This is a genomic window from Wenyingzhuangia sp. 2_MG-2023 (genome assembly GCF_030548295.1).
GTDB lineage: Bacteria > Bacteroidota > Bacteroidia > Flavobacteriales > Flavobacteriaceae > Wenyingzhuangia.
Genome location: NZ_JAUOSB010000009.1, coordinates 57255 through 114925, shown reverse-complemented (window position 1 = coordinate 114925; position 57671 = coordinate 57255). Strand labels below are relative to the sequence as shown.

At 32.3% G+C, this 57671-nt stretch carries 56 protein-coding genes (2 of these 56 cut by a window edge); 34 read left to right on the top strand and 22 right to left on the bottom strand.

Features of this window, described 5'->3' with window-relative positions; translation table 11 throughout:
* The 4 genes from rpsD to carA all read left to right on the top strand — a co-directional run.
* On the top strand, window positions 1-131 hold the final stretch of the coding sequence (gene rpsD / locus Q4548_RS11260) for a 30S ribosomal protein S4 (RefSeq protein ID WP_303455025.1). It extends 475 nt beyond the left edge of the window; the window shows 131 of its 606 coding nt (coding positions 476-606); the start codon falls outside the window, past its left edge; its stop codon occupies window positions 129-131.
* A gap of 21 nt (window positions 132-152) precedes the next feature.
* Window positions 153-1145 carry a DNA-directed RNA polymerase subunit alpha gene (locus Q4548_RS11255; RefSeq protein ID WP_303455022.1) on the top strand — a complete coding sequence of 331 codons (993 nt, stop codon included), beginning with the start codon at window positions 153-155 and terminating at the stop codon, window positions 1143-1145.
* A 63-nt stretch (window positions 1146-1208) separates the two neighbouring features.
* Window positions 1209-1679, top strand: coding sequence for a 50S ribosomal protein L17 (gene rplQ, locus Q4548_RS11250; RefSeq protein WP_303455020.1), 471 nt, complete (start codon window positions 1209-1211; stop codon window positions 1677-1679).
* A gap of 144 nt (window positions 1680-1823) precedes the next feature.
* Window positions 1824-2924 carry a glutamine-hydrolyzing carbamoyl-phosphate synthase small subunit gene (gene carA, locus Q4548_RS11245; protein ID WP_303455017.1) on the top strand — a complete coding sequence of 367 codons (1101 nt, stop codon included), beginning with the start codon at window positions 1824-1826 and terminating at the stop codon, window positions 2922-2924.
* A gap of 58 nt (window positions 2925-2982) precedes the next feature.
* Here the strand turns inward: carA and Q4548_RS11240 are convergent, their stop codons facing one another.
* The 12 genes from Q4548_RS11240 to Q4548_RS11185 form a co-directional block, all read right to left on the bottom strand.
* Entirely contained in the window at window positions 2983-3540 is a 558-nt protein-coding gene (locus Q4548_RS11240) for an acyl-CoA thioesterase (RefSeq protein ID WP_303455015.1), read from the bottom strand.
* Window positions 3541-3608: 68 nt separating this feature from the next.
* Complete coding sequence (locus Q4548_RS11235) at window positions 3609-4706, bottom strand: glycosyltransferase family 4 protein (protein ID WP_303455012.1); 1098 nt, start codon at window positions 4704-4706, stop codon at window positions 3609-3611.
* Window positions 4707-4708: 2 nt separating this feature from the next.
* Entirely contained in the window at window positions 4709-5491 is a 783-nt protein-coding gene (gene mazG / locus Q4548_RS11230) for a nucleoside triphosphate pyrophosphohydrolase (protein WP_303455010.1), read from the bottom strand.
* A gap of 79 nt (window positions 5492-5570) precedes the next feature.
* On the bottom strand, window positions 5571-6005 hold the full coding sequence (locus tag Q4548_RS11225; RefSeq protein ID WP_303455008.1) for a DUF5606 domain-containing protein: 435 nt from the start codon (window positions 6003-6005) through the stop codon (window positions 5571-5573).
* A gap of 17 nt (window positions 6006-6022) precedes the next feature.
* The gene (gene def / locus Q4548_RS11220; protein WP_303455006.1) at window positions 6023-6610 is read right to left on the bottom strand and encodes a peptide deformylase; all 588 of its coding nucleotides are present in this window, start codon (window positions 6608-6610) and stop codon (window positions 6023-6025) included.
* Window positions 6611-6698: 88 nt separating this feature from the next.
* On the bottom strand, window positions 6699-7715 hold the full coding sequence (gene rfbB / locus Q4548_RS11215) for a dTDP-glucose 4,6-dehydratase (RefSeq protein ID WP_303455003.1): 1017 nt from the start codon (window positions 7713-7715) through the stop codon (window positions 6699-6701).
* Between the two features lie 119 nt (window positions 7716-7834).
* Entirely contained in the window at window positions 7835-8692 is an 858-nt protein-coding gene (rfbD, locus tag Q4548_RS11210) for a dTDP-4-dehydrorhamnose reductase (protein WP_303455001.1), read from the bottom strand.
* Complete coding sequence (gene rfbC / locus Q4548_RS11205; protein ID WP_303454998.1) at window positions 8685-9257, bottom strand: dTDP-4-dehydrorhamnose 3,5-epimerase; 573 nt, start codon at window positions 9255-9257, stop codon at window positions 8685-8687. The genes rfbD and rfbC overlap by 8 nt, the downstream gene beginning before the upstream one ends.
* A complete protein-coding gene (gene rfbA / locus Q4548_RS11200) occupies window positions 9258-10133 on the bottom strand; it encodes a glucose-1-phosphate thymidylyltransferase RfbA (protein WP_303454996.1) in 876 nt (291 codons plus the stop codon). It lies immediately after the preceding gene.
* Window positions 10130-11194: a hypothetical protein gene (locus Q4548_RS11195; RefSeq protein WP_303454994.1), complete on the bottom strand. Its 1065-nt coding sequence runs from the start codon at window positions 11192-11194 to the stop codon at window positions 10130-10132. The genes rfbA and Q4548_RS11195 overlap by 4 nt, the downstream gene beginning before the upstream one ends.
* A gap of 22 nt (window positions 11195-11216) precedes the next feature.
* Window positions 11217-11624, bottom strand: coding sequence for a Holliday junction resolvase RuvX (ruvX, locus tag Q4548_RS11190; RefSeq protein ID WP_303454992.1), 408 nt, complete (start codon window positions 11622-11624; stop codon window positions 11217-11219).
* Between the two features lie 10 nt (window positions 11625-11634).
* Complete coding sequence (locus tag Q4548_RS11185) at window positions 11635-12588, bottom strand: glycosyltransferase family 4 protein (protein ID WP_303454990.1); 954 nt, start codon at window positions 12586-12588, stop codon at window positions 11635-11637.
* Window positions 12589-12828: 240 nt separating this feature from the next.
* Here Q4548_RS11185 and Q4548_RS11180 point away from each other — a divergent pair, with 240 nt between their 5' ends.
* From Q4548_RS11180 to Q4548_RS11170, 3 genes are all read left to right on the top strand, one after another.
* Window positions 12829-13938, top strand: a complete 1110-nt coding sequence (locus Q4548_RS11180) for a glycosyltransferase family 1 protein (protein ID WP_303454987.1) — start codon at window positions 12829-12831, stop codon at window positions 13936-13938.
* A gap of 2 nt (window positions 13939-13940) precedes the next feature.
* Window positions 13941-15017, top strand: coding sequence for a glycosyltransferase family 4 protein (locus Q4548_RS11175; RefSeq protein ID WP_303454984.1), 1077 nt, complete (start codon window positions 13941-13943; stop codon window positions 15015-15017).
* Window positions 15018-15198: 181 nt separating this feature from the next.
* Window positions 15199-16296, top strand: coding sequence for a glycosyltransferase family 1 protein (locus Q4548_RS11170; protein WP_303454981.1), 1098 nt, complete (start codon window positions 15199-15201; stop codon window positions 16294-16296).
* 85 nt (window positions 16297-16381) lie between these two features.
* Here the strand turns inward: Q4548_RS11170 and Q4548_RS11165 are convergent, their stop codons facing one another.
* Together Q4548_RS11165 and Q4548_RS11160 are read right to left on the bottom strand one after the other, a co-directional pair.
* Complete coding sequence (locus Q4548_RS11165) at window positions 16382-17503, bottom strand: glycosyltransferase (RefSeq protein WP_303454978.1); 1122 nt, start codon at window positions 17501-17503, stop codon at window positions 16382-16384.
* A gap of 155 nt (window positions 17504-17658) precedes the next feature.
* On the bottom strand, window positions 17659-18852 hold the full coding sequence (locus tag Q4548_RS11160; RefSeq protein WP_303454976.1) for a hypothetical protein: 1194 nt from the start codon (window positions 18850-18852) through the stop codon (window positions 17659-17661).
* Between the two features lie 167 nt (window positions 18853-19019).
* On the opposite strand from Q4548_RS11160, the gene Q4548_RS11155 reads away from it, so the two are divergent.
* The 15 genes from Q4548_RS11155 (at window position 19020) to Q4548_RS11085 (ending at window position 39852) form a co-directional block, all read left to right on the top strand.
* Window positions 19020-20867 (top strand): ABC transporter ATP-binding protein, encoded by a 1848-nt coding sequence (locus tag Q4548_RS11155; protein ID WP_303454974.1) that lies wholly within the window; start codon window positions 19020-19022, stop codon window positions 20865-20867.
* Window positions 20868-20891: 24 nt separating this feature from the next.
* On the top strand, window positions 20892-21425 hold the full coding sequence (locus Q4548_RS11150) for an L-threonylcarbamoyladenylate synthase (RefSeq protein WP_303454971.1): 534 nt from the start codon (window positions 20892-20894) through the stop codon (window positions 21423-21425).
* The gene (locus tag Q4548_RS11145; protein WP_303454968.1) at window positions 21425-22852 is read left to right on the top strand and encodes a CCA tRNA nucleotidyltransferase; all 1428 of its coding nucleotides are present in this window, start codon (window positions 21425-21427) and stop codon (window positions 22850-22852) included. Before Q4548_RS11150 ends, Q4548_RS11145 begins: the two co-directional genes overlap by 1 nt.
* Window positions 22853-23134: 282 nt before the next feature.
* The gene (locus Q4548_RS11140; protein WP_303454965.1) at window positions 23135-25417 is read left to right on the top strand and encodes a chondroitinase-B domain-containing protein; all 2283 of its coding nucleotides are present in this window, start codon (window positions 23135-23137) and stop codon (window positions 25415-25417) included.
* A gap of 26 nt (window positions 25418-25443) precedes the next feature.
* On the top strand, window positions 25444-27690 hold the full coding sequence (locus Q4548_RS11135; RefSeq protein WP_303454962.1) for a heparinase II/III family protein: 2247 nt from the start codon (window positions 25444-25446) through the stop codon (window positions 27688-27690).
* Window positions 27691-27701: 11 nt separating this feature from the next.
* On the top strand, window positions 27702-28052 hold the full coding sequence (locus Q4548_RS11130) for a cupin domain-containing protein (protein WP_303454960.1): 351 nt from the start codon (window positions 27702-27704) through the stop codon (window positions 28050-28052).
* Window positions 28053-28650: 598 nt separating this feature from the next.
* Window positions 28651-31821 (top strand): TonB-dependent receptor, encoded by a 3171-nt coding sequence (locus tag Q4548_RS11125; RefSeq protein WP_303454958.1) that lies wholly within the window; start codon window positions 28651-28653, stop codon window positions 31819-31821.
* A gap of 22 nt (window positions 31822-31843) precedes the next feature.
* Window positions 31844-33277 carry a RagB/SusD family nutrient uptake outer membrane protein gene (locus Q4548_RS11120; RefSeq protein WP_303454956.1) on the top strand — a complete coding sequence of 478 codons (1434 nt, stop codon included), beginning with the start codon at window positions 31844-31846 and terminating at the stop codon, window positions 33275-33277.
* 31 nt (window positions 33278-33308) lie between these two features.
* Window positions 33309-34163 carry a PKD domain-containing protein gene (locus Q4548_RS11115; protein ID WP_303454954.1) on the top strand — a complete coding sequence of 285 codons (855 nt, stop codon included), beginning with the start codon at window positions 33309-33311 and terminating at the stop codon, window positions 34161-34163.
* A gap of 22 nt (window positions 34164-34185) precedes the next feature.
* Window positions 34186-35106, top strand: a complete 921-nt coding sequence (locus Q4548_RS11110) for a polysaccharide lyase family 7 protein (RefSeq protein WP_303454952.1) — start codon at window positions 34186-34188, stop codon at window positions 35104-35106.
* A 16-nt stretch (window positions 35107-35122) separates the two neighbouring features.
* Window positions 35123-36022, top strand: a complete 900-nt coding sequence (locus Q4548_RS11105; protein ID WP_303454949.1) for a polysaccharide lyase family 7 protein — start codon at window positions 35123-35125, stop codon at window positions 36020-36022.
* 79 nt (window positions 36023-36101) lie between these two features.
* Window positions 36102-36800: a FadR/GntR family transcriptional regulator gene (locus Q4548_RS11100; RefSeq protein WP_303454945.1), complete on the top strand. Its 699-nt coding sequence runs from the start codon at window positions 36102-36104 to the stop codon at window positions 36798-36800.
* Between the two features lie 226 nt (window positions 36801-37026).
* On the top strand, window positions 37027-38301 hold the full coding sequence (locus Q4548_RS11095) for an MFS transporter (protein ID WP_303454942.1): 1275 nt from the start codon (window positions 37027-37029) through the stop codon (window positions 38299-38301).
* A 22-nt stretch (window positions 38302-38323) separates the two neighbouring features.
* Window positions 38324-39085 (top strand): SDR family NAD(P)-dependent oxidoreductase, encoded by a 762-nt coding sequence (locus tag Q4548_RS11090; RefSeq protein ID WP_303454940.1) that lies wholly within the window; start codon window positions 38324-38326, stop codon window positions 39083-39085.
* Between the two features lie 14 nt (window positions 39086-39099).
* The gene (locus tag Q4548_RS11085; protein ID WP_303454938.1) at window positions 39100-39852 is read left to right on the top strand and encodes an SDR family NAD(P)-dependent oxidoreductase; all 753 of its coding nucleotides are present in this window, start codon (window positions 39100-39102) and stop codon (window positions 39850-39852) included.
* Window positions 39853-39950: 98 nt separating this feature from the next.
* Here Q4548_RS11085 and fbp read toward each other — a convergent pair whose 3' ends face one another.
* Window positions 39951-40958, bottom strand: a complete 1008-nt coding sequence (fbp, locus tag Q4548_RS11080; protein WP_303454935.1) for a class 1 fructose-bisphosphatase — start codon at window positions 40956-40958, stop codon at window positions 39951-39953.
* A 150-nt stretch (window positions 40959-41108) separates the two neighbouring features.
* Window positions 41109-42218 (bottom strand): M42 family metallopeptidase, encoded by a 1110-nt coding sequence (locus Q4548_RS11075; RefSeq protein WP_303454933.1) that lies wholly within the window; start codon window positions 42216-42218, stop codon window positions 41109-41111.
* A 102-nt stretch (window positions 42219-42320) separates the two neighbouring features.
* Between Q4548_RS11075 and Q4548_RS11070 the strand changes: the two genes are divergently transcribed.
* The 3 genes from Q4548_RS11070 (at window position 42321) to Q4548_RS11060 (ending at window position 44363) form a co-directional block, all read left to right on the top strand.
* Window positions 42321-43007: a DUF4294 domain-containing protein gene (locus Q4548_RS11070; RefSeq protein ID WP_303454930.1), complete on the top strand. Its 687-nt coding sequence runs from the start codon at window positions 42321-42323 to the stop codon at window positions 43005-43007.
* A gap of 72 nt (window positions 43008-43079) precedes the next feature.
* Window positions 43080-43460: an START-like domain-containing protein gene (locus Q4548_RS11065; RefSeq protein WP_408068635.1), complete on the top strand. Its 381-nt coding sequence runs from the start codon at window positions 43080-43082 to the stop codon at window positions 43458-43460.
* Between the two features lie 84 nt (window positions 43461-43544).
* Window positions 43545-44363: an aminotransferase class IV gene (locus Q4548_RS11060; RefSeq protein ID WP_303454928.1), complete on the top strand. Its 819-nt coding sequence runs from the start codon at window positions 43545-43547 to the stop codon at window positions 44361-44363.
* On the opposite strand, the gene Q4548_RS11055 is transcribed toward Q4548_RS11060, so the two are convergent.
* From Q4548_RS11055 to Q4548_RS11035, 5 genes are all read right to left on the bottom strand, one after another.
* Window positions 44350-44907 carry a YqgE/AlgH family protein gene (locus Q4548_RS11055; protein ID WP_303454925.1) on the bottom strand — a complete coding sequence of 186 codons (558 nt, stop codon included), beginning with the start codon at window positions 44905-44907 and terminating at the stop codon, window positions 44350-44352. The genes Q4548_RS11060 and Q4548_RS11055 overlap by 14 nt on opposite strands.
* Before the next feature lie 96 nt (window positions 44908-45003).
* Window positions 45004-45279, bottom strand: coding sequence for an HU family DNA-binding protein (locus tag Q4548_RS11050; RefSeq protein ID WP_303454922.1), 276 nt, complete (start codon window positions 45277-45279; stop codon window positions 45004-45006).
* A 164-nt stretch (window positions 45280-45443) separates the two neighbouring features.
* On the bottom strand, window positions 45444-46388 hold the full coding sequence (gene fmt, locus Q4548_RS11045; RefSeq protein ID WP_303454919.1) for a methionyl-tRNA formyltransferase: 945 nt from the start codon (window positions 46386-46388) through the stop codon (window positions 45444-45446).
* On the bottom strand, window positions 46381-48285 hold the full coding sequence (locus tag Q4548_RS11040) for an ATP-dependent DNA helicase RecQ (protein ID WP_303454917.1): 1905 nt from the start codon (window positions 48283-48285) through the stop codon (window positions 46381-46383). Before Q4548_RS11040 ends, fmt begins: the two co-directional genes overlap by 8 nt.
* Complete coding sequence (locus Q4548_RS11035; protein WP_303454915.1) at window positions 48260-48814, bottom strand: ATP-binding protein; 555 nt, start codon at window positions 48812-48814, stop codon at window positions 48260-48262. The genes Q4548_RS11040 and Q4548_RS11035 overlap by 26 nt, the downstream gene beginning before the upstream one ends.
* Before the next feature lie 88 nt (window positions 48815-48902).
* On the opposite strand from Q4548_RS11035, the gene Q4548_RS11030 reads away from it, so the two are divergent.
* From Q4548_RS11030 to Q4548_RS11010, 5 genes are read left to right on the top strand one after another with little or no spacing between them, the layout of a single operon-like run.
* Window positions 48903-49184: a DUF493 family protein gene (locus Q4548_RS11030; protein WP_303454913.1), complete on the top strand. Its 282-nt coding sequence runs from the start codon at window positions 48903-48905 to the stop codon at window positions 49182-49184.
* Between the two features lie 4 nt (window positions 49185-49188).
* The gene (locus Q4548_RS11025) at window positions 49189-50781 is read left to right on the top strand and encodes a peptidylprolyl isomerase (RefSeq protein ID WP_303454911.1); all 1593 of its coding nucleotides are present in this window, start codon (window positions 49189-49191) and stop codon (window positions 50779-50781) included.
* On the top strand, window positions 50781-51620 hold the full coding sequence (locus tag Q4548_RS11020) for a hypothetical protein (protein WP_303454909.1): 840 nt from the start codon (window positions 50781-50783) through the stop codon (window positions 51618-51620). Before Q4548_RS11025 ends, Q4548_RS11020 begins: the two co-directional genes overlap by 1 nt.
* The gene (locus tag Q4548_RS11015) at window positions 51607-52962 is read left to right on the top strand and encodes a peptidylprolyl isomerase (protein WP_303454906.1); all 1356 of its coding nucleotides are present in this window, start codon (window positions 51607-51609) and stop codon (window positions 52960-52962) included. Before Q4548_RS11020 ends, Q4548_RS11015 begins: the two co-directional genes overlap by 14 nt.
* Before the next feature lie 51 nt (window positions 52963-53013).
* Entirely contained in the window at window positions 53014-53928 is a 915-nt protein-coding gene (locus tag Q4548_RS11010; protein ID WP_303454904.1) for an ion channel, read from the top strand.
* 1 nt (window position 53929) lies between these two features.
* On the opposite strand, the gene Q4548_RS11005 is transcribed toward Q4548_RS11010, so the two are convergent.
* Complete coding sequence (locus Q4548_RS11005; RefSeq protein ID WP_303454902.1) at window positions 53930-54118, bottom strand: hypothetical protein; 189 nt, start codon at window positions 54116-54118, stop codon at window positions 53930-53932.
* Between the two features lie 32 nt (window positions 54119-54150).
* On the opposite strand from Q4548_RS11005, the gene Q4548_RS11000 reads away from it, so the two are divergent.
* The 4 genes in view from Q4548_RS11000 to Q4548_RS10985 are tightly spaced (at most 44 nt apart) and all read left to right on the top strand, a layout consistent with a single transcriptional unit that may run on beyond the window.
* The gene (locus Q4548_RS11000) at window positions 54151-54537 is read left to right on the top strand and encodes a nucleoside triphosphate pyrophosphohydrolase family protein (protein ID WP_303454900.1); all 387 of its coding nucleotides are present in this window, start codon (window positions 54151-54153) and stop codon (window positions 54535-54537) included.
* Between the two features lie 30 nt (window positions 54538-54567).
* Window positions 54568-55881, top strand: a complete 1314-nt coding sequence (locus tag Q4548_RS10995) for a D-arabinono-1,4-lactone oxidase (protein WP_303454896.1) — start codon at window positions 54568-54570, stop codon at window positions 55879-55881.
* 44 nt (window positions 55882-55925) lie between these two features.
* Window positions 55926-56594 carry an HAD family phosphatase gene (locus Q4548_RS10990; RefSeq protein WP_303454893.1) on the top strand — a complete coding sequence of 223 codons (669 nt, stop codon included), beginning with the start codon at window positions 55926-55928 and terminating at the stop codon, window positions 56592-56594.
* Window positions 56595-56597: 3 nt separating this feature from the next.
* Window positions 56598-57671: the 5' portion of an NAD(P)/FAD-dependent oxidoreductase gene (locus tag Q4548_RS10985; RefSeq protein ID WP_303454889.1), read on the top strand. The gene runs 153 nt beyond the window's last position; the window shows 1074 of its 1227 coding nt (coding positions 1-1074); its start codon is at window positions 56598-56600; its stop codon lies beyond the right edge, outside the window.

The following is a 57671-nucleotide window of genomic DNA, read 5'->3' as shown; positions in this document are numbered from 1 at the left end:
CTTCTGCTGTTTATGAGTGGTTAACTTGGAACTCTGATACTAAAACTGGAACGTTTGTTGCGGTACCTGAAAGAATTCAGATTCCAGAAAACATCAAAGAGCAATTAATCGTCGAGTTGTACTCGAAATAATAATTAAGACACCAGTTAGCTATGGCAATATTAAATTTTCAGAAACCAGACAAAGTTATCATGATCGAATCTACTGATTTTGAAGGTAAATTCGAATTCAGACCGTTAGAGCCAGGTTTTGGTTTAACTGTAGGTAATGCTTTGAGAAGAGTATTATTATCGTCTTTAGAAGGTTTCGCAATTACATCTTTACGTATCGAAGGAGTTGAGCATGAGTTCTCAACTGTGGAAGGTGTTGTAGAGGATGTAACTGAAATCATCTTAAACTTAAAACAAGTTCGTTTTAAGCAACAGATTGAAGACACAGACAAAGAGTCTGTATCAGTATCGGTATCTGGTCAAAACCAAATCACTGCTGGTGATATACAAAAATTTACTTCAGGATTTCAAGTTTTAAACCCAGATTTAGTAATTTGTAACTTAGATAGCTCTGTAGCTATGAGTTTTGATATTACTATTGAAAAAGGTAGAGGATTTGTACCTGCGGACGAAAATAAAAAAATTAATGTACCTTTAGGAACTATTTTTACAGATTCTATTTACACTCCTATAAAGAATGTAAAATATGCTGTAGAAAACTACCGTGTAGAACAAAAGACAGACTATGAAAAATTAGTTTTTGACATTGTTACAGATGGCTCTATCAATCCTAAAGATGCATTGACTGAAGCTGCAAAAATATTGATTCACCACTTTATGTTATTCTCTGATGAGCGTATCACTTTAGAGGCTGATGAAATTGCTAGAACAGAAACTTATGATGAGGAGTCTCTACACATGAGACAACTATTGAAAACCAAATTGGTTGATATGGACTTATCTGTAAGAGCATTGAATTGTTTGAAAGCAGCAGAAGTTGAAACGTTAGGTGATCTTGTATCATTCAACAAAAATGACTTGATGAAATTCAGAAACTTTGGTAAGAAATCTTTAACAGAGTTAGACGAATTGGTAAATGTTAAAAATTTACATTTCGGAATGGATTTAAGCAAATACAAATTAGATAAAGACTAAACCCCTTTCATATTTTGCTCCCCAAGGTGGGTAGATGCAAGATGAAAGCTAAATCATTTTACAATGAGACACGGAAAAAAATTCAACCACTTAGGTAGAAAAACAGCACATAGAAGTGCAATGTTGGCAAATATGGCTTGTTCATTAATTGAGCATAAACGTATCAATACTACAGTAGCTAAAGCAAAAGCTTTACGTATGTATGTTGAGCCAATTATTACAAAATCTAAAGAGGATACTACTCACAACCGTAGAATTACTTTTTCTTATTTAAGAAATAAGGAAGCAGTTACTGAGTTATTCCAACAGATTGCTGTAAAAGTAGCAGACAGACCAGGAGGATACGTTCGTATCATCAAATTAGGAAACCGTCAAGGAGATAATGCTCCTATGGCTATGGTAGAATTGGTTGATTACAATGAAATCTACAATCCAAACGGAACTAAGAAGAAGAAAACGACTCGTAGATCTAGAAAAAAAGCTGATGCTCCTCAAGTGGATGCAGCTGAGTCTACAGAAACTACTGAAGAGTAATGATGATTTACATTTCGTAAAATATATAAAGGATAAACTATTTAATAGTTTATCCTTTTTTTATATTTGCAAAAATATTTTTACAAACATTCTTTGTTGAAAGCTTAGGTGAAAAACCTCCACCCAACAATAAAAACAACTTTTATGAAGTACAAAGAATTAAAAAAAGCAATTTTATTATTAGAGGACGGAACTATTTTTGAAGGAAAGTCTGTAGGTGTTGAAGGAACAACCATTGGTGAGATTTGTTATAATACAGGTATGACTGGTTATCAAGAAATTTTTACCGATCCTTCTTATTTTGGACAAATCATGGTAGCAACCAATGCTCATATCGGAAATTACGGTGTGAACGATGATGAAGTTGAATCTGATGGAATTAAGATTGCTGGATTGGTATGTAGAAATTTTAGTTTTGAATTTTCTAGAGATCGATCTAATGGTTCTTTAGAAGAATATTTTACAAAACAAGGATTGATTTCTATTACAGACGTAGATACTAGAGCTGTTGTAAGCTATATTCGTGAAAACGGAGCTATGAATGCTGCAATTTCAACTGAAATTGATGATATAGATGCTTTAAAAGCAAAATTGGCTGAAGCTCCTAGCATGAAAGGTTTAGATTTAGCTTCTGTAGTTTCCACCAAAGAACCTTATTTTTATGGAGATGAAAATGCAACGTATAAAGTTTCTGCATTGGATTTAGGAATCAAGAAAAATATTTTAAGAAATTTAGCTAAAAGAGATTGTTTTGTAAAGGTATTTCCTTGTACTGCTACTTTTGAAGAAATGGCAGCATTCAACCCTGATGGTTATTTCTTGTCTAACGGACCTGGAGATCCTGAACCTCTTGAGTCTGCACAAAAAGTTGCAAAAGAGATTGTTGATAAAGAGTTAACATTGTTTGGTATCTGTTTAGGGCATCAAATTATTGCATTATCTCAAGGTATTGCTACTTATAAAATGCACAACGGGCATAGAGGTATTAACCACCCAATAAAGAATCTAATTACTGGTAAAGGAGAAATTACTTCTCAGAATCATGGATTTAATGTAAGTAGAGAAGATGTTGAGGCGACTAATAATGTAGAAATTACTCACGTACATTTAAACGATAATACGGTAGCAGGTATTGCTATTAAAGATAAAAAAGTATTCTCGGTACAGTATCATCCAGAAGCAAATCCTGGACCACACGATGCTTCTTATTTATTTGATCAGTTTATAGACAACATGAAAAAATAAGTTGTCATTACATAAAGCAAAAACCATTCTAGAGAATACTTTAGAATGGTTTTTTTGTTTAATCTAATAATTTAGGATCTATATGTACATTGTATTTTTTCAATTCATCAAGGTGTTCTTTGTAATCAAAACTTTCTTGACTATAGGTTTTTTTTCTTAATTTATTGGTTTCCAATCTGCTTTTTGATCGAATAAAACGTCTTACATCTTCCGATTCGTACAAATGTAATTTAGGAACTTCCGCATTTGAACCATCTTCATTTTTAGCAACCATCACAAAATAAGAAGAATTACAATGTGTTTTTTTACCTGATTGAATGTTTTCAGATTCCACTCTAATCCCCACGGTCATAGAGGTATTCCCTACATAATTTACACGTGCTTTTAATGTTAAAAAATCTCCAACATTAACAGGGTTTAAAAAGTCTACTGTATTTACAGATGCAGTTACACAGTATTTTCCAGAATATTTAGAAGCACATGCAAAGGCTATTTGATCCATTAGGTTTAAAATGTAACCTCCATGAATTTTTCCACTAAAATTAGAATTTATTGGTTTCATCAATTCTGTAATTTCTACTTCAGAATCTTTTGAATTTTTGATAGTTTTTATCATAATCAATTTTGATTTTGTACGACACAAAACTAAGTGTTTTTTACGTAAATATACTTAGTTTTGTTGTTCTATTTTTTTAACAATGAATGGTAAAGTGCCAAAGTTTGGTCTACTGTTATTTCTATATTAAAAATATTCAGAATTCTTTGAAAACTGTTCTCTCCAAATTCAACTCTTTTTTCTTTAGAGACTGTTAATAAGTTTATTTTTTCGGCAATAGAGGCTACACTTTTATTAGTTGCTATATATCCATTTACACCTTCATCTACAAGTTCTGCACAGCCACCAGCATTGGTTACAATAATTGGTTTTTTTAGACACATACTTTCTGTAATAGCTCTTCCTAGGCCTTCTTTTAATGAAGTTTGAACATAGATGTCTGTACGTTTTAGAATTTCTTTAATGTCACTTTTATAGCCCAAAAGATGTATGTTTTCTGGGAAAGGGCTGTTGTTTTTTATTTGAGTCATATAATCATCATCGGTATTGTCTCCTACCAATACAAAATGGATATCTAATTCTTTGATGTTTTTGACAAGTTTTGCTGCTTTTACAAATAAATCCATTGCTTTTACTTTTCGTCTGTTTCCAACCGAAGTAATTACAATTGAATCAGGTTTTATACCCCAATCACTCAAATCATTCATTTCATAATTAGAAAACCAATCGGGATTATAGCCTTTGTATATTCTATGAACTTTGCGTTTGTTTTTTCCGAATAGTTGTTTTTTAAAATGAATAGCATTTCCATCGCTATTACAAATCATAGCATCTATTCTAGGATTAAGATAGGTTTTGTATGCTGATGGATCGTGCCAATGCACGCTAGTTGATCCCATATATCCAATAATTTTTACAGCCTTGTGTTTTTTTAAAGCAATACAAGTATTACTAGTGTTGCTTCCTCCAAAAACATGGACAATATTAAAATTATTTTTGAGTGTGTTTTCTTTCAAACGTTTTATAAAATCAGCGTCATTTTTATTAATGGGCTTGTCTTTAATGATGGGAATATTGTTAGATTTCAATAAGTTTTCAATCTCTTCTGAAAAATGTCCTTGAATCGTAACATCAACTCCTCTATGATGCATTACCATAAATTGTTTCAATTGTGCTTCGTAGACTCCTAAATCTCCACTATAATCACCAATAGATAATACTTTCATTTTTATTTGTATATTTTTTTAGATTCGTCCCAGTATACATCCATTTCTTTAAGACTTAAATCAGATAAATTAATTCCTTTTTTGAGCGTGTTTTCTTCCAAATACTCAAATCGTTTTTTAAACTTGGTATTGGTTCGTTCTAAGGCGTTTTCTGGGTTTACTCCAATATGTCTGGCATAGTTTACCATAGAAAATAAAAGATCTCCAAATTCCGCCTCTATGCGTTCTTGACTTCCGTTTTTAATTTCCACATTAAGTTCAGATAATTCTTCTTGTACTTTTTCCCACACTTGCTCTGGATGTTCCCAATCAAAACCTACGGCAGCTACTTTTTCTTGAATTCTGTTGGCTTTGATCATGGCGGGTAGCGAATTTGGTACTCCTTGTAAAACAGAGCTGTTTCCTTTTTCTTTTAATTTTAATTGCTCCCAATTTTGTTTTACCTCTTCTTCATTTTCTACAACAACATCACCATAAATATGAGGGTGTCTGTGAATTAATTTTTCAGAAATACTTTGGGCTACATCGGCAATATCAAAGGTATTTGTTTCACTTCCTATTTTGGCGTAAAAAACAATGTGTAAAAGTACATCACCTAATTCCTTTTTAATTTCTTCTAAATCATTGGTCAATATTGCATCTGCCAATTCGTAAGTTTCTTCAATGGTAAGATGTCTTAAAGACTCCATAGTCTGCTTTTTGTCCCATGGACATTGTTCTCTTAGCTCGTCCATAATGGTTAACAAACGATCAATAGCAGCCAGTTGTTCTTTTCTTGAGTTCATAAGATAAAATTAAAAAAGAGTTATAATTTTCTATAAAACTAGAAATTATAACTCTTTTAAGTGTGTTGTTTAGAGAAAATTATTGAGGAGCGTTTTGAGCTTCTTCTAATTTTTTTAAATCTTCTTTGATGGTCTCAAAGTCAAACTCAGCATTTACAAGTATGTTGTACCATTGTACCACTTTTTTAATGTTAGAAACGTATACACGTTCTTCATCATAATCAGGTAACACTTCGTTGAATAAAGCTACCAATTCTTTGTCAGAAGCTTTGTGACTGATGGATGCTTTTCCTTCGTATTTGTCATGAATCGCTATGAAAACAATTCCTAAAGCAACTTCAGTTTCGTATGTATAAATTCCAATATCGCTTAACACACTTACGTTTTGTGTGTTTTTAACTGGAGTTTTTTTACCATCTAATAAAGAAGAGGTGATAAATCCTCCTTTAGTCTGTCCCAATATTTCATACAATCCTGGCTTTCCAGAAATTGCGATCACTTTTGTTAAACTCATTTCTAAATTATTTTTAATTATCTTCTTTTTGCATTGTAATAACGCATTCTATAATCTGCACCAACTTTTCCTATAGAGATGTTTGCTAATTTTCTTTTTAACAATCTCTTTTTTAAGGATGAAATTTTATCGGTAAATAAAACTCCTTCAATATGATCGTATTCGTGTTGAAAAACTCTTGCTGCCAATCCATTAAGAGTAGCCTTGTGAGTCTTGAAACTTTCATCTTGATAGGTTACATGTATGGTTTCGTTTCTCCAAACATCTTCTCTAACATCCGGAATACTTAGGCAACCTTCTTCAAAAGCCCATTCGTCTCCTTCTTCACTTACTATTTTAGGGTTGATAAATACTTTTCTAAATGTAGCTAAAACCTCTCTTTCTTCTGCTTCTAAATCTTCATCTTCGGCAAATGGAGTTGCATCTACAATAAAAAGACGTATTGATTTTCCTATTTGTGGAGCTGCCAAACCTACACCGTTTGCGTTTTCCATGGTTTCCCACATGTTGGCAATTAAGGTGGATAAGTCTGGATAATTTTTGTCTATTTCTTGTCCTACTTTTCTTAAAACAGGATCTCCGTAGGCAACAATGGGTAAAATCATAATGCTTTTCTAAAATTCCGTGCAAAAGTACAAAGAATAGCTTGGAGTTTTAAGTATGTCCTAAGAAAAAAGTAAAGAGAGTTGCTTTCTATAGCTTTTTGTACTTGTTTATATACCATTCAATTGTTTTTACAATACCAGATTCAAAGTTTTCGTCGGCTTTCCAACTCAAGTTTGTTTCTATTTTGGTTGCATCAATGGCATATCTTCTATCATGACCTGCTCTGTCTTGTACATAGCTAATTTGTTCTTTATAACTTCCTGTTTCTTTAGGGAGTATTTGGTCTAAAATTTCACAAATATTTGTAGCAATGTAATTGTTGTTTCGTTCATTTCTACCACCAATATTGTAGACCTCTCCAGAAATCCCTTGGTGATATGCAAGATCAATTCCTTTGCAATGGTCGGTAACGTATAGCCAATCTCTAATGTTTTTTCCATCTCCATATATTGGAATGTTTTCTCCGTTAATAGCTTTTCTAATTACAGTTGGTATTAATTTTTCATCATGCTGCTGAGGCCCGTAATTGTTAGAACAATTGGTGATAATAGTATTCATTCCATAGGTATGATGATAGCTTCTTACCAACATATCGCTACTCGCTTTAGAAGCGCTATAAGGAGAGTTAGGTGCGTACGGTGTTTGTTCTGTAAACAAACCAGTTTCTTCTAATGTTCCATATACTTCGTCTGTTGAAATATGTAAAAAGCGAGAATTGAGATGTTCTTTTTTGTAGCAAAAGGGTTGAAGCATCCAATGTTTATAAGCCACATCTAGGAGTGTGAAGGTTCCATTTACGTTGGTTTCTATAAAAACGCCAGGATTGTTGATGGAATTGTCTACATGAGATTCTGCTGCAAAATGAATGACTCCTTGAATTTTATTTTCTGAAAATATTCTTTCAATCAAAGACCTGTCACAAATATCACCTTTGATAAAAGTATGTCTTGGATGTGTGTCAACTTCAGCTAAATTCTCTAAACTTCCAGCATAGGTCAATTTGTCTAAACTGATCAATTTATAATCAGGATAAGATTCAATAAAATGATAGATAAAATTTGAGCCTATAAAACCAGCGGTTCCTGTTACTAATATTGTTTTCATTTATAGTTTTTTACATCTCGACTCCGTTCGATGACCCGTTTTATTGTCAGTGTTCGAACGTAGTTGAGAACTAAAGGTTAAATTAAGAAATTTATACAAATTACTTTTTGATGTCTATGCTATAATTTTTTTATACAGTCTGCTAAAGAAGTTTTCCAGTGAGGAATTTCTATGTCAAAGGTGTTTTTAATTTTTGACTTGTTCAACAAAGCAAATAAAGGTCTTTTGGCTGTTGTAGGATATTCTTTAGAAGTAATAGGGTATACTTTACAAGTTGATTTTTGTTGTTGAAATATTTCAAAAGCAAAGTCGTACCAAGAACAAACACCATCGTTAGAGTAGTGATAAATTTCTACGTTCTGATTGTCTATTTTAGGAAGAATGTCTAAAATAGTTTTTGCCAAATCAGCAGCATAGGTAGGAGTTCCAATTTGATCGGAAACAATATTGAGAACGTCTTTTGTTTTTGCCAATTTCAACATGCTTTTTACAAAATTATTTCCATAGCTAGAGTAGACCCAAGAAGTTCTTATGATGATAGAATTTTTTGGATTGATTTCTAACAAAGCTTGTTCTCCTAACCATTTGGTTTTTCCGTACATGTTTAGCGGGTTTGGAGTATCCGTTTCCGTATAAGCAACATGTTGTTTCCCGTCAAAAATATAATCTGTAGAGATATGAATTAATTGAATATCTTGTTCTTTGGCAATTGCACTTAGGTTTTTTGTAGCTAAGTGATTGATGTTATTACAGCTGTCTATAAATTCTTCAGCTTTTTCTACATTGGTGTAAGCTGCACAATTTATAATTGTTTGTATCTTATTTTTTAAACAAAAAACACGAACCTGTTCCTTGTCTGTAACATCTAGATAAGGAGTGTTTGTGAAAAAGAAATGATATTGGTTGTATTGAGAGGCTAAAAATTGAATTTCGGAACCCAATTGACCTTTTGCACCAGTAACTAAGATATTACTCATAATAGTTTAGATTGTAATCAAACAAAGTAGCTTCTTGCAAAGTAGGGTTTAAGGTATCTTTTTCTGATAAAATGAACTCACTTGGCTTTAATCCCCAATCAATCTGTAAAGTAGCATCATCATAAGCAATTCCTCTTTCGTGTTCAAAACTATAGGGTGTATCTATTTTATAGCTAAAAATAGCCGTATCACTTAAGACAATATATCCATGAGCAAATCCTTTAGGAATTAGCAACTGTTTTTTGTTTTCAGCAGACAACTCAATAGCAACATGCTGCCCAAAAGTAGGAGAGCCCACTCTAATATCTACAGCAATATCAATAACTTTTCCGTACACTACTCTTACCAATTTGGTTTGTGCAAAATCGCCTATTTGGTAATGCAATCCTCTTAAAACCCCTTTTTTAGAACTAGACTCATTGTCTTGACAAAACTCTATTTTGTGTCCTAAAAAATCATTCAAAGAGAGGGCTTTGTAAGATTCCATAAAATAACCTCTATGATCTCCAAAAACTTTGGGTTCGCAAATAATGATTTCTGGAATGGAGGTACGTGTATACTTCATTTATTTTGTTGCTTTTCTAATTAAATACTGTCCGTATTCATTGTTTTTCATTTCTTCACCCAAAATTAGCAATTGTTTTTTGTCAATATAACCTTCTTCGTAAGCAATTTCTTCTATACAAGCTACTTTTAAACCTTGCCTTTTTTCTAAGGTGTGAATAAAGTTAGAGGCTTCTAGCATGGAATCACAAGTACCCGTATCTAACCAAGCATAACCTCTACCCATAATTTCTACATGCAACTGTTTGCGTTCCAAGTAAGTTTGGTTTACTGTAGTTATTTCCAATTCTCCTCTTTTGCTAGGTTTGATTTTTTCTGCAATTGAAATGACATCATTAGGATAAAAATACAATCCAGAAACGGCATAATCACTTTTTGGATGAGATGGTTTTTCTTCTATGCTTAACACATTTTTGTCAGAGTCAAATTCTACCACACCATAACGTTCGGCATTGTTTACATAGTATCCAAAAATAGAAGCTTTGTTTTCATCCTTTAACCTTTTGATAGCATCTGTCAACAAACGAGTAAATCCTTGTCCATAAAAAATATTGTCTCCTAAAATTAAGGTTACATTGTCTGTACCAATAAAATCTTTACCAATAATAAAAGCTTGGGCAAGCCCTTCTGGTTTGGGTTGTATGGCATAGGTAATTTGTATTCCTAATTGGGATCCATCACTCAGTAAGTTTTGAAATCGGATTTGATCTTCGGGAGTGGTAATGATTAAAATATCTTTGATGCCAGCCAACATTAACACAGATAACGGATAGTAAATCATGGGTTTGTCGTAAATGGCAATCAATTGTTTGCTTGTCGCTTTTGTTAACGGATACAGTCTGGTTCCTGAACCTCCGGCAAGTATAATTCCTTTCATAATGTTTGTTCTATAAAGTTAAGATACTTGTTTTTTTGATGTTCTAAACTCCACTTTTCTTTTGAATATTGTTTTTTGGGATTTTCTAAAATCTTAAAAAAGGTTTTTGGGTTTCTAAAATCATAGAAATAACTAGTCTCTTTAAATTCCTTGTTTTGCGAAAAATGCTGTTCCAAAAGCATAGTTTTTTGAAAAGAATAAGCCCAGTTATAAGTACCTGTAACTTTGTATTTGATGTATTTTTCAAACAATTTGTTGTTTGGGTGTACCAAAGGTAGCATAAAATCTGCCAGAGCAATGTATTCATAAAAATCAGTATCAGGTACGTGATTTTCAAAAAGGTGAAATTGATCAGAATAAGAAGTTTTGGATAATTCTTTTTTAAATGAGATACCTTCTTCTGTATTTATATTTCCTAGAATAATAAACTTTATGTTTTTGGGAACTTCTTGAAATTGAAGTAAAAAGGAATAATCTCTCCTTATTGATTGCACTTTACCAGGAATTAAAATCCATGTTTCATTAGCTGATTTTATTACATTGGAATTTGAGCTCACTTTTTCATCAAAAAAAATAAGATACGTGCTTTCTGTCTTGGTTTTTGTCAACTTTTCTTTTTGAATGTTTTGTTTTATAAAATCACTCAATACAAAATACCCTTTTAGTTTTTTACTAATTATTTTTTGTTTCAGGCTGCTTTTTAATCGATTTGGATTGTGTAATATTCCCCAAAAGGAAATTTTTGTATTGAACAAAAACAACAATAAAAACTTGAAAATTTTCCTTTCTGCAGAATTGATAATAACTTTGACAAAATTACCTGAAATCAATTGCTGTTTTAACTCTATAGAAGTTTTTTTTATTTCTTTTTTAGAATCTAATTCTAAAGGTTTTTTAGTGATATAGGCTAAGTCAGGAATTATAGAAAGACTGTTTTTATTTATAAAAACAGTGATGTTATATGTGTCTTTTAAAAATAAAATTTGGCTATAGATGCATTCTGCATGAGAAGTATCAAATTCTATAATAGCAATTTTAGGTTTGTTGTTTTTTAAACTCATAAAATTATGATGACATTAAAAATCAGGAAATATTTAAAAACTCTTGTAGAATAATAGTAGCACTAATTTTATCTACCAAGCCTTTGTTTTGTCTTTTTTTCTTGCTAATTCCACTAGAAATCATAGTGTTAAAAGCCATTTTGGAGGTAAAACGTTCGTCAAACCTTTGTATAGGAATGTGATAAGTGTTGTCTAGTTTTTTTATAAAATCTTGAATAAAAACTTCACTTTCGCTGTGGCTACCGTCCATTTGTTTAGGTTCTCCAACTACAAATAATTCAACGGTATTGTTCTTTAAATATTGATTTAAGTACACAAAAATTTCTTTGGTAGGAATGGTGTCTAAACCAAAAGCCATCATTTTTAAGTCATCAGTTTCTGCCAAACCAATTCTTACGGTACCATAATCAAAAGCGAGTATTTTGGGCATTCTAGTTGTTTTAGAAGTTTAAAAATAGTTGGTCTATTTTATTAGAGCAATTTTTCCAGGTATGTTCTAATACCGTTTCTCTTACGTTGGTTGTTTGCAAGGCTGCTTTTTCTATCAAATCCATTACTTCTTTGTAATCGGCATCTGTATTGAATAAATACCCATTTTCTCCGTGATTGATCAAATCGGGACAAAAACCTGTACGAGATGCAATAGGAAAACAGTTAGAAAGCATGGCTTCTAATACAGGTACAGGACCTCCTTCTAATATAGACGGAGAAACAAAAATATCAATTAAATTGTAGAAGCTTGGGTATTTCTCGTAATCTTGATTGTTGTAGTAAGTAAAATTTTTAAATTGTATAAGTTCTTCGTATTTATCAAACTTGTCCCAATTTTTTCCAATCAAGTAAAAGTGTCTATGTGGCATATTTTTCACCAATTCATAAATTATTTCTGGATTTTTTCGCTCACCATATGCACTACAAAAACCAACTGTTCCGGTAACTCGCTCGTGTGGATAGAAGTAATCGGAACAAGATGCTATGTGAATTACTTCAATTTTTTCAGGTTTTAGACCGTCTTCTATTAATTGTTTTTTTATGTCGTTATTCAAACAAATCACTTTGTCTACTTTGTTTAGGCACCAAATAATGTGGGTTTTAGAAAATGAAGAGGTCCAGTTGGTATGCGTAAACATTACAATAATCTTTTTTTGTAATATTTGAGGATTGTGCCTAACAGCTCTACAAAAATATTGGGGAAAAATAAAAAAATAACCATCAGAATTGGGGAGTTCCCTTAACTTGTTATGGTAATAGTCTTGAGCATCCAAGTCTGAAAAGCTAGCCAATCTTTTTACTTTTGCACCAAAAATCCATTCTTTGTCTACTTCTCTAGCTACATAGGTAATGGTTGTAAACGGTGCGTTTTTTGTAGTTTTAATAACTTTACTTTTGGCCATAGCCAAGAGGTACCGCCATTTGTAAAGGAGGTTAAAAATAAGTAATTCTTTAAGCATTTATAGCACAGTTAGTTAGTTGTCTAAAATTAAAATAAAATTTTATAGGTGCAAATTTAGTTTATATATTCTATTTTGTGGCTTTAAGTGCTAATTTGAGCAATATGTTTGTCTTTTTGTATATTTACAATTAAGGATTAAGGATTTGTGTGTACCTTGGTACCGTTTTTAAAATAATTTTAGATGAAGATAGGTTTTGATGCCAAGAGAATTTTTCACAACCAAACAGGTTTGGGGAATTATAGTAGAGATACTGTACGAATTTTGGCTTCTTTTTTTCCTGAGCATGTGTATACATTGTTCAATCCTAAGCCAGGAAAAATAGATCGGTTAACAATAACGGATTCTATGAAAATAGTACATCCTACTTCTTTTATTTGGAAGAAATTTAGCAGTATTTGGAGACAGAAACCCATTGTAAAAGATTTGTTGAGTAATGATATTGAAATTTATCACGGTTTGACAAATGAATTGCCTAGAGGTATTGAAAAAACTAACATCAAAACAGTTGTAACCATTCACGATTTGATTTTTGTAAGATATCCTAAATTGTATTCTAAAATAGATCAAAAAATACATTTCAATAAGTTTAAATATGCTGCTAATGTTGCAGATGTGGTGATTGCGATTAGCGAGCAAACCAAAAGAGATATTGTTGAGTTTTTAGGTGTGTCCAAAGAAAAAGTAAAAGTAATTTACCAAGGATGTCACCAAGCTTTTAAACAAGACTATTCTGAGAAAGAATTAGAACTTGTTAAAGAAAAATATAAACTTCCGGAACGCTACATTTTAAATGTAGGAACTATTGAAGAACGAAAAAACGTTCTTACATTGTTAAAATCCGTTAGAGATTTAAACGTTTCTGTGGTTGTAGTGGGGAGAGAAACCAAATACGCAGAAAGAGTAAAATACTACATAGAAAAACATAAAATGGAGGATAGGGTTTTCTTTTTAAAAGGTGTGGAGATGCAAGAGTTGGCTATGATTTATAAAATGGCTAGTTTGTTTGTGTATCCTAGTATTTTTGAAGGATTCGGAATCCCAATTATTGAAGCTTTGTATTCTAAAACACCTGTAATTTCATCTACAGGAAGTTGTTTTGCAGAAGCAGGTGGTCCTTTTAGTATGTATGTAAACCCAACAGATAGTAAAGGTTTTAGAGATAGAATATCTTTAGTGTTAGAAAACGAAGAGTTGCAGAAAAATATGATAGAAAAAGGATGGGAATATGTACAGCAATTTAATGATAAAGCCATTGCAACTAAAATGGTAAACCTTTATAAAAGCTTGTAAAAATGAAAACCATTGTTTTTTTTAATTCTGTTGCTGCTTGGGGAGGAGGAGAAAAATGGCATTTAGAAATGGCATCTTATCTTCATGATGAGCAATACCGCGTAATTGTGTATTGTCAAAAAGGTGGAGAATTGTATCAAAAAACAATTGCTAAAAAAATTGAAACCAGACCTATTGATGTTGGGAATTTAAGTTTTTTAAACCCATATACAATCCTAAAATTAAAGGCATTGTTCCAAAAAGACGATCCAGATTTATTGATCTTAAATATTTCTAAGGATATCAAATCGGGAGCATTGGCAGCCAAACTAGCGGGAGTTAAAAAAATTGTGTACAGAAGGGGAAGTGCCATTCCAATTAAAGATAATTTTTTGAATAGGTGGTATTTTAAACATGTGGTTACAGATATGTTGACCAATTCTATAGCAACTAAAAAAACAGTGAATGAAAAAAATCCCAATTTATTTCCTGAGGACAAAATAAAAGTAATCTATAATGGTTTGCATTTAAATGAATACTACCTGAATCGTAAAACGGACGATACCACTTTTGTGATCGGAAATTTAGGAAGATTAGAGTTTCAAAAAAATCAAACAGCATTGATCGATTTGGCTGTTTTGCTCAAAGAGAAAATACAAGATTTTAAAATTCTTATTGGTGGAGATGGTCGATTGATGCACGATTTGAAACAAAAAGCAAAAAATTTAAAAGTAGATGATGTTATAGATTTTCAAGGTTATATTACCAATGTAAACTGTTTTATGTCTCAAATAGATGTTTTTGTATTGCCGTCACATTGGGAAGGTTTTGGTTATGTTTTAGCTGAGGCTTCTTACCATCAAAAACCTATTGTAGCTTATAATGTAAGCAGCAATCCTGAAATTGTTAAGAATGACATTACTGGGTTTTTATTGCCAAAAGATGCCTTAGACTTAATGGCAGAAAAACTACTCTTTTTAAAAAATAACCCAGATTTAAAAGAGAAAATAGGAATAGAAGGGCGTGAATTTGTAATGCAAAACTTTGATGCCAAAATTAATCAAAAAGCTGTAGAGGAATATTTATTAGAAATAATCTAGATATACTAATATCAGTATTTCTTTATATTATTTAACTCAACCTTTACCTATCTTTAACGTCTTGTTTGTAGAATAGACTTTAAATGTTTGTGTTTTTTTATAGGGAAATACTTTCTTGAAGTGTCTTAAGTATTAAGAATGACATTTATTAGCTACTTTTGCAAAAAAAAATGATGCTGGAATGAAAGGAAGAGAATTGAAAATTTTAATTGATCTAGAAAGGTTGAGGTATTTTAATTCAGGTATTGCTAACGTTTTTAGGAATTTAGCAATAGGACTGTCTGAAATAAAAGAAGTGGAACAAAAGGGGATATTTTTGTTTGGACCCTTAGAGCCTGTAAATAGTTTAAAAACTAGATTTTCTGTTGTAAAAAGGAGAAGTTCTTATAAAATAATTCCGTTACATACATTTAGATACAATATAATACACACAAGTCACCAATTATCATCTTATTTTCATTACAAAAGCCCTAGGCAGAAAAAAGTAGTGACACTACATGATTTAAATTTTTTACATGAGAATATTTCTGAGAAGAAAGGTAAAAAAGAGTTGAAAAAAGTAAAACGTAACATTGAAAATGCGGATGTTATTGTATGTATTTCAGAGTTTACAAAAAATGATCTGATAGAAAATAAACACTTGTTTTCATTTTGTAAAGAGCCACAAATTAAAGTTATTTATAACGGAGTTCGTTTTCCAGAATCTAAAAAAATATACGATTTGGGAAAATACACCTATTTAAAAAACAAAAAATACATTTTAAATATTGGTGTTTTATTTCCTAAAAAAAATCAATTATCGTTGATTAGAATGTTACCTTTTATAGATGAAGATTTGGTTTTGGTTGTTTCTGACCAAAACGCGTGTTATATGAAAAAAATACAGTCTGAAATAGATTTTTTAGGCATGTCTCATCGTGTTCATTTTTGTGAAAATATATCTGAAGAGGTAAAATGTGGATTGATTCAAAATTGCACATCTTTGTGTCAACCATCCAAAGCAGAAGGATTTGGAATTCCGATTATAGAGGCCATGAGTTTTGGAAAACCAGTATTCTTAAGTAAATTAACAAGTCTGCCAGAAGTAGGAGGAGATGTTGCCTTTTATTTTAATAATTTTAAAACAAAACATATGGTTGATGTGTATAAAAAAGGGATGCAAGATTATGAAGAAACGAAAGAAGCATTTTCTCAGAGTTTAATTTCAAGAGCTAAAAAATTTGATTACAAAACGATGGCATATCAATACTATGAAGTATACAAGTCTTTGTTAGTTTAAATAAACGAAAAGAGGTTGTTCATTATTGAGCAACCTCTTTTTGTATAAATACGATTTGATCTGAAGTTAATTTGTTCGTTAACTTCTATAATCTAAACAATTTGTTGACTATTGTTTTTTTCTTTTTTTGCTTAGCATAAAGTAGTCGCTCTTTCATCAGATTACCGATTTTTAAATACGACAAATCATTCATAATAGTCTGTTGTGCATTTAACGCAACATCTTTATTGTTTTGTTTAAATATTTCTTTCATTTTTATACTTGCATCCTGAACGCTTGCATCTGCACCAATAAATCCTTTTTTTATCATACCATGGCTGCTCTTGAGTGGACTAAGTGTGTATTTTACAGGAAAGCTATTGTTGATGTTCATAAACTCCATATTTCCAGAATAGCCCGTTGCTATTACTGGTTTTTTAAAATACATGGCTTCTGCCATTGTCAAACCAAATCCTTCAGATCTGTGAAGAGAAACAAGTGAGTCACAGTTTTGAATCAACCCGGTTAGTTCTGTTCTTGAAATACGTTCGTTTAGAATTTTAATATTGGTGTTGTCTTTAATAAGATTGTGAAATTTATTTTTTTCTTCAGGAAAATCATCCAAATTTATACACTTTACCAACAACAGCACATCGTTGTTGTCTTTGTCAAAAGTATCTTTAAACGATTGCACTACGGCAAAAGGATTTTTTCTTAATATGGCACTATGAGAGTCAAAAATGGTTAAGAATATAAATTTATCTTCGGGTAAATCAAGTTCTTTTCTATTGAGGTTTGAATTAGAAATTTCTATCGGATGCGGGAAACATATAACAGGGCATAACGCTTTTTGAGAAAAGATTTTTACACAGAAATCACTTGCTGTCCAAATTTCATCAAACAGGCTCATATATGGTAGTATTTCTTTAGGAATTTCCATGAATTCCCAAACCCAAAAAGCGATGTTGTATTTGTTTTTAAACTGAGATTTGCCTAAATCTTTAATGAATTTTTTTATGGTACCTATGTTTATATGAAAAATATTGATATCGTGTTTTTTAGAATCTTCAATAGCTCTGTTGTTGTAGGAGTCTCTTTTGTGATTAAAGAGATAACTAACAACATTAACATCAATTCCAGATTTTTCTAAAGCATTTACATTTGAAATAGTAGCTTCAGTTAATCCACAAGGTTCATTAAAATAACCAATATAATTTACTCCTAACATTTTTTTTTAAAACAAATATAGAAATAAAATGACTAGTCTTTGAGTTTGTAATGAGGTAACGTTGGGTGATTTTTTCAGTAAAAACAATTAGATTTTAAGAGTCTATTTTAAAGGTAAAAATATACGTGTGTATTTTGTTGATAGTCAGTAGATTTTTATCTCATAGATTTTTTAATTCTTTTTTTGATATTACTTAAAATAGAGATCATATTTCTTTTTTGAAGTTTTACAATTTGTCTTTCAAGTTCTGTGTTTTTTGAAATTAATTGATCGATAAGAATACTTATGGAAGAATTTGTTGTTCTATCATTTTCGGTAATAAATTCATCAATTGATTGTTTGATGGAAGAAATTTGTTCTGTTTGAAAAGATTGAAGTTCCAGAATAGATTTATAACCCCAGTATAATTTTCGAATAGGTCTAATATCTATAGAATCAACAGTTAGTGTTTTTGTTTGTAGTGTGTTTGTTTCTTCAAATAAATAATTCCAAAAAGACATACTCATCGTATAAGGTATGTTTTTAGAATTTTCAGGAATGTAAGAGTGTAAAAATTGCGTTACTTTTTTACCAAAAAAATGAGCTTCTTCTGCAACACTAGATGAGGTGGTTACAACTTCGTTTATTGAATCAGAACTTAGAAGCCTGTATATTTCTTCGTCTGTATTTTGAATAACGGGATTGGCTCTAATTTCTGGGTTGTTATTTTTTGAAAAGGGATGTGCTTTGTAATAAAAAGATGTTTTTTCTGAGCTAGATGTTATAATCTCACTTAAGTAATCATCAAGGCAAAGAAAGGTGTGTCCATTCCAAACAGACAAATCTTCTTCAACCTGACCCACAAGAAGTGTACTGTTTTTAGGATATTCTAATTTTGGAAAATTGTTGTTGATTAATTCTTTCACATAATTAGCTTGCTGATAATAGTATTCCGTGGCTTTTATAGATACTGATTCTAATTTTTGTTGCAAAAAAAGATCGTTAGAACTCAAAGAAAATGTTTGTCTATCACAATATCTTAAAGGGCTAAAGTATATAAAAACAATTTTGTTGTGAAATGAATTTAAAATATTGCGTGTTTCCTCTGTACACTCAAAAGCAATAAGAACGTCATAGGGTTTTGTTATTTCTCTAAAATACTCCGTGATTGGGGAAATATTTTCTTCCTCAACCGTTGCGTAGGGAGTTTTGGGGAGTAAGTTGATGATATCGTCACTTATCACTAAGTCACAGATTCTGACAATTTCATAGTCGTCTCCTTGAAACCATAAATTTAAAAGCCAATCATGATTTGTAGGAGCATGATGAATAGGGTGTCTAAAAACATCTGATAAGAATAAAATTTTCATGGAATAAAAGTATATGGTATTGACTCGTGAAAAAATGGATACTCTTTTTCAAAAATCACAAATTTAATTGGAATGTTTTGTTTTGTGCTCACAAAATTATGAACAAACAAAGAATAAGGTTTTATTAGGGCTAAAGTATTAACTTTGCCCGATATTTATTATTTGGAATGAAAAACTTAAGACATTTTATAAAATACCTAACACCTTACAAATTTAATTTTGCATTAAGTGTTGTTTTTAACTTTCTATACTCATTATTTTCAGCATTGTCTATGCTTTCTTTAATGCCTGTAATGAATGTATTGTTTAAAGAAGGAGAAAAGGTTTATGAAAAGCCAAATTTTGATGGTTTTAGTAGTTTAAATAAAGAAACGTTAGAAGCGTTTATGAATTATTTCATCACATCCAATACACAAGATAAAGGAGCGTTTAGTACATTGATATGGATGATGATATTTATGATTATTGCCTTTTTCTTAAAGAATTTGTTTGCATATATGTCTATGGTATACATGACTTATTTAAACAACGGAGTCTTAAAAGATTTAAGGAATGATGTCTACAACAAAGTAACATCATTACACGTGTCTTTTTTCTCAGGAGAGCGTAAAGGAGATTTGATTTCAAGAATGACCGCAGATATTACTACGATAAAATCATCATTTATGAATGCTATAATGATGATTGGTAGAGAGCCATTAACGTTATTGTTTACCTTAGGAGCAATGCTTTGGATCAGTTGGAAGTTGACCATATTTGTATTGGTGTTTTTACCTGTAGCAGGGTTTTTAATTTCCAGATTGGGTAGAACAATCAAAAATATATCTGGAGATATTTTTGCGCTAGAAGGAAATTTACTTTCGCGAATAGAAGAAACTTTGGGTGGAATTAAAATCATTAAAAACTTTACGGCAGAAGCATTTTTTAAAAATAAATTCAAAGCACAATCAGAAGAAATCAATCATATGAACAATGTGATTGGAGCCAGAATGGCAATGGCAGGTCCTTTGAGTGAGTTCCTAGGAGTTTTTACTATTTCTATATTATTTGTTTACGGAGGAACTTTGGTTTTGTTAGAAGAAACATTGACAGGGGGGGCATTTATCACTTACATGGGATTGGCTTATCAAATTTTAACTCCAGCAAAAGCAATGGCAAAAGCAAGTCATGCTATTCAAGGTGGAAACGCAGCATCAGAAAGAGTACGCTTTATTTTAGATGCGGTAAACCCATTAAAAGATAGTGAAGGAGCAAAAGTGATTCAAGGCTTTGAAAAAGAAATTAGATTTGAAAATGTCTCTTTTAAATACGAAAATGAATATGTGCTAAAAGATTTTAGTTTGACCGTTCCTAAAGGAAAAACAGTGGCTTTGGTAGGAGAATCTGGAAGTGGAAAGTCTACATTAGCCAATTTAGTGACTAGATTTTATGATGTAAATGAAGGGAATATCTTTTTTGATGGAATGGATATTAGAACTGTAAGAACAGAATCTTTAAGAAATCAAATGGGAATTGTGGCTCAAGATTCTATTTTGTTTAATGATACAATTGCTAACAATATTTCTTTAGGAGTAGACAACGCTTCGGAAGAAGCTATTGTGAATGCTGCAAAAATTGCGAATGCTCATAACTTTATTACGGAATTTGAACGTGGGTATCAAACCAATGTTGGTGATGGAGGAAGTTCTTTGTCAGGAGGGCAACGTCAACGTGTTGCTATTGCAAGAGCTGTTTTAAAAAATCCGCCAATTATGATTTTGGACGAGGCAACTTCTGCATTGGATACAGAGTCAGAAAAAGTAGTACAAGATGCTTTGGAAAACATGATGGTAAACAAAACATCTATTGTTATTGCACATAGGTTGTCTACCGTAAAAAATGCCGATTTGATTATTGTGATGAAAAAAGGCAGAATTCTTGAGCAAGGTACACATCAGGAATTGATTGCCATGGGAGGAATGTATTCCAAACTAGTAAGTTTGCAATCTTTGGAAGTGTTAGGTATAGAAGAATAACAACGATTTGATAAATTAAGAAGGATGTTTTCAATAGAAAATAAAACCATTTTGTATCCTACAGACACTGTTTGGGGAATTGGTTGCGATGCTACCGACGAAAAACTGGTAGCAAAAATCTATGAAATAAAACAAAGAGAAGAAACCAAGAGTTTGGTTATTTTGGTAGATTCTTTAGAAATGCTTCAGAAATATATTCAAAACGTACCCTCAAAAGCATTAGACATTTTATCCCAAGTAACTCAACCAACTACCATCGTTTATGAGCATCCTATGGGTTTGGCAAAAAATGCTGTTGGTAAAGACAATACAATTGCAATTCGAATTGCTTCGGATGATTTTTGCAAAAAAATGATTGCAGATTTTGGAAAACCGATTGTTTCTACCTCTGCAAATATCAGCGGAGACCCTACTCCCAAACAGTTTTCGGAAATAAACCCTGCCATTTTGCAAGCTGTAGATTATGTAGTAAATTTGCACCACGATAAAATTTGTGAGAAATCATCTACGATTCTTAAAATCACAAATCAAAATCAGGTAACCGTAATTAGAGCTTAATGCAAATTTTAGAAAACTACAGACAAGCAATACAACATCCTATCTTTGAATTTATCACAGAAGCAGCAAAACAATTGCAAGTGGACGCTTATGTGATAGGAGGTTTTGTGCGTGATTTTATTTTAGAACGAGGTACTGCCAAAGATGTAGATATTGTGGCTGTAGGAAGTGGAATTGAGTTGGCTTTAAAAGTTGCTGAATTGTTACCAAACAAGCCTAAAGTTCAGGTGTTTAAAACCTACGGAACGGCTATGTTAAGGTATCAAGATATAGAAGTTGAATTTGTGGGAGCTCGTAAGGAATCTTATACGGAAGATAGTCGAAATCCAGAAGTGGAAGAAGGAACTTTACAAGATGATCAGAACAGAAGAGATTTTACGATCAACGCATTGGCCATTTCGTTGAATGCAAATTCGTTAGGTGTTTTGTTAGATCCGTTTGATGGTGTACAAGATTTGCAAGCTAAAATTATTAGAACTCCATTAGATCCAGACATTACATACTCAGACGATCCTCTAAGAATGATGCGTGCGATTCGATTTGCAACCCAGTTGAATTTTACTATTGAAAGTGACTCTTTGTCTGCAATAACTAAAAACTCAGAACGATTGAAAATTATTACACGAGAACGTGTGATGGTAGAAATCAATAAAATATTAGAAGCTCCTGTGCCTTCTGTAGGTTTTTTACATTTGGAAAGAACAGGATTGTTGACTCAGATTTTACCAGAGTTGACCAGTTTAAAAGGAGTAGAAGAAGTAGAGGGACAGAAACACAAGGATAATTTTTACCATACATTAGAAGTTGTTGATAACATTTCTGAAAATACAGACGATGTTTGGTTAAGATGGGCTGCTTTGTTACACGATATTGGAAAAGCACCTACCAAACGTTTTTCAAAAAAAGTTGGATGGACGTTTCATAATCATGAATTTGTTGGTTCTAAAATGGTGTACAAATTGTTCAAAAGATCAAAATTGCCATTGAATAACAAAATGAAGTTTGTTCAGAAAATGGTTTTGCTAAGTTCTAGACCTATTGTATTGGCTTCAGAAGTTACAGATTCTGCAATTCGTAGATTGGTGTTTGATGCGGGTGATGATATTGAAAGTTTGATGACTTTGTGCGAAGCAGACATCACAACTAAAAACCCTAACAAATTCAAACGCTACCATAGCAATTTTAAATTGGTTAGAGACAAAATTAAAGAAGTTGAGGAGAGAGATAGAGTTCGTAACTTTGAACCTCCTATTTCTGGTGAAACAATCATGACTACATTTGATTTGAAACCATGTAGGGAAATAGGGCAAATAAAAGATCACATAAAAGAATCTATTTTAGACGGTTGTATAGAAAATAATTACGAACAAGCTTTTGAATTGATGTTGTTAAAAGGAAAAAAATTGGGGTTGACCCCAAAATTATAAAATATACAAATTAAGAAATGGTGATGGGTCGAAGAGAAAATCTTCGACCTTTTTTTGTTTTCCATAGTTTTTATTTTGTCCCAATAGGTGTTGTTTAAAAGCTTTTTTGTTTAATTAATGTAGGTTTAAAATGAGGATTGTTTAAAATATTAACTATTTTATTGAATATTCTTTTGTTTAGTGGTTTTAAATAAATATATTTGGTAAACCAATTTGGTAAACCAATCTATTGTAGTTATGTATAAAATCAAACATCTTTTACTCTTTGCTTGCCTTCTTGTGATGGCATGTAATTCAAAAACATCAGAAAATTCAAATTATGTAAAGACGGTAGAGGCTTTTCATCAAAAGGTAGCGGAAGCAGAACCAGGTGATGAAATTGTGTTGGCAAATGGTGTCTGGAAAAACGCAGAACTATTGTTTCAGGGAAATGGAACTGCAGAAAAAGCAATTACGGTAAGAGCAGAAGAAAGTGGTAAGGTTTTTCTTCAGGGAAATTCAAATCTTAGAATTTCAGGGAGTTACCTAGTAGTAAAAGGATTGGTTTTTAACAATGGTTTTACGCCAACAGCAGAAGTAATTTCTTTTAGAAAAGATAGCAAAACATTGGCGAATAATTGTAGGTTAACAGAGTGTGTAATTGATGGGTATAATAATCCAGAACGTCACGATACAGAAACTTGGTTGGCTGTTTATGGAAAAAACAACAGAGTAGATCATAATCATTTAGAAGGTAAAAACACCAAAGGGGTAACTATGATTGTGCGTTTGAATAGTGTAGAGAGTCAAGAAAACAACCATAGAATAGATCATAATTATTTTGGACCCAGACCTAATTTAGGTTCTAATGGAGGTGAAACACTGCGTATTGGAACAAGTCATTATTCATTAACAGATTCTAAAACAATTGTAGAGGCAAACTTTTTTGATAGATGTGATGGTGAACACGAAACGATTTCAAACAAATCTTGTAAAAATATTTATAAAAACAATGTTTTTTATGAATGTAGAGGTACACTAACCATGAGACATGGTAATGGAACTTTGGTAGAAGGAAATGTGTTTATTGGAAATGATAAGCCATGTACTGGAGGAATTAGAGTAATTAATGGCCAACAAACGGTAGTGAATAATTATGCTATTGGTTTGAAAGGAAATAGATTTAGAGGTGCTTTTGTAATTATGAATGGAGTTCCAAATTCTACAATTAACCGTTACCACCAAGTAAAAGATGCAAAAGTAACCAACAATACATTTATCAACTGTGACAATGTACAGCTTTGTGCAGGTAGTGATGCAGAACGTAGTGCAGTACCGTTAAACTCTGTTGTCGCAGATAATATTTTTTACAATGAGGTTAAAAATGATGTGTTTACTGCTTACGATGATATTAGTGGAATTGCATTTAAAAATAATCTTATCAGTCCAAATATTACCGCGTTAACCAAGGATGGTTTTGTAAAAGAAAAATTGACCTTAAGTTTAAATGATAAGGGTCTTCTGGTGCCAACGGATAAAAACTTAAAAGTTGGAGCTACTATTCCAACAGAAATAGCAACCAAAGAGAATACAGGAGCTTCTTGGTATTCTAAAGCGGATAAAAAAGTAGTATTGTCTTCTGGAAAAACAATTCAGGTAAAAGCAGGATTGAATACATTGGTTGAAGCTGCTTTGGCTTCGCAGCCTGGTGATGTTTTAGAGTTGAGTTCAGAAGAAGTATATAGAAATACCAAAACAATTCCAGTAAGCCACCCGTTAACAGTAAAAGCATCTGGAATAAAAAAAGCAATTGTTCTTTTTGAGAAGAAAGTACTTTTTGAAATTCAAAATCATGGAGCGTTACAATTAGAAGGATTGACATTTGATGGAAAAAAATCTCCAGATGATAATGGAAATTCCGTGATTTCTACCAGTAAATATTCTATGAATACCAATTACAATTTGTTTATTGAAAATTGTGATTTTATCAACTTAGACATCAATTATGCTTTTGATGCTATCAGAGTTTATAAAAATACGTTTGCAGATACTATTAGCATTCAAAATTCAAACTTTAAAGACGTAACAGGTTCTGTAGTTGCTTTGGATAAAGAAACAGATGATATTGGAATTTATAATGCGGAATATGTAATTCTAAAAAATAATAGTTTTAAAGATGTTGGGTGTACAGTATTGAATTTGTATAGAGGAGGTACAGATGAAAGTACGTATGGTCCTTTCTTAGAATTAGAAAATTCAGTTTTTGACAACGTAGGGAATAACAAAAGAAATAAAGCTAAATCAGCAATTTCTTTATATGGAGTTCAAAAAATAGATGTAAAAAATAACATTTTTAAAGATAGTAAAGGGGTAGATATGCACTTGGTAGTTGGAGAGCCAGTAGTAGAGGTGTTAAACAATAATTTTTACAATTCTGAGAAATTAAATATTACAGGAGATCAAAAATATACGGTTCAAAATGTTTGGACGTTGAATCCAATGTTTGATGGAGAAAGTTTCAAGTTGTCAGAAAAATCATCCTTAAAAAATAAAGGAACTAACGGACAAGATTTAGGAATTCAATAAACATACAGCAACAACAATACTGAACTATGAGCATCAAACACAACATCGTATTATTTCTATCATTTCTCGGATTCATTTCTTGTTTAGAGGTTAGATCACAAGAACATCCTAGTTTGATTTTGACTCAATCAGGAGTAGAAAAAATTAGAAAAGAATTAGGAAATGTGCCTTTGTTTGATGCTACACTAAAAAAAGTAAAAGCTGAGGTAGATGCAGAAATAGCATTGGGAATTGAAACACCTATACCCAAAGATTTTTCAGGAGGATACACACACGAAAAACACAAGAGAAACTTTTTGATCATGCAAAAAGCAGGAGTGTTGTTTCAGATTTTGAAGGACGAAACTTATGCTGTGTATATTCGTAATATGCTGTTTCAGTACGAAGCCATGTATAAAGATTTGCCAGTACATCCACAAACAAGATCATATGCTAGAGGGAAGTTGTTTTGGCAATGTTTAAATGATTCTAACTGGTTGGTGTATACAAGTCAAGCGTATGACTGTATTTACGATTGGCTGTCTAAAAAAGAAAGAAAAAAATTAGAAAAAAACCTATTCAAACCTTTTGCTGATTTTATTTCTGTAGAAAATCCACAGTTTTTTAACCGTGTACACAATCATAGTACTTGGGGAAATGCAGCGGTGGGAATGATTGGTTTGGTAATGCAAGACGACGAATTGATAGAAAGAGCTTTGTATGGATTGCAAGATGATGGATTGCCAGTAGGAGCAAAAGACAATGATGGAGGCTTGATTAGAGAAGAAGGTCAGCAAACAGGATTTTTAGCAAATATTGACGAACCATTTTCACCTGACGGATACTACACAGAAGGCCCTTATTACCAGCGTTATGCTATGTATCCTTTTTTGGTGTTTGCAGAAGCATTGCAAAACGTAAGACCAGATTTAAAAATATTTGAACATAAAAAAGGAGTTTTACTTAAGTCAGTAAATGCTTTGTTGAATTTGACAGATGCTGATGGAAAGTTTTTTCCGTTGAATGATGGTCAAAAAGGAATGTCTTATTATTCTAGGGAATTGGTAACTGCTGTAGATATTGCGTATTACTATGGAGGGCTGAATCCACAATTGTTAAGCATTGCAGAAAAGCAAAATGGTGTCTTGTTAGATGATTCTGGATTAGCTGTTGCTTTGGCTGTAAGAGATGGAAAATCTAAACCTTTTGAGAAAAAATCTATCAACTTGACAGATGGTTCTGATGGAAAACAAGGAGGTGTTGGTGTGTTAAGAGCAGATAATGAGGAGTTGACCTTAGTTTTTAAATATGCTGCACAAGGTTTGAGTCACGGTCATTATGACAAACTATCTTTTTCCATGTATAACCAAGGTAATGAAGTAATTCAAGATTACGGATTGGCAAGATTTGTAAATATTGAGCAAAAAGGAGGAGGTAATTATTTAAAAGAAAATAAAACTTGGGCAAAGCAGAGTATTGCGCATAATACCGTTATTCAAAACGAAAGCTCTCATTATAATGGTAAGTATGAAATTGGAAGTAAACACCATTCTTCATTAAATTTTATTGATATTTCAAAAGAAGATTTTCAAATCATTAGCGCAAAAGAGGAAAATGCATATGCAGGAACGTTATTGCTGAGAACTTTAGTGATGCTAAAAAATTCAAAAGCTCAAAAACCTTTAGTGCTAGATGTAATGAAAGTGGTTTCTAATCAAAAAAATCAATATGATTTTCCGTTTTATTTTAAAGGGCAGGTAATTGAAACTAATTTTGATTACACAACTTATAACACAATGCAAACATTAGGAGAAAAATATGGATATCAACATTTGTGGTTAGAGGCTAAAGGAAAACCTGTGTCAGAAGTAAGTCAATTTTCGTTTTTAAACAACGAAGTATTCTATACTATTTCTACAGCAACTAATGCTAATGACGAATTGTTGTTTACAAGAATTGGAGCAAATGATCCTGAGTTTAATTTAAGAAGAGATGCAGGATATATGATTAGAAGAAATGCACAGAATACTGTATTTGCAAGTGTAATAGAACCTCATGGAGGTTATAGCCATGTGTCAGAATTTTCCGTAGATGCTAAAACTCATATTCAGAATTTAAAAGTTATTTATGATGATGAAGATTATACTGCAATAAACATTGTCTTTACTGGGGGAGATGAAAAAGTATTGATCATTGCTAATAAAAATACAGGAAAATTAAAAGAACATAATTTAATAATCAACGATAAGGTATTTAACTGGAAGGGGCCTTATCACTATTCAATAATCAAATAAAATAAAGAAACATGGAAACATTTGGAGCAAGTAAAGAGTTTTTATTCGACAGCGAGACACCTTGGGAAACAGTAGCAGAAGGAGTGCAACGTCAAATCATGGGGTATGATGATAAAATCATGCTAGTAAAAGCAAAATTTGAAACAGGAGGTATTGGACAAATGCACGAGCATTACCATTCTCAAGTAACATACGTAGTAGATGGAGCATTTGAATTGACAATTGGAGAGGTTACAAAAATGGTTAAAGGAGGTGATTCATTTTACATTCCACCACACGTAATGCACGGTGCTATTTGTAGAGAAGCAGGTTTGTTGATAGATGTGTTTAGTCCTATTAGAGAGGATTTTATGGAGAAATAAAAAAGAAGTTTTGGGGTTGATAATAATACAAAACAGCATGAAAAAGGATTGCTGTAGGAGATAATGTATTCGTTTGTTTGACCTCGCAAAAAAAATCATTTCACTAAAAGTAGTATTGATACCACAAAGCAGCTTGTAATCTTATAGTTTACAAAGCTGTTTTGTGGTATTTTGATAATATATTTATGTTTTTGTTGTGATTTATCTAATAAATAGTGGTTATTATTTGTGAATAATGATTCTAATATATATATTTGGTAAACCAAATTGGTAAACCAGTTTGAAGACGAACTAACTATTATAAATAAACAACGATGAGAACTATGAAAATTATTATTTAGACAAAAAAATAAAGGACGGGTGCACGCCCATCCTTTATAGGTAAGATTACTTCATTCTGAAGGGAAGTAATATCTAAAGTATGTGAACTGTAATCAACACACTCTTTTACAAAAGTAATAAAAAATTATCGATGTATCTAGTGTGTTAAGGTGAACCAAGACTTTGTTATATGACGCACTTTGTCATAGCGGGTTAAAGGGTGGTCACTGTGGGAAAATCCCATTATTATTATTAAATTAACTTAATACTAACACTAATGAAACTAAAGAAAAGTTTAACGCTATTGGCTTTGTTGTTTTTCAATATGGCTCTGTTTGCTCAGGAGAATTATAATCTGACAGGTATTGTTTTGTCTACTGCAGAAAAAACACCAATTCCTGGTGCAAACATTATAGTAAAAGGAACATCAAAAGGAGCTATTTCGGATTTTGATGGAAATTATCAAATTTCGGTAAAAAAGGGAGACGTATTAGTAGTTTCCTACTTAGGATTTAAGGCAAAGGAAATCGTAATTAACGATCAGAAAAAACTAATGGTAGCCTTAGAAGAAGAGTCTTCTCAATTGGATGAGATTGTAATTGTAGGGTATGGTACTCAGAAAAAATCACATTTAACAGGAGCTATTTCAAAGGTAACAAATGAAAAATTAGATCAGATAGCAGTGGCAAGGGTAGATGATGCTTTGGTAGGGCAAGTATCAGGTGTAAATATCCAAGCTACAGATGGAGAAGCAGGAGCTGCACCAACCATTACCATACGTGGTGTTGGTTCTATGTCTGGTGATTCTACTCCTCTAATTGTTGTGGATGGAGTTATTGTAGATTCAGATTTTCTAGGATCTTTAAATATGAATGATGTTGAGTCTTTTGAAATTTTAAAAGATGCTGCATCGTCTTCTATCTACGGATCTAAAGGGTCTAACGGTATCATAATGATTACGATGAAAGAAGGTGTTGAAGGAGATACTAAAATTAGCTACAGTACATATATTGGTTTTAAAGAAGCAAGACAGAGTGATGCATATACTTTTTCCATCGCAGAAACTGCTGCTGCAGAAAGTGAATATTACAAAGCTTTAGAAATTAGCAACCCTACTGCTTTTGCTGCTTTAGGACATAGAGAAGAACATGGTGGAATCTATTTGTCAGATAAAACAAAGTACAAGCAATTAATTGGTATTGATCGCTCATGGCAAGATGTTATTTTTGATGGAGGAGCTATCACTAGTCACTCTTTATCTTTAAGAGGGGGGAACAAAAAAACAAAATATGCTACAAGTATTAATTATGCAAATGATGAAGGAGTTCTGTTAACAGACAACTTTGAAAAATACGGAATGAGGTTAAAAGTTGATAGTAAGTTGAATGACAAGTTTACTGTTGGAGTTAACTTAAGCCCTTCTTTTACAACCAGAAGACGTTTTGACGGATCAACGCACGATATTTTAAGACAAACCAACTGGTTGCCAACGTATCAAGATGAAAATACAATTCAATATTTAGATAGAACTGTATATCCAGACGTAGAAGTTGGAGATTATGCGCTACAATATCATTTTAACAATTATGATTTGTATGGAGATGGTAGTACTTTGGTTGATATAGGGAATACATCAAACACAAATCCAGCTGCTAAAATTTTAGAGCGTGAGCGTTACGATGATAAATTTAAGTTGTTTGGTAGTGTTTATACAGGTTATAATATTACAGATGATTTGAGTTTTAAAACAACCTTATCAGGATCTTATCAAAATACAAAACGTACAAGATGGCAAGGTACAAAGTCTAATAGAAACGGAGCTTCTGCTGCTTCTATGAATGAAATTTCTCAAGGAGAAACATACATTATATCGGATAACTTTTTTAACTATAATACAACTATTGCAGATGTTCATGATGTAAGTGCAACTGTAGGTATGGCTATAGAGTCTAGAAATTTCTTTTTCTCATCAATTTCTGGTACAGGGTATACTTCAGATGCTGTAAAACAAATTACAAATGCGGCAACAATTAGTGCTGCAGATGCTTTTGAATGGCAAAAAAGAGGAATCTCTTACGTGAGTAGATTGAACTATGCATATGATGATAAATACCTTGCTTCTTTAAGTTTTAGACGTGATGGAAGTTCTATTTTTGGTTCAGATTATAAGTATGGTAATTTCCCTGCTGCTTCTATTGGTTGGAATATTTCTAATGAAGAATTTTTAGAGGATAGTGGTGTTGTAAATAGATTAAAAGTAAGAGCAAGTTATGGTGTTACAGGGAATGACCGTTTGAATACAGGAAGTATTGATCCAGATTCAAGCAGTAGCACTAGTAGCTTAAGTACAGGTAATATTTTAGTAGATTATTATCCTTCTTTAGCATTGTTACAGTCTAACACGGCAAGTGTAGACGGAGCTGTATTGTCTGGTTTTGCACCTTTAAATATTGCAAATCCTGAATTGAAATGGGAACGATTGGTAGAAATCAACCCAGGTATTGATTTTGGTTTGTTAAACAATAGAATTTCAGGTTCTATCGATTGGTACCAAAGAACAAGTGATCAATTGCTTTTAGACAATCCAGTATCAACTACAACAGGTTTTTCTAGTGCTTTGGTAAATTTAGGAGAAGTTAGAAATGAAGGTTGGGAATTTGAGTTGAGAACAAAAAATATTTCTAACGAACATTTTAGTTGGAATTCTACAATTATTGCTACTACGAACAAAAACACGTTGGTTAATTTTGCAGATTCTAATGGGCAAATCACAAATGTTGACTCTAAAAGAGCTGCAGAGTGGATCAATTTAGAAGGACAGCCAATTTCTACATTCTACGGATGGGTTGTAGATAAAGATATTCCTGTAGAATACCTTGCAAATCCATTTCATCCAGTTGGAGGTGAAGCACAAGATGTTTATGTTAAAGATTTAAATGGAGATGGAATTATTGATGATGAAGATAAAGCTGCGTTAGGAGATCCTTATCCAGATTTAGTATGGAGTGTTTCAAATGAATTCAAATTTGGAAACGTAGATTTTAGTTTCATGTTCCAAGGAAGTCATGGTGCAGAAATTAGAAACATGGGAGATCAATACATCTTCAATCACTTTAATAGCGGTCAAGATTTTATATCATCTACACCAAATCAAAATTTTATTAAAGAGAAAATATTCACAAATGACATCATACAAGATGCATCTTATGTGGCTTTACGTAATATAAACATTGGGTATAATTTTTCTAAAGGTTTATTATCTAAGTATGGAATTTCAGGATTACGTGTTTATGCTACAGGACAAAACTTAATGTATTTAACTGCTGCTGATTATACTGGGTTTAACCCAGAATCTATCGATAGAACAAGTCCAACTACTTATGGTTACCAAAGAGCAGGATCTCCTATTTATAGAACGATATCTTTTGGTTTGAATCTAGATTTTTAATACTTAAAAAAACATATATATTATGAAAAACATAAAATTAATAGTATTACTAATAATTGGAGTAACAATTGCTTCTTGTAGTAGTGATTACTTAGAGATTACTCCCGATTCAGGGATTACTGCAGATTCATATTACCAAACTGCAGATGAAGTAGAGACAGGATTGATTAGTATTTACGATGCTATACAAGGTGTGAATAGCACAGACACTGACGATAATCATGCAATTATGTATGAGTTCTATTTGACAGAAATGCGAAGTGACAATACCAGAACTAAAAGTCAAGAAGGTGAGGCTGCTCAATTTGAATTTTACACAGTACAAGCAACAAACGGAATTGTAGCAGATTATTACGCAAGTTTTTATAGTGTGATTTATAGAGCAAACATCGTTTTAGAGAATTTAGATGTGGTTGACGATGAAACTACTGCTGCTGCTTTTGAAGCTGAAGCTAAATTTTTAAGGGCGTATGCTTATTTTAATCTAGTAAGATTGTTTGGAGACATTCCATTGATTGATAGAGTGGTATCTCCATTAGAAACAGAGGTTCAGTTCACAAGAGTTGCAACATCAGGTGTTTATGATTTAATTGTAAGTGACTTGACTACCGCAGTAGCTGGTTTAGACAATACCTATACAACCAGAGCATCAAAAGCTGCTGCTCAAACCATGTTGGCAAAAGTATATTTAACATTAGAGGAGCCTAATTACACACAAGCACAGGTTTTATTGGAAGATGTAATGGTAAGTGGTTTTTCGTTAATGCCTGATTTTAATGATGTTTTTTATTCTGAAAGAAACAACGAAATTATTTTTGCTATAGGTTATGAAAATGCCTCTTCAAATGATAGTCAGAACTTTTCAGCAGAATGGATGAATGGTGTGGGTAGAACCTCAGGAGTAAATTACGTAACTACCGATGCAGTCACTGCTTTGGATACTTACGGAGGTGATAGAACTGAATATTCTTATAGAATAGATCCTAGTCAAACTACACAAAATCAAGTAATAAAATACTTGCCTAATGGTGAAGATGGAGGAACAAATGGAAAAACATTTATCAATGATGCTACGCTAGCAGGGAACGATTGGATTGTATTACGTTACGCAGATGTTTTGTTAATGCACGCAGAAGCTATTTTGGCAGGAGGTACACAAACCACCAATATCAATGCTCTAAATTCTTTTAACGAAGTAAGAAATCGTGCTGGTTTAGCAGATGATGCTGATGGAACAATTACAAAAGATGAGTTGTTATTAGAAAGACGAGTAGAGTTGGCTTTTGAAAACCATAGATTCTTTGATTTACTTAGATTCGGAAAAGCTGAATCTATACTTTCAACATTTTCAACAACAAATGGGTTAGAATATTCATCTTCTGATTTGTTATTACCTATTCCTCAAAGAGAAATCAATTTGAGTAATGGAGTAATGAAACAAAATCCAGGTTACTAAAAAAGTGTTAAATTAATTTAAACAAGAAAACATGGAAAAAATAAATAAATACAAAAGCGCTATCACTATTTTAATTTTAATGGTGATGATATCAGTAACTTCTTGTGATTCATTTGAGTATGAATTGCCAGAAGCGAACTCAAAAGAAGATTTAACTCCTCCAGAAGCTAATTTTTCTGCAGCAGTAACAGACGATTATTTAACATATACATTTGCTAACGCTTCAACAAGTGCTACTGATTATATGTGGAACTATGGTGATGGAAATACATCTACAGGTGTAGATGGTGTAAACACTTTTCCTGCAGAAGGAACTTATACAGTTACTTTAACGGCATCTGATAAATTAGGAGTGGAGAGCATTTCTTCTTTAGAAGTTGTTGTGGTAGAGCCAGAAGAACCATTAGCAATTGTTCCAAAAATTTTAAATCCTAGTTTTGATGAACCAGGTGATGATGGTAAATATACATCTCCATGGGTAGATTCTAATTTAGGTAAAACAATACAGATTTCTACTAGTTCAAGTTTTGTTGGTACAAAAGCAGCTAAATTTCCAAATATTTCAGATGCAAGAGTAGCTTATCAAAAAGACATAGCAGTAACTCCAAATACAGATTATATAATTTCATATTTATATTCTATAGAAACAGGAGATGCTTCTTCAATTACAGTTTCAATCTTGGGAGGTACAGTTACTAGTCCTGATGATATTGCAGGAGCAACTTTAAAGTCTCATACTGGTACTGTTCAATTAGGTAAAACTCCTTTTGAATCGGTTGATGTTTCTTTCAATTCTGGTAGTAATAGTACTATTTCTATACATATAGAAAATACAGGTACTGCAACTGGTTATGTTGAAGAGTTTACTTCATCAGTGATAGAATAAATAATTATATATTAGTTTAATTATGAGGTTTTTTAATAAAGAAATTTTAGCAATACTAATAACTTTTGTTTCTATAAATGCTACTTGCCAAGAAAAGGCAAGTAGTGTTTCAGAAACGGAAAAATCAGTTGAGGTAAAAAAAACAAAGAAAAAAAAGAAGAAAAAATACAAATTACCAAAAATTGATTTGAGCCATTGGAGTGTAACAACACCAGAATTAAATCACAAAGGAAGCGCAATGAATGTTGAGCCACCAGAGATTATAAATTATGGTACAGATGAAAGGTTAAAAAAATACATGTACAATGATTCTATCAAAGGAGCATTGGTGTTTTATGCATATCCGAGTAATGCAACTACTGCAAATACAAAATATTCTCGCTCTGAGTTAAGAGAACAAATGGTTCCTGGAAATAACAATGTGAATTGGACTTTTAAACAAGGAGGTACAATGAAAGGAGTTTTAAAAGTAGATGAAATTTCTAAAGATAAAGAAGGGAAGCCGCATAAGGTTATCATTATGCAAATTCACGGGCGTTTGACAAATGAACAGAGAGATTTGATAGGTCAAAAAGATAACAATGCACCTCCAATTTTAAAAATTTATTGGTACAAAGGAAAGATTCGTGTAAAAACCAAAGAGCTTAAAAACTTAGAGGCAACACCAATTGAGATGTTACATGAAGATGCTTGGGGTGATGATGAAGGTTACACCTTTGATCAAGAGGTTGGACATAAAAAATTCACGTTAGAGGTTAAAATATCCGAAGGGAAAATGCTAATTGTATTAAATAACATTCATTACAAGGTTTACAAAGGAATTCACATGGAAAAGTGGGGGATTTTTGAGAATTATTTCAAAGCAGGTAATTATTTTCAATCTAGAGATGAAGGTTCTTATGCTAAGGTTAATTATTACAAGTTAAAGGTTAGTCACAAATAACACATAAGAAAACAAGATGGTGTCAAAATTTATCAACAAATGGGTTGTGTTTATTTTCATTGTAGGACTTACAAGTTGTAGTTCTACTAGTGAAGAGAATTTTCCTGATATTGAAATTGATAATGAAACTGAAGAAGAAACCTCTCCTGAAGTAACATATAAATTACCAAATATAGATTTAAGCCATTGGAAAGTAACATTACCTATAGGAAACCCAACAGAAGTTTCTTCTCCAGAAATTTTAGAGTATGGAACTAACGAAATATTAAAGCCATTTATGTACAATGATTCAATCAAAGGAGCTCTAGTTTTTTATACGTATCCAAGTGATGCTACTACAGCAAATACCTCTTACTCAAGAACCGAATTAAGAGAACAGATGGTTGTAGGAGATAACAGTACAAATTGGACATTTTCAGAAGGAGGAACCATGACAGGAGAGTTGGCAATGAGAGAAATAACCAAAGATAGTGATGGGGATTATCATCGGACGATTATCATGCAAATTCATGGACGTTTGACCAATGCACAACGTGATTTGATTGGTGAAGATGACAACAACGCACCTCCAATGCTAAAAATTTATTGGGAAGATGGTAAAATAAGAGTGAAAACTAAAGTATTGAAAGATTTAGATGCATCTGACGAAGAAATTTTACACACAGATGCTTGGGGAGATGATGCAGGTTATAATTTTCCAGAATATGTAGGTTTTGATACATTTACTTTAGGAGTAAAAGTATCAGAAGGTAGAATGGAAGTGATAATGAATGGAAATTCAAAAGTATATAATGATATACATATTCAGAAATGGGGTGTTTTTGAAAATTATTTCAAAGCTGGTAATTATCTAAGTACTAGAGATGAAGGGGCAAGTGCAAAAGTGGAATATTATAAGCTAAATGTTACGCATTAAAATGAGGAATTTTCTATATATTTTTGTTATATTTATAAAGTGAAAATTGGTTAACCAATTTAATTAAAACTAAGTTTCTATGAAGTTAGAGTTATTGTCAAAAGGAGAGCAAACTAGTCAGAATGAAATCATATCTAAGTTGAGAGATTTGATAAACCTAAAAAATCTTGAACCAGGAGATAAATTACCATCAGAACGTATGATGTCTGAAAAGTTTGAAGTAAGCAGAAGTAGTGTAAGAGAGGTGATTCAGTTGTTAGAGTTTTATGGTTTGTTAAAATCAAAACCACAGAGTGGAACCTTTGTAGCAGATATAGGCCAAATAGCTATGAACGGTATGATTGATGATATTTTACGATTGGAGAATCCAGACTTTAGATCTTTAGTAGAAACAAGAATTATGTTTGAGTTGAAAACTGTTCGTTTGGCAGCACAAAGAAGAACCGAAGAGCATTTGAGTCAAATTGAAGGGGCTTTGGAAGCTTATAAAGAGAAAGTTTTAAATGGAGAAAATGCTGTACAAGAAGATTTATTGTTCCATTTAGCTATTGCGCAAGCTAGTTGTAATAGTACTATGAACACCCTTATGTTGATGATTACACCAAAAATAATTACAAATTTTGAAAAATACCATGTCTGCGATAAAAATCAGGCTTATATAGGAATCAAAGAACATCAAGATATATTTGAAGCAATTAAAAACCAAGATACAGAGATGGCTAAAGAAAAAATGAAAGTTCATTTTGGAGTTCTGTATCAGTATTGTTACAATATTTAAAAAATAAAAAGTAACTATAAAAGTGCACGTTTGTAATTGCTTTTAAAAACTGAAGGGAAACATATTTAAAGTATTATTCTTAGAGCTAAAACACGAATTAATCTTCATTTTTTAGATTCAACAGGTAGTATTATAAAGGTTAAAGCAATAGAAAATTCTATAGCAGGACTTCTACGTCCAAATTTAAAAAAGAAATAATTAGTATTAATGTATTGAATAAATAATTATGAAGGTTAAAGGATTAAGATGGTGGGTCATTTTGTTGATTTGTTTAGCAACAGTTATCAATTATATTGACAGAACCGCATTTGGAGTTATGTGGCCAGAAATGGGAAAAGATTTAGGACTCGATGAATCTGATTATGCAGTAATGCTAAACATTTTCATGATCACTTATGCGGGAGGTAAATTTCTCTCGGGAAAGTTATACGATGAAATAGGAACACGTTTAGGATTTGTAGTGTCTATTGTAGTGTGGTCTTTGTCTTCGGTTTTTCACGCGTTTGCTGGTGGATTGGCTAGTTTGACAATTGTGAGAGCTTTCTTAGGATTTGGAGAAGCAGGAAATTGGCCAGGAGCCGTAAAAAGTAATGGGGAATGGTTTCCTATAAAACAACGTGCCATTGCACAAGGTATCTTTAACGCAGGAGCTTCTTTAGGAAGTGTAATTGCTCCTGTATTGATTGCCTATTTGTACGGGCATTTTGGATGGAGAACTACGTTTATTATCATTGGAGCTATTGGACTGTTATGGGTAATTCCGTGGTTAATTGTAAACAAAGCCAAACCAGAAGTTCACCCATGGATTACAGACGAAGAAAAGAAATTGATCTTGAAAGATAGAATAGAAGATACTTGCGCACCTGGTGAAAAACCAAAAGGATTGTCTGTTGTTAAAATTTTAAAGCACAAAGAATCTTGGGGAGTATTAGCAGCTAGGTTTTTTATAGAGCCAATATGGTGGTTATTCGTGGGATGGATGCCATTGTATTTAAATTCTGAATTTGGATTTAGTATTGAAGAAATTGGTGCTACTATTTGGATTTCTTATTTAGGAGGTATGGCAGGTAGTATTGTTGGAGGATGGTATTCTGGTAAGTTGATGGAAACCAAAACTGTTGATGTTGCTAGGAAAACAACAATTTCTATAGGAGGTGCTTTGATCTTCTTAGGATTGTTAGGAATTATTTTCTTGGTAAATGAAAACAACCCAATGACGTTTATTTACATTGTTTCTGTAGTTCTTTTCGGATTCCAGTTTGCAATCGGTAACATCCAAACTATTTCAAGTGATTTGTTTAGTGGACCGTCTGTAGGTACGTTGGCAGGTTTAGCTGGAACAGTAGCAGCAGTGTCTGTTATTATTATGAACACATTAATTCCGCTAATAGCTTCGGTGTCTTACACACCTGCATTTATTGTAATTGCAATATTAGCTCCTATGGCTGTAGCATCCATACTTTTATTGATAAAAAAAATAGAACCCGTAAAATTAACATAAATATATTAAAACAATTATTAAGATGAAATCACAAGAAAGAATAGCAGTTATAACTGGAGCAACAGGAGGAATTGGTTTTGAAGTAGCAAAAAGATTAGGGCAGGATGGTTATACCGTAATTTTAAATGGTATAGACGATGGTGCTGGAGCTAAGAGGTTAGAAGAATTATCAGCTGAAGGAATTACTGCTGAATATTATGGATTTGATGTAACAGATGAGGAAGCTGTAACATCAAACATTAATAAAATTGGTGAAAAGTATGGTAAAATTGATGTGTTGGTAAACAATGCTGGTGGTTTAGGTGGAAGATCTAGATTTGAAGAAATGACTACTGAGTTTTATAGGTCGGTAATGGCTTTAAACCTTGATTCAACATTTTTTGCTTCAAGAGCAGCCATTCCCTTCTTAAAAAAAGGAGAAAACGCTTCAATTATTAACTATACTTCAAATGCAGCATGGAATGCTGGAGGACCTGGTGCAGGTATCTATGGAACTTCTAAAGCAGGAGTAAATGCTATAACAAGAGCATTGGCAAAAGATTTAGCAGAATATGGAATTAGAGTAAATGCTGTATCTCCTGGTACTATAGACACTCCTTTCCACGCACAAATCAAGGCAACTAAGCCAGAAGTTTTTGCTTCTTGGGCAAATAGTATTATGTTAGGAAGGTTAGGTAAACCAGAAGATGTTGCTGGTGTAGTTGCTTTCTTAGCGAGCAAAGATGCTGCTTTTATTACAGCTGAAACCATTCAAATAGGTGGAGGACAAGCTTTAGGTATTTAATAGAGATTAAAAAAATGAAGTTAAAAGGTAAAATAGCAGTCGTAACAGGTGGAGCAAGAGATATTGGTAGAGCTGTATCCTTAAAATTAGCCAAAGAAGGAGCTATGATTGTTGTAAATTATTTTAACAACTACAATGATGCTATTGAAACTGCAAAAATGATCAAAGCAATTGATGGTGAGGTTATTTTAGTTCAGGGTAATGCTACCAAATTGGAGGACATTAACAATTTAGCAGAAAAAACAGTAGCTGCTTTTGGTAAAAAGGTTGATATTTTGGTAAATGTTGCTGGTGGATTGTTTGCAAGAAAATCTATAGAAGAAATAGATAATGATTTTTACAATTTACTGATGAATGTAAACTTTAAATCATGTGTTTTTATGACCCAAGCATTCAAACCTTATCTGGTGAATAGTGGAGTTATTGTAAATTTTGCTTCTCAAGCGGTTAGAGATGGTGGAGGTCCTGGAGCTTCTTTGTATGCAGCTTCCAAAGCAGCAGTCTCAACATTTACTCGTGCTATGGCTAAAGAACTAGGACCAGAAGGAATTAGAGTAAATGCAGTGAACCCCGGTATGATTGCAACAAAGTTTCATGATGATTTTACAAAAGGTGAAATTCGTGAAAAAGTTGCAGCAGCAACTCCATTAAAAAGAGAAGGTATTGCTTCTGAGGTTGCAGACCTTGTAGCGTATTTAGCTTCAGATGAGGCTTCGTTTATTACAGGAAATAATATTGATATTAATGGAGGATTGGCCTTCAGTTAATGTATATTTTATTGATTAGTTAAGTTTAAAGTTAAAGGCCTGTGAAAATTAATTTCACAGGCCTTTTTTACTTAATTTAATCTAGTAGCACTTAAAATTTAAGAAAATTCCTTCATAAACTCTTCTGCTTTTTCCACCATGTTTTTACTTCCACAAATAAAAGGTACTCTTTGGTGTAATTCTGTTGGTTTGATGTCTAAGATTCTAGTATAACCATCAGAAGCTTTTCCTTTAGCTTGCTCAGCTATAAAAGCCATCGGGTTACATTCGTACAACAAACGTAATTTTCCTTTTGGATTTTTTGTGCTTTTTGGATACATGTAAATTCCTCCTTTGATCATATTTCTATGAAAATCAGAAGCCAAAGAACCAATGTACCTACTAGTATAAGGTCTGTCTTCTTCTAGTTTTTGGCAATATTTGATGTATTTTTTAATTCCTTCTGGGAATTCTAAATAATTTCCTTCGTTTACAGAATAAATATTACCATCTTCAGGAAACTCCATATCAGGGTGTGATAAGTAAAAAGTTCCAATAGCAGGGTTAAGTGTAAAACCGTTTACTCCGTGTCCGGTTGTGTATACCAACATGGTTGATGTACCATAAATAACGTAACCTGCAGCAACTTGATGACGTCCTTCTTGTAAAAAGTCATCCATAGTTACAGGGGTTCCAATAGGAGTAATACGTCTGTAAACAGAAAATATGGTTCCCACAGAAACATTTACATCAATGTTTGAAGAACCGTCTAAAGGGTCTATTAGTACCACATATTTGTTTTGGTGGTTTTCATCTTGACTGTTTACTACAATAAAATCGTCTTCTTCTTCACTAGTAATACCACAAACAATATTTCTATTGATTAGAGTTCTTATAAATATGTCATTGGCATAAACATCTAATTTTTGTTGGTCTTCACCTTGTATGTTGGTATCTCCTGCAGCTCCTGTTATATCTACCAACCCTGCTTGGTTCACTTCGTGATTTACTACCTTTGCAGCTAGTCTTATTGAATTGATTAAGCTGGATAATTCTCCTGTGGTATACTTAAATGCATGTTGGTTTTCATTAATGAACTCCCCTAAAGTTTTGTTTTTAAATGACATATAGCTTATGATTTGTGTACTGTAAATATGCTAACTTTTTTAATTTACTACAACGATTTCGTAACATATTTTTTAAGATGTTTTATAAGGGGGGAGAAATAAAAAAAATCCGTTTGTGAAAACGGATTTTTGAAGTATGTTGTAAGAAGATTAAATAGTGTAACTACCTTTTTTAAAGTAGTTAAAATCATCACCTTCTTTAATTTGTTTTATGGTTTCAAAAATTAATTTGATAACATTTTCTACATCATTTCTATGAACCATTTCTACAGTGGTGTGCATATAACGTAATGGTAAAGAAATTAACGCAGAAGGAACACCTCCATTGCTATAAGCAAAAGCGTCTGTATCTGTACCTGTTGCTCTTGAAGATGCATGTCTTTGAAAAGGAATTTCATTCTTTTCTGCAGTTTCAATAATCAATTCACGAACGTTGTGTTGAATAGCTGGTGCGTAAGAAATAACAGGCCCTAAACCAATTTGAGTATCTCCTTCTTCGGCTTTTTTAATCATTGGTGTAGACGTGTCGTGACAAACATCGGTAACAATAGCTACATTTGGTTTTATGGCTTGTGTAATCATTTCTGCTCCACGCAAACCAATTTCTTCTTGAACGGAATTGGTAACATACAAACCAAAAGGAAGTTCTATACCTTGTTCTTTAATCAAACGTGCAACTTCAGCAATCATAAAACCTCCCATTCGGTTGTCTAAAGCTCTACATACAAACTTGTTTCCGTTTAATATTTGAAAAGTATCAGGGTATGTAATTACACAACCAACATGAACACCTAAAGCTAAAACTTCTTCTTTATTTTCACATCCAACATCAATAGTAATGTTTTCTATTTTAGGAGTGTCTTCTTTAGTTCCTTTTAAGCGTGTGTGTATAGCTGGCCACCCAAAAACACCTTTTACAATTCCTTTTTTGGTATGAATATTTACACGTTTTGAAGGGGCAATGATGTGATCACTTCCTCCGTTTCTGATGACATGAATCAATCCGTTGTCTGTAATGTAGTTTACATACCAGGCAATTTCATCAGAATGTCCTTCTATTACTACTTTGTACTCGGCTTTTGGGTTGATTACACCTACAGCAGTACCGTATGCATCTGTAATAAACTCATCTACATAAGGTTTTAGATAATCCATCCAAATTTCTTGTCCTTTACTTTCGTAACCTGTTGGAGAAGCATTGTTTAAATATTGTTCTAAAAAGTCTAAAGATTTTTTAGTTAAAATTGTATTTTCACTCATCATATATCGTTTTAAAGAAACTCAAAAATACTATTTTGATTTTAGATGTTAGGTATATGATTTGTTGTTTTTTAAGTTGCTTTTTTATGTATTTTTATGCCGATGAAATTACTATTGTCTTACTTATTTCTATTTATTTTTTTCTTACTACCCATTAGTCTTGTTGGTCAAATAGAAGATAACGATGAATTGAAAGAAGAGTATAAAGATTATGAATTGATTACAGATCCAAATCAAAAGGTTGAATTGGATACGGTAGTGTTGTTTCCTGCTCCTAAGTTTGAAACTAATTATGATAAAAGATATTATATTTGGTTTAGGAGAAAAACATACAAAGCTTATCCTTACGCAGTATTGGCTAAAGAGAAGATTGTTTTTTTAAACGATACTATTCAAAAAATTTCATCCAAAAAGAAAAGAAAAAAATTCATCAAAGAGAAACAAAAGTTTTTTGAAAAAGAGTTTACCAACGATATTAAAAAGCTTACAAGAACGGAAGGTAGAATTTTAATAAAGTTGATTCATAGACTTACAGGGCAGACTGTAAATGAGCATATTCAAGACAAAAGAGGTGATTTTAAAGCGTTTTGGTATCGACTTTCTGCAAGTTTTTTTAAAATAAAGTTGAGTTTAGAGTACCATCCAGAGTTAGAAATGGAAGATTACATGATAGAATCTATTCTGCAAGAAGCATTTAAATACGGTAGGTTAAAAGAAGAACCCTCTGTTTTAGACAGTGCTAATATGATTTTTCCAAGCAAAAAAATTCACATAGAAAAAAAGAAATAAGTTTGAAAGCACATTTTTTTTTAAGTAAAAAAAAAATACTACTTTGCCATCCATCAAAATGAAGACGAAATCATGACAAAAGAAAAATTCCAAATAGAATTTCCTATACACGCTTCTCCGGCAATGTTGTATCAATATTTTGCAACTCCATCCGGATTAGGTGAGTGGTTTGCAGATAATGTAAATTCAAGAGGGGAAATGTTTACTTTCATGTGGGATGGTAGTGAAGAACAGGCAAAGTTATTGAGTTATAAAGCCGATGACAGAGCTAAGTTTCACTGGGTAGATGACGAGGATGAAAATGCGTTTTTTGAATTCAAAATTCAAGTTGATGCTCTTACCAAAGATGTTTCTTTGATTATTACAGATTTTGCAGAAGAGGATGAGTTGGACGAAGCAAAAATGTTATGGGAAAATCAAATTGCTGAATTAAAGCACTTGATTGGAGCATAGAAAATTGAATTAGACAATATGAAATAAAGCTTTGATGAAAATCAGAGCTTTTTTTATTTTACATTTGCACAAATTTTTTGGAATATGATCAATTACAACGGGAGTATAATTTCTGAATCAGATAATCAAATAGATTATAATAATAGAGGTTTTAAATATGGAGATGCTTTGTTTGAAACCGTACAAATAAAAGATGAAGCTGTTGTTTTTTGTGAAGATCATTATTTTAGATTGATGGCTTCTATGCGTATGTTGCGTATGAAAATTCCCATGCATTTTACACTAGAGTTTTTTGAAACTGAAATTTTAAAAACAATCAATGCCAATAAAGGTGATGAAAATAGAGTAAGGTTTACTGTTTTTAGAGATGCAGAAGGTTTGTATAATCCAGTAAAAAATGATGTTTCATATATAGTAGAGGCATCTAAGGTTGAAATAAATACCAAAGAAATTTATCAAATAGATTTGTACAAAGATTTTACAATCAATCCAAATTTATTATCTACCATTAAAACAAACAATAAAATCATCAATGTTTTAGCTGCTATTTTTGCAAAAGAAAATCAATTGGATAATTGTGTATTGTTAAATAGTAATAAAAATGTGGTTGAGTTTACTAACGGAAATATTTTTATCATTAAAGGGAATGTAATTTCTACTCCACCTTTGTCTGATGGTTGTGTAAAAGGAGTGGCTAGGAAGAATGTGATAGAAATAATTTCTAAAAATCAAGATTATGTGCTTGAAGAAATATCTATTTCACCTTTTGCAATTCAGAAAGCAGATGAAGTTTTTCTAACCAATGCCATTGTGGGAGTTCAACCAATTACAAATTATCGTAAAAAGAAATTTGATAATAAGATAGGAGTATTATTGTCTAAAGAGTTGTCTAGTTTAAGCTAGGATCTACAGGGGCATTTGCCCAAATTAAATACTTACCACCTAGTTCCATTAAGTTTTCTTTCCAAAGAGTTTTGTGTTGTGTGTTAAAAATATTTTGGTATTTGTTTTCTGCAACCAACCAAGATTCACTTTCCCACTCAGTATTTAATTGTCCCTTACCCCAACCAGAATAACCTAAGAAAAACCGTATGTCTTCATTTTTAACAATACCTTGGTTTAATAAATGAGACAATTCCTTAAAATCTCCTCCCCAATAAAGCCCTTTAGTAACTTCAATGCTATTGGGTAATAAATCTGGAATTTTATGGATAAAATAAAGATTGTCTTGATCTACGGGACCACCTTGATATATTTTAAAATCGCAATTAATTTCTGGAATCAGGTCTTGTAAAGAATATTTTAGAGGTTTGTTGATGATAAACCCTATAGAACTTTCTTTGTCGTGCTCTGTAAGTAAAATAATGGAGCGATTGAAAGACAAATCTCCCAGTATTGAAGGTTCGGCAATCAACAATCTTCCTTTTGAAGGTTTTAGAAAAATCATACTCACAGCTTTTGAATAAAGCTAATAAAAAAAATGAATAAAAAAAACTCCTTTAATGTTTGACATAAAGGAGTTTCTAAAAACAATAATGTGTTCTTATTCGTTTACAGCGTCAGATAAACTAGCACCTGGCTTAAACTTAACGATGTTTTTTTCTGCAATTTGAATAGTTGCTCCAGTTTGAGGGTTTCTACCTTCTCTTGCGGGTCTTTTAGATACAGACCAAGTTCCCCATCCTATTAAAGAAACTTTTCCTCCACTTTTTAAAGTAGAAGTAACATTGTTAGTAACTGATTCTAATGCAGCTTTAGCAGCAGTTTTTGAAATCCCTGCATCTGAAGCGATTGCATCGATTAAATCTGATTTGTTCATAACTAGTATTTTATTAAATTATAATAAGTTTATTTGTAACAAATATATAAGGAATAATAGCTTGTGCAACTAATGAACCCTTAAAAACATTGAATTGTTGAAAACTTTTTTGTTTTGTTAATAAAGATAATTAAAAAACCTTGTTTTGTGTACAATATTAGTAATTACTGCATTTTTGAAGCATTGCTAAAAGAGTATCCGTTGAGCAAACTAACACTGTCCATTAATTTTTTTCCAGCTAATTTTAACTTATTTATTTTTAAAAAACCATCTTGTGTTGCTACTTTGATAGTTTTCTTGTCTGTTACCAATTGTCCTGGTTGTAAATCATGATTTTCTAAAATAGCTTCACAGTCATAAATTTTAACACTAATTTCTTGCTCGTTGTCTACAAGGGTTGTCCATGCTGCTGGGTAAGGATTCAATCCGCGTATATGATTGTGTATGGTTTTGGTTGGTAAATTCCAATTTATTTTACACGTATCCGTATGTATTTTGTAGGCAAGTTTCTTGCTATGGGCAGCTTGTTTTTGAGTGGTTACGTTTCCAGTTTCAATAAGTTGAATGGTTTCTATAACCAAATCACTTCCCATATGCATCAATTTGTCATGCAATTCCCCCACTGTTTCATTAGGTGCAATTTCAGTTTTGTTTTGTAAAATCACTTCTCCTGTATCTATTTTATCATCTAAAAAGAAAGTGGTGGTTCCTGTTTCTGTTTCACCATTCATAATAGCCCAGTTGATAGGTGCTGCACCACGATAATCTGGTAGCAAAGATGCGTGCAAGTTAAAAGTACCAAACTCGGGTAAGCTCCATACTGCTTGCGGTAGCATTCTAAAAGCAACCACTATTTGTAAGTTGGGCTCTAAAGCCTCAAGAGTTGCTTGAAATTCGGGAGATTTTAAATTGGTTGGTTGTAAAATATTTAAATGATTTGCTTCTGCATATTGTTTTACTGCGGATTGTTGAATTTTTCGTCCTCTTCCTGCCTGTTTGTCTGGAGCTGTAATGACTCCCACAACGTTGTATCCTTTTTTTATAATATGGTCTAAAATGGTCACTGCAAAATCTGGAGTTCCCATAAATACAATTCTTAGTTTATTCATTTTTTAATTGATAAAATTGTAGGTTTTGATAGATGTTATCTTCGTCTAATAGATAATTCAGAACTTTTTGAGTAGTGTTGGTGTTGCTTTTAAGAGCCACCATCAATTCATTAAAAGTCAAAGGTTTGTTCTTTAACTTTATTAGAACAATTTTACAAAGTTCATCCCAACTATGTTCTTTTGTTTTTTCAAGACAAATATCGCAAATACCACATTCTTTTTGAGTGCTTTCTTGAAAGTAATTTAAAATAAGTTGATTTCTACAAACCATTTCGTTTTTGAAATAAGCCAAAGTAAGTTCTTTTTTCTGAATGTCTATTTGATTTAACATAACAAGATCTCGTTTAATTTTGTTCAACGTTATTTTGTCTTCTCTAGGAACTAGAAAAGTAATAGAATGGTTGTTTTCTTTTTTTTCGTAGTCAATTAGCTGGATACTTTTTAGGTAGGCCAATTTCTTGTGAATTTTTTTGATCGATATTTCTGTTTTTTCAGAAAGTCTAGCAATGTTTATCTTTTTTTGAATTTCAAAGATACCAGAGTAATTCCTTAAGATAGATTCTATTAATATTCGGTATTTTTTTTGTGTATTGCAAAAATCTAAAAGTTGACGATTGCTCCCCAATATTTTAATATAAGTATGTGTTTGAAAAGTATCTTGATATGTTAAAATTCCGTAATTGTCTAGTCGTTGAAGTGCTTTTGATGTGTTTTGAACATTGAGTTGATGTTTGCTACAAAAATTTTCTATATCAAAATCAAATTTTTCCTGAATAAGCTCTCCAAAGGCAATTTGAAAATGTTGATTGATTTTTTGATAAATGTTGGAAACAAATTCAAAAGTCAATTGGTTGTGTAAAATTTGATTGGAGTACTTTAGATAATCGTTTTGAGCTAAAATGACACAAGAAAAAGATTTTTGTTCATCTCTTCCCGCTCTCCCTGCTTCTTGCAAATAACTTTCTAAATTGTTCGGAATTTCTAAATGAACAACCAAGCGTACATTGCTTTTATCAATTCCCATTCCAAATGCACTGGTAGCAATCATAATGTTTTTATGCTCAGACAACCAATCGGAATAATTTTTTTCTTTTTCTTTCGCAGTAAGTCCAGCATGATAGTAGGTGGCTTGGTGTCCTAATTTTTCCAAACGTTTGGCAAGTTCCATCACCGCCAATCGGTTTTGTAAATAAATGATGGTAACAATTTTTCTTTTGGAAAGAATTTTTGTCAGCAAATCAAATTTTTGAGGAGTTTTGTAAATCTGATAAGCTAAATTTTCTCGATAAAAAGAACCGATGTGTTTTTGCACATTTTTTAGTTGCAACAACGCTACAATCTGTTCTTGTGTTTTGGTGGTTGCAGTAGCAGTAACAGCAAGTATTGGAGTGTTTGGAAAAAGCGTTTTAAGATTTCCGATTTTTAAATAAGACGGACGAAAATCATGTCCCCATTGAGAAATACAATGAGCTTCGTCTATAGCAATAAAAGAACGTGTCAATTGTTTTAGTTTTTCCTGAATCAACGGTTGCGAAAATCGCTCAGGAGACAAGTAAATCATTTTAATTTCTTTGACACGAATATTGTCAAACAATCGAATGATATCGTCTTGAGAGGAATTGCTTGGAATGGTGAGAGCTTCAATCCCTTTGTTTTTTAAAGAAGCTATCTGGTCATTCATCAATGCAATTAGTGGAGAAATAACAATACAAGTTCCTTCTAATAGCAATGCTGGTAATTGGTAACAAATAGACTTACCACCACCCGTAGGTAAAATGGCAAGTACATCTTTTTGATGCATTACATCTGTAATAATTGCTTCTTGTAGAGGTCTAAAAGAAGCATGGTTCCAGTATTTTTGAAGTGTTTCTTTAAGAACCACAGGGTTGTATTGCATGGCATTTGTTTAGGATAAATGCAAGCCTTTCTTGCGGAGTTCCAATAGGGACATTGATGATCTTTGGATGTTTGTCTTGGTATTCTTTTACAATAGACTTGTCTATTTTGACTGCTTCTTCATAACTTTCAAAACGTTCACTATCATTGGTGTAAATTTCTTTCCACGGTGGAAAAATAAAAATTACATCGTATGTGTGCTTTTGTAAAACCTTATGGTATTCTTCTGGGTAAGGAGTTTTAACATGGTTTAAATACGCTGTAACGTCTGGAATTCCACGGTCAAAAAAACAAATGGAAGTATTTTGCGTATTGCATTTTTCAAATTGTTCAATACGTTTGTTTAAAATCGCATCACTAAACAGAATAGGATCTGAAAGAAAAAGATTTTTTTTACCTTCTTTTTCCGCTTTTTTTATAATTTCTCTCGAAATTTCTTCCATGCAGAAGAAACCTTTAGAGAGTAATAAATTAATAATGGTAGATTTACCAGTTCCAGGGGCACCAGTGAGCACTATTTTTAGTGGCATATAATAAAAATAAAATTGAATACTAAATAAGTAAAAATAAGAAATAATTATAGTTTTGTAGCTTGATATTCTATCTGATACCTTAAATATGACAAAAAAAGAAGCGTTTTATAAAGATTTGAAAGAGAAATTAGACAACAACACTGAATTTCCTTCAGATTATCTATACAAATTTATAGTACCGACTACCAAAAATCAAGTAAAAGAGGTAGAAGATGTGTTTTTAAATCAAAAAAAAGTAATTACCAAAAGAGCTTCTAAGACAGGGAAGTACGTGAGTGTTTCTGTTCTGATTAGAGTAAAAGACTCTGACGAGGTGATTAAAAATTATTATTTAGTAGAAAATATTGAAGGGTTAATCTCATTATAATCAAATGAAAAAAAGTATTTTAAGAAGTATTGTCGTTTTTGTTTGTTTGAGTGCTTCGGCTCAGAAAAAACAAAAAGTTTTATTTAAAATTGATGGAGAACCTACGTATGTTTCCGAGTTTCAAGAATTGTTTAAGCCAGACAAAGCTTCTATTAGCAGTGCTAGTTTTGAAGAGAATTTAGATTTGATGGTCAACTACAAGTTGAAGTTAATGCAAGCAAAATTAGAAGGTTTGGATACCTTGCCGTCTATTAAAAAGGAATTGAACACCTACAAAGCAGACTTGGCTGCACCTTATTTAACAGACGAGGCTACGTTACAAAATTTGCTACAAGAGGCTTATAATAGAACGTTAGAAAGAGTAAAAGCGAGCCATATTTTAATTCTAGCAAAGGGTAATGATACTGTTGCAGCTTACCAAAAAGTAAAAGACATCAAAGAACAATTAAACAACGGTGCTGATTTTGTTACGCTGGCAGTAAAATATTCTGAAGATAAAAGTGTGACAACAAACAAAGGGAGTTTGGGCTATTTTTCTGCTTTTAGAATGGTATATCCTTTTGAATCTGCTGCATACAATACTCCTGTAGGACAAGTTTCAGAAATAGTAAAAACTAGTTTTGGTTATCATTTGTTAAAAATAGAAGATAAAGAAAAGGTTAAAGGAAAAGTGAAATCTGCCCATATTATGGTAGCTGGTTTAGGTACTGCTAAGAAACAAAGAATTGACAGTGTGTATCAAAAACTAATAAATGGAGATGATTTTGATTTGTTGGCCAAACAATATTCAGACGATAAAGGTACAAGTCAGAAAGGTGGAGATTTGAAGCCTTTTTCTAGAGGTGATTTGCCAAAACCTTTTGAAGATGTTGTGTTTTCTATGAAAGAAATCAATAGCTATTCAAAACCATTTAAAACTTCTTACGGATGGCATATTGTAAAATACAAAGGTGTAGAACTTGTTCCTGATTTTGTAGATGTGAAAGAGGAATTAAAGAGAAAAGTTTTGAGTAGTGATAGAGGAACAAAACCAAAAGAAGTTGCTTTTGAAAGATTAGAGGCAAAATTTAAAGTACAGGTTTTTGAACCAGCAAAACGCATTTTTAAGAGTAAAGAAGTATATAAATACCCGAAAGATAGTTTGCAAAATGTGTTTATATCTATCAATGAACAACCGTATTTACAAGAAAGTTATTTGGATTACATAAAATATAAAAAATCAAAATCTCCTCTAGACTATTTTGAAGAATACAAAAAAGAAAAGATCAAAGAATACATGGTTGATCATTTGGAAGAGGAAAATGAAAAATTCAGAGAAACAATTGGAACCTATAAAAAAGGTTTGATGATTTTTGAATTGATGAAGTTGCACATTTGGGATGTTCCAAAAGAAGAATCCGAAAAAGTAGCTGAATTTTACAAGCAACATATAGAGGACTATAAAGATAAAGGTACAACTTTTGAAGAGGTAAAAGGATATGTAGAAAGTGATTATCAAGATAAAATAGAAAAAGAATGGCTAAAAGGATTGAGAGAGCATAGAAAAATAAAATTCAAGAAAAGAGCCGTGAAAAAAATTAAGAAAACATACGAGTAATGAAAAAAAGATACATAGCTTTTTTAGCTAGCATTTTTATAGCTTGTAATTCTAATACAGCTCCTGCAAAGAATGTAGTGGCAAAAGTGTACGAATTTGTGTTGACAAAAGAAGAGTTGAAACAAAATGTGCCCACAACAACATCTATTGTAGATAGTTTAAAAGTTACTCAACAATACATTCAGCGTTGGGCAAAACAGAAATTGTTATACAGAAATGCATTGATCAATCTAGACAATACAGAAGAATTGGATCAGATGATAGATAAGTATAAAGAAGAATTGTACGTGTCTTATTATAAAAATGCGCTAGTAAACAAAAAATTAGATACCTTAGTTTTTAAAAGTGAAATTGACAGCTTTTATGTTCACAACCAGGCAAACTTTAAATTAAATGAAGTTTTGGTAAAGTTTAAATACATACATTTGGATGCTGAAAGTAAAAACAGGTACGAAATAAAAAAGTTATTTCAATCTAACGATTTTGAAGATAAGCAAAAGCTGTTGTCAGATTACTCAAATTACGATGATTACTATTTTAATGATTCTACATGGATTGCATTAAAAGGAGTATACAGTAACAGGCCAGATTTTCCTGTACTGAGTAATTATCAGTTGACCAGACAAAACGGATTGATAGAAATAAGAGTTGCGGATAGAAGTATTTATTATATTTATATAAAAGATGTTTTGAATGAAGGGGATGTTGCTCCAATAGAGTACATAGAGCCTACTATTAAAAATATATTGTTACACAAAAATAAGATTCAATTTTTCAATCAAATGGAACAAATTTTGATTGAGGATGCAGTAAAACAACAAAAGTATGAAGTTCATTAAAAGTTACCATGCGTTATGGTTAATCCTATTAAGCTTTAGTAGCACTACTTATGCTCAGCAAAGGATTAAAATTGATGGTGTTGCAGCCGTGGTAGGAGATAAAATTATTTTAGATTCAGATATCGTCAAATACAAACAAGAGATAGAATCTCAATCTGGAGGAAAGGTAGATGTTGATGATTGTGAAATTATGGAAGACATTATGTCACAAAAATTATTGGCACATCAAGCGGTTATTGATAGTGTTTTGGTTGCCGATGCAGAAGTAGATGCTGGTGTAGAGCGTACTTTAGCACATTTCAAAAAGCAAGTTGGGGATATGAATAAGGTTGTTGAACTATACGGGTTTGATGATTTAGAAGACTTAAGATCTGAGTTGACAAGAATTGAAAGAGAAAATTTATTGATTCAGAGAGAAAGACAAGATGTAATAAAAGATGTAGTTGTAACTCCAGAAGAAGTAAGGTTTTTTTACAGTGATTTAAAAACCAAGGGAGATTTGCCAAACTTTGGTATTGAGGTAGAGTTGTCTCAAATCACAATTGAAGCTCAACCTACAGAAGAAGCGGTAAAAGAAGTGTTAGACAAATTGAAAAAAATTAAGGAAGATATAGAAGGTGGGTATAGCATGCGTTTAAAAGCTATCTTGTATTCTGAAGATCCAGGAGTAGCGCAAAACGGAGGGAAGTATGAAATTACGAGAGAAAGCCAATTTGTAAAAGAATTTAAAGAAGCTGCTTTTAGTTTGGAAGAAGGTGAGGTTTCTGAGCCTTTTGAATCTCAATTTGGGTATCACATATTGCAAGTAGAAAAAATCAAAGGACAGCTAAGAGTGGTAAGACACATATTGATGCAACCTAAAATTGAAGAAGCTAAGTTAGAATCTGCAAAAGAAAAGTTAGAGTCTATAAGAGCTCAAATTGTAGCAGGTGAAATTACTTTTGACGATGCAGTAACTAAATATTCTGACGATTTAGCAACACGATTAAACAAAGGGAAATTAATGAATCCATATACAAATGACTCTAAGTTTGAATTGAATAAAATGGATGCCAAATTATTCTCTAGAGTAGATAAATTAAAACAAAATGAGCTTACAGATGTTTTCTATGAAGAAGCAAATGGAGGAGAAAAAATGTATAAGATTATCAAAGTGAGTCAGAGAACAGATGCTCATCAAGCTGACTTGGTAAAAGATTATGTGAAAATTCAAGAATTGGCTATGAAGAAAAAAGAGCAAGAAACGCTTGCTAAATGGTACAAGTCTAGAATAAAAGATACGTATGTAAAACTCACAGATGCTCACAAAGAATGTAAATACGAATACAACTGGGTGCATTAAACAGTAACAAGCAGTCTTGAGTAATCAAGGCTGTTTTTTTTTGAAATACAAATGGCAAAAGTATTAAAAGATCCTGGTGTAGGTTACAAGTCCAATAGCAATGCTCAGAGAATTATTGTTGATGGAAAATCCAATGTAAGACACATTAACAAGCCAAAAAGTATAGACGATTTATATACGTATTTGATTGAGATTTCTTGGGGCTTGTTTTTAACTTATGTTTTGATTGGTTATATAGTCATGAATATTGGTTTTGCCTTTTTTTACTTTTTTATTGGAGCTGCAGATTTTTTTGCTCCTTCAGGAAGTTTTTGGTTAGACTTTGTCAACCTATTTTTTTTTAGTGCACAAACACTAACTACAGTAGGTTATGGTGCTGTAGCTCCAAGCGGTGTTTTAGCTGGTTTTGTTTCTTCATTTGAAGCCTTGATAGGTTTAACATCATTCTCTTTTATTACAGGTCTTATGTACGGTAGGTTTTCAAAACCCAAAGCAAAAATTAAATTTTCAGACCATCTTATTATTAGAAATTTTGATGACTCCAGAGCAATGATGTTTCGGGTGATGAATAAGAGAACAAATTTGATGATTGAACCAGAGTTGAATGCCGTGATCAATATTACAGAGAAAGGAGAGAATGGTGAATTCAAACGAGCGTTTTACCAACTTCAATTAGAACGTAATAAAATTATGTATTTGCCGACTATGTGGACATTGGTTCATAAAATGAATGAAGATAGTCCACTGTTTAAGTACACAGAAGATGAATTACAAAACCTGGAAGCTGAAATATACATCCTTTTCAAATACCACGAAGAGGCATTCAATCAGAATTTGTACCAACTACATTCCTATAACTTTGAGCAGCTAAAAATAGGATACCAATTTGGTTCTTCTTACGCTTTTGATGAAGAGGGGTTTACCATTGTAGACCATGATCAATTGAATTATTTAGAAAAAATATAGCTTATTTTAAAGCAATCCTAATTATGATAAAGGCGACTGTTACCAAAATACCATAAAGAAATACTTGGATAGCTGTATTTTTGTAATGAATTTTATGACGTTTTAAATCTTTACGATAGCTCCAAATCATGGCGATTGTAAAAGCAACCACAAAAAAGATAGCAAAGTACCATTGTCCCGTAGAAAACATAGAATATAATTTTCCTCAAAATTAGTAAACAAATGAAGAATAAAATCAAAGCCGTACAAGAATTTCACACAGCCTATAAATTAGGTTTCAAAAATGAGCCAATTGCTGCCATTGGTGATGATAAAATCAATTTGAGATTCAATTTGATGGATGAAGAAAATAAAGAATATTTAGAAGCTGCACAAAATGGAGACTTGGTTGAGATTGCAGATGCGTTGGGAGACATGTTGTACATTTTATGTGGAACAATTATTGAGCATGGAATGCAACATAAAATAGAAGAGGTTTTTGAAGAAATTCAACGTAGCAACATGAGTAAATTGGGAGAAGACGGTGAGCCAATTTATAGAGAAGATGGAAAAGTTCTAAAAGGACCTAATTATTTCAAGCCTAATATTGCTAAAATATTAGAGTGTTAAACAAAAAGTAATCAACATAACAATCTTATTTTGAAACAAACCAAAGCCACAAAAAAAGAAAATCAATGGATTAGTTGGAATAAAAATGTAGTACATAGTTATGACAATTTAATCACTGTATACAAAGAAAAAGATCTGGTAGATGCTGTTGCCAATCACGATGCTATTCGTGTGTTTGGAAATCGATATTCTTCCTCAGATATTTGTGCAGGCACTCAAACATTGATAGATATTACCTCGTATAATAAAATTGTAAGGATTGATAAAAAGGCACAAGAAGTTACCGTACAGGCTGGAGCCGTTTTGGAAAATGTAATCAATGCTATTCAAGCTTGTGGTTGGTGTATTCCGTGTTTGCCAGATATTGATAAAGTTACCGTTGGTGGTGCATTGGCAACAGGAACTCACGGTACAAATGGGTATATTTTATCCAAATACATTTCTAAATTCCGTATGGTTTTAGCCGACGGAACCATCAAAGAATATACGGAAGAAGATCTAGAAACAGATGCAATTAGGGTTTCATTAGGTCTTTTAGGAGTATTTTCAGAAATTACTTTTAAGTGTGAGGCTAATTATCTTTTGCATTTGAAAGAAGCTCCAGTTAAAGATGATGAATGGGTAAATAATTTAGACGAATATTTGTCAACTTATGATTTTGTTAGGATTTTATGGTTGCCACATACAGATCATGGGTATGTAATTTTAGGAACCAAAGTAGCAAAAGATTTTAAGGTTGATGAAATACCAACACCAGAATACATAAAACACAGGAGGAAGACTTCTAAAATGTTATATAAAAGAACTAGAAAAAGGCCAAAGTTTACTGTAAGAGCTAATAGGTTACTATATAAATTGTTTTTTTCACACAAAAAAGAACATCTGGGAACTTTGTACGATGCTACGGTGACCAAATCAAGAGGAGCGACTATGGAGTTGGCAGAATGGACAGTAGCTTATTCTAAATTTAAAGAACTGTTTGTAGAATTAAAAGCTGTTCTAGATGACAAAACCAACAATGCTTTTGTTCACATTCCTATGGATGTTCGTTTTTTAAAGCAAGACAATGTTTGGTTGAGCAATGCCTATGATTCAGATGTTGTAACCATGGGCTGTGTTTGTAGAAACTCTCCTGCTGCGGATGAATATCTTGCTTTTGAAAAAGTAGAAGAAGTGTTTTTAAAATACGGAGGAAGGCCTCATTGGGCAAAAAGATTCAAATCCAAACAAGAAGAACTTTCTAAGCTGTATCCTAAATGGGATGAATTTACATCTCTTAGAAAGAAAATGGATCCTACCAACAAGTTTTTAAACCCATATTTAACAAAAATTTTTAACAAATAAAGAATGCCCTGAAATTGTTTCAGGGTATTTTTACTTAAAAAAGAATGATGAATAAAATCCCTTTTCCAAAAGCAGTACTGTTCGATTTTGACGGTGTTATTGTAGATAGTTTCAAATGTCACTATGGAGCATGGAAAACTGCTTTTAAAGAAATTTTTAACAAAGATATTTGCCCTTTTCCAGAAGCAACACATGCAGGAAAAGCTCCTTATAAAATAGCAGAATATTTTGCGGAATTTGGTGGAGATGTTAGCAAAGCTCCAGCACTAAACAAACTAAAGCAGGCTCACTTGTTAAAGACGACAACACCTCCTGAATTACTGCCAGGGGTGCATGAGCTTCAAGATTTTTTATCTGAAAACAACATTCCACACGGAATAGCGAGCAATGCATATACCGCTTTTGTGGAAAACTCGGTAAAACAAACAGGTGCTAAATTTACCATATGTATGGGGGTAGATCAGTTTGCAGAACCAAAACCAAGTCCAGTTCCTTATTTAACTTTGGCAACTCATTTGGGAATTAAAGAAGAAGATTTTAAAGAAGTATTGATTTTTGAAGATAGTTTGACTGGAATTCAAGCTGCCGCGGCAACAGGTATGGTAGCTGTTGGGTTGTTGACTCAATATTCTGAAGAGGAATTGTTAGCCAACGGAGCAGTAAAAGTTTTTCCAACTTTGTTAGAGGCTTATCAGGAGATTGTATCTTTGTAATCTATGAAACAACATTATGATGTGCTAATTGTTGGTGGAGGAGCTGCGGGTTTTTTTACGGCAATCAATACAAAAGAAAAAAACAGAAATTTGTCTGTTTGTATTTTAGAGAAAGGAAAAGAGGTTTTGCAAAAAGTAAAAATCTCAGGAGGTGGTCGTTGCAATCTTACACACGCATGTTTTGATCCTAAAGAATTGACGGAATTTTACCCTAGAGGAAAACGAGAGTTGTTGGGAGCATTTCATCAGTTTATGACAGGAGATACCATGGAGTGGTTTGAAAATCGTGGAGTGCCTTTAAAAATTGAAGCGGACAACCGTATTTTTCCGGAATCTAATTCTTCTCAATCCATTATTGATTGTTTTTTAGAAACTTCTAAAAATTTAGGAATTACTATTTCTAAAAACACAGGAGTTTTATCTATAACAAAACAAGAGGACGTTTGGAAATTACAAACCAAGGAGGGAACTTATAGCTGTGATAAATTAGTTATCACGGCAGGAAGTAGCAAGCCTGTTTGGAAATTATTGACAGAATTAGGGCATTCTATTGTAGAGCCAGTACCTTCGTTATTTACTTTTAATATCAAAGATCCTTTATTGACAGATTTGCCAGGAGTGGCTGTGCAAAATGTTGAAGTTTCTATAAAAGACACCAAATTGACTAGTACAGGACCTTTGCTAATTACACATTGGGGAACGAGTGGTCCAGCGGTGTTAAAACTCTCGGCTTTTGGAGCTGTTTTGTTGGCAGAAAAAGAGTATCAATACCAAGTAAAAGTCAATTGGTTGAGTTGCAATAGGCAACAGGCCTTAGACATTTTGTTTCAGTTTAAAAAGAGAGAAGTCAAATCTCTGTTGGAAAAAAGGAGTCCTTTTGAAACTATTAGCAAACGACTGTGGTCTCGTTTTTTAGAAATATGTGAGATTGATGGACAAGGAAAATGGGCCGATGTATCTAATAAAAAGTTAGAATTTTTAGCGGATAAATTGACTGCTACTATTTTTCATGCGCAAGGAAAAAGTACTTTTAAAGATGAATTTGTAACTGCGGGAGGAATCAAATTAAAAGAAGTG

Excerpts from the sequence above, each read along its gene's own strand:
- Q4548_RS11255 (WP_303455022.1), top strand. The coding sequence starts at position 153 with ATGGCAATATTAAATTTTCAGAAACCAGACAAAGTTATCATGATCGAA.
- rplQ (WP_303455020.1), top strand. The coding sequence starts at position 1,209 with ATGAGACACGGAAAAAAATTCAACCACTTAGGTAGAAAAACAGCACAT.
- carA (WP_303455017.1), top strand. The coding sequence starts at position 1,824 with ATGAAGTACAAAGAATTAAAAAAAGCAATTTTATTATTAGAGGACGGA.
- Q4548_RS11240 (WP_303455015.1), bottom strand. The coding sequence starts at position 3,540 with ATGATAAAAACTATCAAAAATTCAAAAGATTCTGAAGTAGAAATTACA.
- Q4548_RS11235 (WP_303455012.1), bottom strand. The coding sequence starts at position 4,706 with ATGAAAGTATTATCTATTGGTGATTATAGTGGAGATTTAGGAGTCTAC.
- mazG (WP_303455010.1), bottom strand. The coding sequence starts at position 5,491 with ATGAACTCAAGAAAAGAACAACTGGCTGCTATTGATCGTTTGTTAACC.
- Q4548_RS11225 (WP_303455008.1), bottom strand. The coding sequence starts at position 6,005 with ATGAGTTTAACAAAAGTGATCGCAATTTCTGGAAAGCCAGGATTGTAT.
- def (WP_303455006.1), bottom strand. The coding sequence starts at position 6,610 with ATGATTTTACCCATTGTTGCCTACGGAGATCCTGTTTTAAGAAAAGTA.
- rfbB (WP_303455003.1), bottom strand. The coding sequence starts at position 7,715 with ATGAAAACAATATTAGTAACAGGAACCGCTGGTTTTATAGGCTCAAAT.
- rfbD (WP_303455001.1), bottom strand. The coding sequence starts at position 8,692 with ATGAGTAATATCTTAGTTACTGGTGCAAAAGGTCAATTGGGTTCCGAA.
- rfbC (WP_303454998.1), bottom strand. The coding sequence starts at position 9,257 with ATGAAGTATACACGTACCTCCATTCCAGAAATCATTATTTGCGAACCC.
- rfbA (WP_303454996.1), bottom strand. The coding sequence starts at position 10,133 with ATGAAAGGAATTATACTTGCCGGAGGTTCAGGAACCAGACTGTATCCG.
- Q4548_RS11195 (WP_303454994.1), bottom strand. The coding sequence starts at position 11,194 with ATGAGTTTAAAAAACAACAAACCTAAAATTGCTATTATAGAATTTGAT.
- ruvX (WP_303454992.1), bottom strand. The coding sequence starts at position 11,624 with ATGCCCAAAATACTCGCTTTTGATTATGGTACCGTAAGAATTGGTTTG.
- Q4548_RS11185 (WP_303454990.1), bottom strand. The coding sequence starts at position 12,588 with ATGGCCAAAAGTAAAGTTATTAAAACTACAAAAAACGCACCGTTTACA.
- Q4548_RS11180 (WP_303454987.1), top strand. The coding sequence starts at position 12,829 with ATGAAGATAGGTTTTGATGCCAAGAGAATTTTTCACAACCAAACAGGT.
- Q4548_RS11175 (WP_303454984.1), top strand. The coding sequence starts at position 13,941 with ATGAAAACCATTGTTTTTTTTAATTCTGTTGCTGCTTGGGGAGGAGGA.
- Q4548_RS11170 (WP_303454981.1), top strand. The coding sequence starts at position 15,199 with ATGAAAGGAAGAGAATTGAAAATTTTAATTGATCTAGAAAGGTTGAGG.
- Q4548_RS11165 (WP_303454978.1), bottom strand. The coding sequence starts at position 17,503 with ATGTTAGGAGTAAATTATATTGGTTATTTTAATGAACCTTGTGGATTA.
- Q4548_RS11160 (WP_303454976.1), bottom strand. The coding sequence starts at position 18,852 with ATGAAAATTTTATTCTTATCAGATGTTTTTAGACACCCTATTCATCAT.
- Q4548_RS11155 (WP_303454974.1), top strand. The coding sequence starts at position 19,020 with ATGAAAAACTTAAGACATTTTATAAAATACCTAACACCTTACAAATTT.
- Q4548_RS11150 (WP_303454971.1), top strand. The coding sequence starts at position 20,892 with ATGTTTTCAATAGAAAATAAAACCATTTTGTATCCTACAGACACTGTT.
- Q4548_RS11145 (WP_303454968.1), top strand. The coding sequence starts at position 21,425 with ATGCAAATTTTAGAAAACTACAGACAAGCAATACAACATCCTATCTTT.
- Q4548_RS11140 (WP_303454965.1), top strand. The coding sequence starts at position 23,135 with ATGGCATGTAATTCAAAAACATCAGAAAATTCAAATTATGTAAAGACG.
- Q4548_RS11135 (WP_303454962.1), top strand. The coding sequence starts at position 25,444 with ATGAGCATCAAACACAACATCGTATTATTTCTATCATTTCTCGGATTC.
- Q4548_RS11130 (WP_303454960.1), top strand. The coding sequence starts at position 27,702 with ATGGAAACATTTGGAGCAAGTAAAGAGTTTTTATTCGACAGCGAGACA.
- Q4548_RS11125 (WP_303454958.1), top strand. The coding sequence starts at position 28,651 with ATGAAACTAAAGAAAAGTTTAACGCTATTGGCTTTGTTGTTTTTCAAT.
- Q4548_RS11120 (WP_303454956.1), top strand. The coding sequence starts at position 31,844 with ATGAAAAACATAAAATTAATAGTATTACTAATAATTGGAGTAACAATT.
- Q4548_RS11115 (WP_303454954.1), top strand. The coding sequence starts at position 33,309 with ATGGAAAAAATAAATAAATACAAAAGCGCTATCACTATTTTAATTTTA.
- Q4548_RS11110 (WP_303454952.1), top strand. The coding sequence starts at position 34,186 with ATGAGGTTTTTTAATAAAGAAATTTTAGCAATACTAATAACTTTTGTT.
- Q4548_RS11105 (WP_303454949.1), top strand. The coding sequence starts at position 35,123 with ATGGTGTCAAAATTTATCAACAAATGGGTTGTGTTTATTTTCATTGTA.
- Q4548_RS11100 (WP_303454945.1), top strand. The coding sequence starts at position 36,102 with ATGAAGTTAGAGTTATTGTCAAAAGGAGAGCAAACTAGTCAGAATGAA.
- Q4548_RS11095 (WP_303454942.1), top strand. The coding sequence starts at position 37,027 with ATGAAGGTTAAAGGATTAAGATGGTGGGTCATTTTGTTGATTTGTTTA.
- Q4548_RS11090 (WP_303454940.1), top strand. The coding sequence starts at position 38,324 with ATGAAATCACAAGAAAGAATAGCAGTTATAACTGGAGCAACAGGAGGA.
- Q4548_RS11085 (WP_303454938.1), top strand. The coding sequence starts at position 39,100 with ATGAAGTTAAAAGGTAAAATAGCAGTCGTAACAGGTGGAGCAAGAGAT.
- fbp (WP_303454935.1), bottom strand. The coding sequence starts at position 40,958 with ATGTCATTTAAAAACAAAACTTTAGGGGAGTTCATTAATGAAAACCAA.
- Q4548_RS11075 (WP_303454933.1), bottom strand. The coding sequence starts at position 42,218 with ATGAGTGAAAATACAATTTTAACTAAAAAATCTTTAGACTTTTTAGAA.
- Q4548_RS11070 (WP_303454930.1), top strand. The coding sequence starts at position 42,321 with ATGAAATTACTATTGTCTTACTTATTTCTATTTATTTTTTTCTTACTA.
- Q4548_RS11065 (WP_408068635.1), top strand. The coding sequence starts at position 43,080 with ATGACAAAAGAAAAATTCCAAATAGAATTTCCTATACACGCTTCTCCG.
- Q4548_RS11060 (WP_303454928.1), top strand. The coding sequence starts at position 43,545 with ATGATCAATTACAACGGGAGTATAATTTCTGAATCAGATAATCAAATA.
- Q4548_RS11055 (WP_303454925.1), bottom strand. The coding sequence starts at position 44,907 with ATGATTTTTCTAAAACCTTCAAAAGGAAGATTGTTGATTGCCGAACCT.
- Q4548_RS11050 (WP_303454922.1), bottom strand. The coding sequence starts at position 45,279 with ATGAACAAATCAGATTTAATCGATGCAATCGCTTCAGATGCAGGGATT.
- fmt (WP_303454919.1), bottom strand. The coding sequence starts at position 46,388 with ATGAATAAACTAAGAATTGTATTTATGGGAACTCCAGATTTTGCAGTG.
- Q4548_RS11040 (WP_303454917.1), bottom strand. The coding sequence starts at position 48,285 with ATGCAATACAACCCTGTGGTTCTTAAAGAAACACTTCAAAAATACTGG.
- Q4548_RS11035 (WP_303454915.1), bottom strand. The coding sequence starts at position 48,814 with ATGCCACTAAAAATAGTGCTCACTGGTGCCCCTGGAACTGGTAAATCT.
- Q4548_RS11030 (WP_303454913.1), top strand. The coding sequence starts at position 48,903 with ATGACAAAAAAAGAAGCGTTTTATAAAGATTTGAAAGAGAAATTAGAC.
- Q4548_RS11025 (WP_303454911.1), top strand. The coding sequence starts at position 49,189 with ATGAAAAAAAGTATTTTAAGAAGTATTGTCGTTTTTGTTTGTTTGAGT.
- Q4548_RS11020 (WP_303454909.1), top strand. The coding sequence starts at position 50,781 with ATGAAAAAAAGATACATAGCTTTTTTAGCTAGCATTTTTATAGCTTGT.
- Q4548_RS11015 (WP_303454906.1), top strand. The coding sequence starts at position 51,607 with ATGAAGTTCATTAAAAGTTACCATGCGTTATGGTTAATCCTATTAAGC.
- Q4548_RS11010 (WP_303454904.1), top strand. The coding sequence starts at position 53,014 with ATGGCAAAAGTATTAAAAGATCCTGGTGTAGGTTACAAGTCCAATAGC.
- Q4548_RS11005 (WP_303454902.1), bottom strand. The coding sequence starts at position 54,118 with ATGTTTTCTACGGGACAATGGTACTTTGCTATCTTTTTTGTGGTTGCT.
- Q4548_RS11000 (WP_303454900.1), top strand. The coding sequence starts at position 54,151 with ATGAAGAATAAAATCAAAGCCGTACAAGAATTTCACACAGCCTATAAA.
- Q4548_RS10990 (WP_303454893.1), top strand. The coding sequence starts at position 55,926 with ATGATGAATAAAATCCCTTTTCCAAAAGCAGTACTGTTCGATTTTGAC.